Below are 57,671 nucleotides of genomic sequence, written 5' to 3'. Positions count from 1 at the left end.
AGTAATTGATTAAGAAGCTGTCACTAATGTGACAGCTTCTTTTTATGTCTATTTAACCAATTAAAATTTGATTTTCCTGCCAAAGGTTAGTCAAGTTCGTATCAGCGAGCCGCTGATGCGTCTCTTTTACGCTAAGCCAGCGATGCTTGTTGAAAACAAAGCGAGTTTCGGGAAGTTCAGTCCATATTTCCTGTACAGACTGCACATTTAATAGAACAAAGTTTGCTTCGTTTCCTTCTTCCACTCCATACTTTTCTTTTCCAATCAGCCGGGCTGGTATACTTGTAATCATTCGGAGCAACTGCCGCTGATCATCCGGACTTCCCATATGTGCAGCATAGGCAGTTAGTAACCCTACTTGCAGCAAGTCTGCTTTTCCAAACGGATGAAAGGGGTCGTTCACGTTATCAGATGCAGTAGCAATTGGAATCGCTGCTTTTTGTATGTCGCGAATACGCGTTACGCCTCGTCTTACAATTCCTTTATCTTCTCTTCCCTGTAAATATAAATTAGAAGCAGGTAATGTGACAACTCCAATTTTCGCCTGTTTTAAAAGGTTTAAGATTTCTTTCACTTTTGCATCAGTCATTCCTGCAAGCGAGCAAAGATGCCCCACTACCACTTTTCCTTCCATATTTAGTTCAATTGTTCTATGAGCAATATTAATTATTGTATCAACAGACGGATCATCGCTTTCATCCACATGTAAGTCAAGAGGTTTATTATAGGCTTGAGCCAGCGAAAATAGAGCATCAATCTCTTTTTCTGGGTTTCTAGCTAAATGAGGGCAGCCTCCAATCGCATCAATTTCAAGGTCGAATGCTCGTTCAATTTTATTCATCTTATGCATATCATCAATGTCTAGGTTAGAGAATAGCGGAACAACCTGCACGTCCATATACGGGCTTAATTCATCTCTCACTTCGACAGCCGCTTGTAAACTTCGAAATAAACTATCTTCTTCCATGCTGCAGTCAAAATCAATATGCGTTCGAATCGTAGTCGTACCGTTAGCCAATGCCTGCAATGCAGTTTTTAACATCCGCTGCTTAATTTCTTCTTCTGGAAATGCCGGCAGGCTGCTGCTGTAATTTTTAATGGCTTCTTGAAGAGTTCCAGATATATTGGGCACTTGAGGAAGCGAATGAGCTTTGTCTAAATGCATATGCATATCTACAAATCCTGGTAATAGCACACGCCCCTGTGCATCAAGTGACGTTTCTTTTCCTAACACGGCCGCGTGCAGCGGAAAAAACTCGTCACCTTCAAGATAACCGTTTTGTAAAACGATAGAAGTATACATTCCATTTGAAATTTTCACTTCAAAAAGAGCGTGGTCGTGCATAATTGGCAAACGAACATTAATTAAGTGAAGCAACATAATTCCCTCCTCAATTTTTCAACTTCTTCATTTTTCATAGACCGCTTTATCTTCTCTATCATTTATTGTTTAAAGCATTAATTCGCCAAATTTCGCAAATCACCTTCTCTTTAAAGACCTTTATTTACAGAGAAAAAAGCAAGAACAAAAAAAGGAGCAGCGTCCCCACGCTGCTCATCAAAGAAAAAATGCTAGAAAATAGATAGAATGTACTTCCCATGGTTAAATGAGGGCTTACAGATAAAGCTTCAGTGAGTGATTTCATGCTTTGCATCGCTATTCTCCCCAGAAAGCAATGCAGATACAAACAAGAAACTTCCATCACTCGCTCATACTGTAAATAGACACATAAGAAAAAGCCCAAACAAAGGCAGGTCTCTCAAATACAATGAGCAAAAACCTACCCGCCTGGGCTTTTATCCCTTCGGTGTCATATCCACTTCTTTTCAAAAATGAATATGTGAATCGCTTGGACCAAACTTTCTACTAACGTAAAAATGGGAACCTAGATTCACTTTTTACTCATAGTCCTATCATTTACGGTGATAAGGTAGAAACGTCTGAGCCATATTCTCAAACATATATGAGTGAACCGTATTTAGCTTTTTCTTGTCTACAAATATACTATAGGTCTTTCTGTAAGTCAACTATAAACGAATAATCTTTTTAATAAAATTATATATAGTTCGCCTTTTACAAAAGTTTACTTTTTTAAAAAGTTTGTTAAACTATCTAACACAGTAGTTGCATCTTCCTACAATCCTGCTTATACTTCGAACTACTTACATTACCTATAAAAGTCTTCACTCTGTTGAAGACAAAAAAGCGATCTAGGGTTCCGTTTAACACATGTTAAAGGCTGGTCCGAGAGAGAGCGTACGGAATGGTTCCGTATACACGGAGGGATAAAAGCCTGGGAGAATGACATCATTCTCCCAGGCTTTTCTTTTTTACTACTATAAAATAGAGGAAAGAAGGGATTTATATGAACAACCAACCAGCGTTAAGTAAATCGCTAAAGGTGTATCAAATTGTGTTTTTGGGTCTTGCCTGGATGACTCCGATGATTTTCTTTACAGTTTATGGAGTAGCCTACGATGCGGCTGGAGGGCAAATGGTCCTTGCTTATTTAATCGCTTTTTTAGCTATCTTTTTTACCGCATATAGCTACAGCCGAATGGTAAAAGCATATCCGATAGCAGGATCTGCTTATACGTATACGAAAAAAGCTATACATCCTCGCCTTGGCTTTTTAGTAGGCTGGGCACTTCTTTTAGACTATATTTTCTCCCCTATTATCGCTATTTTAACATTTGGTATTTTTATGCATACGGAATTCCCTTCTATTCCTGTATACGTATGGGTCATCGTCATGAACATTATCTTAGCTTTAGTCAATATTGTTGGTATTAAATCTGTAGCTCGTATAAGTGGCATCTCTGTTGTAGTTCAGATTCTCTTTATAAGTTTGTTTTGTTTATTTATCATCAAAAATATTGCAACAGGTCAAGCTAGTTCTTCTACTCTTTTTTCACTTCATCCTTTTTTGGCTTCAGATGTACCGTTTACGACTATTTTTTCTGGAGCTGCGCTCATTTGCTTTTGCTTTTTAGGATTTGATGCAGTTACAACAATGGCGGAAGAAACGATTCAACCGAAAAAGACAATTCCAAAAGCCATTTTTCTTATTGTTTGCATCGCAGCTGTTATGTACATCGCTATCTCGTATTTTACACAGATTGCCTATCCGGGATTCACGTTTACTAACCCTGATAATGCAGCCTACACCCTTGTAAAATTAGTGGGTGGAAATCTTTTAAGCAGTCTATTTATTACGGTATTAATTATTGCAACCTTTACTCAAGGAGTTTCTTCAGTCACAAGCGTTACTCGCTTTTTATATGCTTTAGGCCGTGAATCCGTACTGCCTCAAAAGGTATTTTCATATATTCATCCAACGTTTAAAACGCCCGTGGTGAATATCTTGCTTGTTACCGCTTTTTCGTTTTTGGGAATGTTCATTGATTTAAACACAGCGGTCACTTTTGTCAGTTTCGGTGCCTTAACCGCTTTTACATTTGTGAATGTATCAGTCATTGCCCATTTTTATATTAAGTTAAAGAAACGGTCGTTTACTGAAACAATACTCTATTTAATCTTCCCTTTGATCGGAGCGGCATTTATCGGATGGCTGCTCACACTGTTAAACAAAGATACTCTTTTGATTGGTGTCGCCTGGCTTACTGTTGGATTTCTCTATTTATTTGTAAAATCTCGACTGTCGGCTCCTTTTGTAAAGAGAGATCATTCAAAAGTGACGGTCCCTGAAAAATAAACTGAAAAATCAGTTTTTATGTCAGGTATTCTAACAAACTGCTTGTCAACTCATTTTCACTCATACTATACTACGATTAATCGAAAGCCACAAATGGATAAAGGTTCTTACAGCCGTTAAGAACAAAAAAGCTGTCTAGGGTTCCGTTTAACACCGTTTAACATATGTTAAAGACTGGTCCGAGAGAGAGCGATATAGCGCTACGCTGTATAACACGGAAGGATAAAAGCCTGGGAGACTACTCTCCCAGGCTTTTATCCTTTTTTTATTCTAAGGAGGTTATTTTATGAGTTCTATCTGGAAGCAAACAATCCCGGCTGGTGGAAAATGGTCAGGCCGAATTGGAAGAGGAAAATCAGTGACGTTTACTGCACAAGAATCCGGTGCAAATGTATCCCTACTATTATACAACGCTTATGATTTAGCAGAACGATACAACATGCCCGATACCTTAAAAGCTCAGCACACTGCTCACTTAACAAAAGGACATGTTCTGATGAGTGACAACGGCAGAGCATTTGCAAGCATCACTGCTGATACCACCGGCTGGCATGATACCATTTCAGGCTACACTACGCGCAGCTTAACTCATCAAAAATACGGTGTATCTACTTATCAAGGATCCCGAAATGAATGGAGAAGGAATGGCGAAGAAAACTTCTCAATGGAGCTTTTGCGTAACGGTTTAACACCACGGGATTTAGTCCCTAATCTTAACTTATTTTCAAAAGTATACTGCGACGAAGAAGGCAATATGAATTTTGTTTCTTCTCATTGTAAAAAAGGAGATTTTATTACGCTTAGAACAGAAATGAATTTGCTCTTTCTACTGTCTAATACACCTAACCCTTTAGACCCGAGCGGAACGTATCCTTCTGTTCCAATTGAAATAACCGTAGATGAAGCGGCTCCTGTAAGCTCAGATGACTACTGTTTAAATTTTAGACCTGAAAATAAACGAGCGTTTGAAAACACATGGTCTTATGACCTATTGCTTGGAAATAAAACATTATCAAGGATTTAAAAATGAAGGAGGCTTCTATAATGGCTGTATTTAATCGAGTGGAAAGCAACAGAAAAATAGAGAACGCAATTTATGATGAAACGGTACTGGCTGGGGACGGCTGGATGCACGAACTTAAACCAGACCAAACTCTTAGAATAATAGATGTAGAAGGCAATCAAGCAGCGGATACTTTATTCTTTGATGCTGAAAACCTAGAAGATCATTACAGTGCAGTATCTACGATTGCTAATCAAGGAAATATTTATTTATCCACTGGCACAGTGCTGCTTTCTCAATCTGGCAAAGAACTAGTCAAAATTGTTGCTGACACGTGCGGACGCCACGACACCTTAGGCGGAGCTTGTTCGGCACAAAGCAACACCGTACGTTATGCACATGACACGCTTCCGATGCATAACTGCCGAGATACATTTATGCTTCAGCTATCAAAATATGATAGCCGCTACACCAAAAGAGATTTAGCACCAAACGTAAACTTTTTTATGAATGTCCCTGTGACCCCAAGCGGCGGATTAACGTTTAACGACGGGGTATCTGCCCCTGGATACTATGTAGAAATGGAAGCTATCAATCCTACACTTGTATTGATCAGCAACTGCCCTCAGCTTAACAACCCGTGCAACGATTATAACCCTACCCCTATTCGCTTAGTTATTTGGGATTCATTATAAAAAGGAGTGTTCATCTATGTTTACAAAAGTATTAATTGCGAACCGAGGAGCAATTGCCGTTAGAATTGAGCGAACATTACGACATTTAGGAGTGAAATCTGTAGCTGTTTATACAGAAGCTGATCAAGACAGCCTGCACGTTGATGAAACAGATGAAGCCATTTTAATTGGCAGCGGCCCGGTCAAAGAAAGTTATTTGAACGAAGACCTTATTCTAGATATTGCAAAGAAAACAGGCGCGGAAGCTATTCATCCAGGCTACGGTTTTTTAAGCGAAAACGCGGAATTTGCTCGTCGCTGTCAGGCTGAAGGAATTGTATTTATTGGTCCTACACCTCAGCAAATGGAAATATTCGGATTAAAACATTCAGCTAGGGAAATTGCACAAAAAGCCGATGTGCCTTTGCTGCCCGGTACACCTCTTATTACAGATGTATCAGAGGCTGTATGTGCTGCTGAAGAGATTGGCTATCCCGTTATGTTAAAAAGTACGGCTGGCGGCGGCGGAATTGGAATGCGTGTTTGCCAAGATGAAAAAGCGCTTCAAGCAGCTTTTGACTCAGTTTGCCATTTAGCACAAACAAACTTTAAAAACAGCGGTGTTTTTTTAGAGAAATACATTCAAAAAGCTCGCCATGTAGAAGTTCAAATCTTCGGGAATTCTTTTGGAGAAGTAGTGGCTTTAGGAGAACGCGACTGCTCTATTCAGCGAAGAAATCAAAAAGTAATTGAAGAAAGTCCAGCTCCAAACTTCCCTTCATATATACGGAAAAATATGCTGCAAGCAGCTACGCGACTAGCTAAAGAAGTCGGATATCGAAGCGCAGGAACGGTAGAGTTTCTTTATGACGCCGAAGCGGAGAAATTTTATTTTTTAGAAGTAAATACTCGCCTTCAAGTAGAGCACGGCGTTACAGAAGAAGTGTTAAACGTTGATTTAGTAGAATGGATGCTTAAAGAAGCATGCGATGAGCTAGTAAACCTTCCTTCTTTGCTTCCTGTGCCTTCAGGTCACAGTATCCAAGCTCGTATTTATGCAGAAGATTGCTTAAATGATTTTCGTCCCAGCGGCGGGCAAATCGACCAAGCAATGTTCTCTAAAAGTGCTCGAGTTGAAACGTGGATACGAGACGGGATTACTGTAACATCACTTTATGATCCTATGCTGGCTAAAATTATCGTTCATGGAAAAACACGAGAAGAAGCCCTTCTAAAATTGAGCGCTGCTTTAAAAGAAACAAGATTATACGGCGTTACTACTAATCTTCAATACTTGCAGGGACTGCTAGAAGAAAAAGCGTGCAAAACAGGCGACGTGTATACTCAAATGCTTAACTCATATAATCCGAGCGAACAAGCACTCGAAGTCTTAGACGGAGGCGTTCAGTCCACTGTTCAAGATTATCCGGGACGCACCGGGCACTGGAACGTAGGGGTTCCTCCGTGCGGTCCAATGGATCCTTTTGCTTTTCGCATAGGAAATAAACTTCTCGGAAACTCCCCGGATGCACCAGGGATTGAAATGACTCTCCGAGGCGGCTCTTATAAATTTAGAGACAATCTATCTTTTTGCATTACGGGTGCTAATATGCATGCTACATTAGACGAAGCTGAAATCCCTATGTATAAGACCATTAGAGCAAAGCCGGGACAAATTCTTTCATTTAGTGAAGCAACCGAAGGAATGCGTACGTATTTACTGATTGGCGGCGGACTTGATATGCCTAAAATATTAGGCAGCTCTTCTACTTTTACACTAGGAAGCTTCGGAGGGCACGGCGGTAGAGCACTTCGTACGGGAGATGTACTGCGTGTCTCTGACTACTCACACGTTGAAAATGAACTTGCCCTTCCCTATCAGCCAGCCATGTCTAAAGAATGGTCAATCGGGGTAATTCCCGGCCCTCATTGTACAGAAGAGTTTTTACAGCCAGAATATTTACAGCAGCTAACAGATACAAAGTGGGAAGTTCATTTTAACAGTTCTAGAACAGGCGTGAGGTTAATAGGCCCCGCTCCTTTTTGGACCCGTGAAGATGGAGGAGAAGCCGGTTTGCATCCATCAAATATTCATGATAACGCATATGCCATCGGCACCTTAGACTTAACGGGAGATATGCCTATTTTACTTGGCCCAGACGGTCCGAGCCTTGGCGGCTTTGTTTGCCCTGTTACCACCGCTTCAGCAGAGTTTTGGAAAATAGGACAACTTCATCCCGGAGATAAAATTTCGTTTAAATTAATTGACCTTGAACAAGCTGAAAAACTCAAATGTACTCAGGAAGACTTTTTGCAGCATATCGGAACATCTGCATCACTTCCTGTACTTACAAATCCAGTAGCACAGCCGCTCAAAAGCGATTATCCGTTGCTGATTAACGAAACGGAAAATAGACGCTTTCCATTTTCCGTCCGCTGCTCAGGCGATGCGAATATACTTGTGGAATACGGAGAAATGGAGCTTGATCTGCTGCTTCGCTTCCAAGTACATGCTTTAATGGATGCTATCCAAAAGCGTGAGGATTTACCGGTTCTAGATTTAACGCCTGGTATCCGTTCTCTTCAAATTCATATTGATGCAACAAAGATATCTATTCTTGAACTTTGTCAGCACATTTCAGCTATTGATCGTGCGCTTCCTCCTCTTGAAGAAATGGAAGTTCCGTCTCGTATTGTAAAACTTCCACTTTCATGGGATGATCCTGCAACTCAATTAGCTATTGAACGCTATCAGCAAAACGTTCGTCCAGATGCACCCTGGTGTCCAAGCAATCTAGAGTTTATTCGCCGAGTAAACGGGCTGGACCACCTTGAAGATGTTAAACGAATTGTATTTGACGCTAATTATCTTGTAATGGGGCTTGGAGATGTATATTTAGGCGCACCTGTTGCTACACCTCTAGACCCTCGTCACCGTTTAGTTACAACGAAATATAATCCTGCCCGTACATGGACGCCTGAAAATGCAGTTGGTATTGGCGGTGCGTATATGTGCGTATACGGAATGGAAGGTCCTGGCGGCTATCAATTTGTGGGACGCACGATTCAAATGTGGAACCGACTTCGTCAAACGGAAAGTTTTGAAGCAGGAAAACCGTGGCTTCTTCGTTTCTTTGATCAAATTCAATTTTACCCAGTAGAAGCAGACGAGCTTTTAAAACTGCGCGAAGATTTCCTTCGTGGGAGATTTGAAGCAGATATTACGGAGACAACGTTTAAACTTGGAGAATATTTAGATTTTCTTTCATCCATTGAAGAAAGCACAGCTGCTTTTCGTCATACCCAGCAGGGTGCTTTTCAAACAGAACGAGAAAATTGGAAAGCACTTGGTTTAGCTGAGTACGTCTCTGAACATGAAACAGCTGAAATTATGGAACAAGAACTGCCCGAAGGTACGGAAGCCGCGCGCTGTACAATGCCGGGAAGCGTATGGAAAGTTCTTGTAGAAGAAGGACAAAAAGTTGAAAAAGGCGATACGTTAATTATCGAAGAAAGCATGAAAATGGAGTTTCCGCAGCTAGCACCTATGGATGGATATATCAGTTCGATTCATGTAAAACCCGGCGATGAAGTACAAGCTGGACAGCTGATTGCCGGTATAAAAGCCTTTGCTCCAATTACTCATTAAGGACGGTGGATACAATGAAAACAGTGAGCTTGCCTAAAACATTTTCGGTTCAATGGTTACGTAATATGTATATCAAAAAAGAATTAACTCCGGAAGATGTAGTACATCAAATTTTCACGCGTGTAGAAGCTGACAAAGACATGAATATTTGGATTACCCCTCCTACACTCGATGAGTTAAAACCTTATCTGGATCGCTTAGCTACGCTAAGCCCTGAAGCGTTGCCTTTGTGGGGAATTCCATTCGCCATTAAAGATAATATCGATGTAGCACATGTACCGACGACAGCCGGATGTAAAGAATATACGTATATCCCTTCTGAACATGCTACGGTTGTTCAACACCTTATCGATGCAGGTGCTATTCCTCTTGGAAAGACCAACTTGGACCAATTTGCTACAGGACTGGTCGGTACACGGAGCCCATATGGCGAAACGCACAATGCGTTAAAGCCAGAGCTCATTAGCGGCGGATCGAGCTCAGGATCAGCTGTATCCGTAGCTCGGGGGCATGCTGCTTTTTCTTTAGGCACCGATACAGCAGGTTCAGGGCGGGTTCCAGCTGGTTTAAACCGTCTAATCGGCTATAAACCTTCCCTCGGAGCTTGGTCATCTGCAGGTGTAGTTCCGGCATGTAAAAGCTTAGACTGCGTCACTGCTTTTGCTCATGAATGGAGTGACGTACTGCTTGTAGATTCCATTATTAGAGGAGTAGACGATCGAGACCCATGGTCACGCTCTGTTGTTCGGGCTTCTTCGGCGCTTCCTGAAAAAATTTATATGGTAAAAGAACCGCTTTCGTTTTACGGGCCGTTTGCTGAGCAGTACGAAAAAGCGTGGAAACAAGCTGTGAAAAAGATTGAAGATTTATCTATTCCCATCGAATACATTGACGGCTCGTATTTGAGTAAAGCAGCTGCTTTATTATATGAGGGCCCTTACGTAGCAGAGCGCTGGGCTGACTTAGGAGAATTTATCACTTCTCATGAAGAAACAGCCTTTCCTGTAACCGAGCAAGTGCTTCGTTCAGGAGCTAAATCAGAATATGATGCTGCTGCTTTATTTCAAGCTTCACATAAGCTTCAATCCTTTAAACATAAAGCATATCATCAACTTAAAAATGCTGTTCTTGTTATGCCGACAGCAGGCGGAACGTGGACGCGGGAACAAGTAAGAGAAAATCCAATTGAAACAAACAGTGACATGGGGCGTTTTACAAATCATTGTAACTTACTCGACTTGTGTGCTGTCTCTCTTCCATCTCAAGATGCGGATCTTGATTTACCGTTTGGCATTTCATTTTTCTCTACATTTGACGGCGAACAATTCATTTGCGGACTCAGCGAATTGTTTTTAAATGGGGAACGAACGGCTGATTCAAAAAAAGATACAACATTAGTAGCTGTTTGCGGTTTGCATATGCGCGGGTTTCCACTTGAATCTCAAATGCGTGAACACGGAGCTTCGTTCGTACGAAAAGACCAAACCGCTCCTTATTACCAGCTTTTTAAACTGCCTACTTCTCCAGCAAAACCGGGGCTGTTGCGAACACATCAACAAGGAGAAAAAATTGAGGTTGAACTTTGGGAAATGCCTTTATCACTACTCGGCTCTTTTGCCGATTCTATCCCTTCTCCTCTCGGACTAGGCAAAATCACTCTTGAAGACGGCAGTGAAGTAGCGGGTTTTCTTTGTGAAGCTCATGCGACAGAAGATGCGGAGGATATTACGTCTTATAGAAGCTGGCGGGCTCTCTCAACTTACTAATAAATCGATTATTTACTAAGCTGTTGAGTACATTCTCAGCAGCTCTTTTTCATCAAACCTTCACTGTATATAAAAATAAGAACTTAGCATTAATTATGACAAAGTGAATGTATGATGTCACACTTTTATATTTATTCTTGATTCTTACGTTTACCGTTTTAACAGAGAATACCCCCACTTTAAGCTTGCTAAGTAGGGGTACTTCAATTAAATAAACCTAAAAGGTAAGCTGCACAATGCTCTCCAGAATACCTATCGTGTAGAATGGAAACGCAGCTGATCTTGATGAGAAACATACTTCTTGCGCGGATGCTTATCTAAGTATTGTTTAGCAGTTTGTAAACATTGGCGCGCAAACTCTTCATATCCTAGTTCGTTGGCACGTTTTACATTTGGCAACTCTATGGAATAAGGAACCTGCGGGATACGATTAATAATACTTGCAACATCAATACCTTCTTCATTTAAATACAATCGTTCTTCTCTAAGAACTCGAGTCATTTCCTCCTTTGAACTCGGAATTTCCGCAGAAGCATTGCAAAGATGAAGATAGCGAAACCACTCACGAGGCACGTCGTCCAAATCTTCCACCTTATCTCCTGATCGATGAAAATGGTGGATGTCAATCATAAGACCTGCATTTTCACGATTAGCCGTATGAAGAACATCCATTGCGCCTTTAAGGTTATATACGCTCCCAATAGGAACAAATTCTAATTCAATGGTTAACCCAAAAGGCTTAGCTAGATCACAGAGTTCAGCAAAGCATTCAATACCAAAATTGCGATCGTCCGTCCAAATGCTGCTAAGAACGTGACGTCCTCCAAGTTCAGCAGCTGCTTCCATTGCAGGTAAGTAACGTTTTGGATCAACTCCCTCATAGATACGTGCTAACTCTATATCAAGAAGCTTCACTCCTGTTTCTGACATAGCAGATTTTGTTTCTCGCATCAGCTGCTTATTTTCAGCTAACGCATAGTTAGGCTCTCCAGGCAACCCCATGTAAATAGGCCTTAAACTAACAAAATCATATCCTGCCTTCGCAGCCATATACGTCATTTCAGGCGGGGAACATCCAAGAACAGTAAGATACGCAAGGGAAAATTGATTAGGCATTTTATAACTTCCTCCTTTATTCAAACGAATTAGATCGATCTAATCAAAATGACGATATATGCTTATAAACGTCCTACATATTGATTTGATTTTAATTCTCTGTAGGCAGTCTTAATACAATCATCTTCGTTTCAGTCATTTCTTCAATGGCGTAACGTGGACCTTCTCTGCCAATACCGCTGTTTTTCACTCCGCCATATGGCCAATGATCTAATCTAAAGTTAGATGTTCCATTAATAACTACACCGCCCATTTCAAGAGAATGAGCTACTTTATAAGCCAAATCCATTTTGTTCGTAAAAATCCCTGCTTGAAGACCAAAAGCAGAATCATTTGTCTCTTCAATAGCTTCTTCAATCGTATCGTACGGCACAATACTAATAATAGGGCCAAATACTTCTTCACAAATAACTTTACTTTCTTTAGAAGGGTTTAGTAGAACGGTAGGTTCCACCGTAGCTCCGCGGCGCTTTCCTCCGCATATCACTTGTGCCCCCGACTGTACGGCCTCGCCAATCCAGCTCGTCACTCGCTCAGCTGCATGGACATCTACTACACACCCTACATCCGTATCAGGCAATAAGGGATCTCCGATTTTAAGTTTCAGCACCTCTTCTTTTAAAAGATTGGTAAACTCAGAGACCACAGATTGATGTACATAAATTCTCTGAACAGAGATACAGCTCTGACCGGAATTGCTAAATCCGGTTTTAGCACACATAGCCGCAGCACGGTTTAAATCTGCGTCGTTATGGACGATCGTTGCAGCATTTCCTCCTAGCTCTAGCAATACTTTTTTCATTCCAGCTAGCTCACAAATATTTTTACTAGCTACCGTTCCACCTGTAAATGAAATAATGTTCACGCGATCATCTTTTACAATTTGCTGTGCAACCTGTCTTCGACCAAGCACCATATTTACAGCATCCTTAGGAAATCCTGCCCGCAGCAGCAGCTTTAAGAGCTCTGTTGCAATTAAAGTTGTTTGCGAAGAAGGCTTTAAAATCACGCTATTCCCAGCAGCAAAAGCCGGCCCAATTTTATGGCATACAAGATTTAAAGGAGCGTTAAACGGTGTGATAGCCGCTACAACACCAACGGGCACTCGAAAAGTAGATGCAATAGCTTGTGCACCACGTTCTGAAACATCGCCAGGCAATGTTTCACCAATCAATCTTTTTGCTTCTTCCCCTGACAGTTCCAATGTTTCGATTGAACGGGCCACTTCGTCCAGCGTATTTTTCAAAGGCTTTCCTAGTTCTAAAGAAATAAGTCGAGCAAATCTTTCTTTCTCTTGTTCTAGTAATAGAGCCGCTTTCTTTAAAATTTTAGAACGCTGGTAAGAAGAAAGGGCGGCGACATGTTTTTTTGCTTCATAGGCTGATGCTAATGCTTTTTCAACATCTTCTTCATTCGCTAATAGCTGCTCACCTATGACTTCTCCAGAATAGGGGTTTTTTATTAAAGCAACTTCTCGATCTTCAATAATCCATCCACCGTTAATATAAGGCTGTGATTTCTTTTGAATAGTTTCTATCATGTTTAGCACCAACTTTTCATTTTTATTAAACAAACTTTTATATAAAACAAGGCCTGAACGTTTTTACATGAGAGGAAAATAGATCGATCTAATTTATTTTAATTTAAACGCTCCCATCACCTCCTAAAAGGTTATCATGTTCACGGCTTAGTTATACTAATTTCTCTTGAACCTTTGGCTTGGCATGAAGTTCTGAACAAGGACCTGCTTGCAGCATATAGCTTCCACCGTCATGACCAATTACTTGCTTCACCTCTTTTGCTGCTTCAATAAGCTTGTTAAGATCAATGCCCGTATGAATTCCCATTTCACTTAATCCATGAACCAGATCTTCTGTAGCTATATTTCCAGTAGCACCTGGAGCGTAAGGACACCCTCCTAACCCGATAATAGAACTATCAAAATGAATAACACCCTGCTGCAAAGCAGCCACTACATTAGAAAATGCCATTCCTCTCGTATTGTGCAAATGCATGGAGAAAATAATGCCGGGATAATTTTGTTTAAGAAACCCTAGCATACGATACACTTGCTGAGGATTTGCCATCCCTGTTGTATCTGCTAAAGAAATTTCTTCGACACCCATCATTCTGTATCGTTCTACAATAGAAGAAATGCGTTCTATAGCAACTTTTCCTTCATAAGGACATCCAAACGCTACCGAAATTGAACCTCCCACTTTAACGTTATGCTTTTCCGCTAATTCGATAATAGGATAAAAACCTTTTTGGGCTTCTTCTACAGAACAATTTGCGTTAGACAAGCTGTGAGAATCTGTAGCTGAAAGCATAAGCTTTAACTTTTTCACTCCGGCGTCAATGGCTCTCTGTGCACCTTTTACATTCGGCACTAACGCGCGAAATTTGATATTTGTTAAATCTTGAACACTTTCTACGACCTGCTCGGCATCCTTTAACTGAGGAATCGCTCTCGGATGTACAAAAGATGTAATTTCCATTGATTGAATGCCTGTCTTGGCTAGCTGACGAATAATAGATATTTTTTCTTTTGTAGGAATCCACTCATGTTCAGCTTGAAACCCATCCCTTGGGGCTACTTCACAGATTATGACTTTTTCCGGTAATTCTATTTTTTGAATAGTATTCATTAAATAACCCCCTTTTCTTTTAACACCGCTAAGTCTTCACTTGATAACCCCAGTTTTCCACCTAGAATTTCTTCATTATGTTCTCCCAATTCAGGGGCACGATGACGAATTGCTCCCGGTGTATGTGAAAACTTTGGCACTACTCCCGGAACCTTAATTTTCCCTAGGCGGGGGTGCTCTACTTCTACAATGTTTTCTCGTTCTCTATACTGGGGATCATTAAATATATCTTCAATGCTGTAGATAGGGCTAACTGGCACGCCAAATGAATCTAACTTTACCTGCAGCTCGTCTTGAGTGAAGGACTTAATCCAATTTGATACAATTTCCTGAACTTCATGATCATGCTTTAGACGCTCTACGTTTGTATAGTATCGCGGATCCTTTAACATATCTTTTCTTTCCATTGCCTCTGCAAGACGATCAAAGGTAGAGTCTGTACTGCATACTAATACAACAAACTTTCCGTCTTTTGTTTCATATGTGCCTGCTGGGCTTGAGTGACCTGCAAGTCCAGGGCTTCTCTCTCTTACTTTTCCGTTTTGATCATATTCAGCGATTAAAAACTCCATCATTCGAAAAATAGATTCATATAATCCCATTTCTACTACTTGACCTTCCGGCTGTTCGTGCACATCTCTATGATAGATAGCGCTTACACAAGCGAACGCGGTATATATGCCCGTTACATAATCTAGTAAAGAGTAAGAAGGACTGACGGGCGGACGATCTGAATATCCTTGTAAATAGGTATGTCCGCTAAATGCTGTCCCCGGTGTGCCGAATCCAGCTTTCTCTCGATAAGGACCTGTTTGTCCATAACCTGATACGCGCACCATTACTAGCTTAGGGTTAACTTTTTTAAGCTCTTCATATCCTAAGTTCCATTTTTCCAGTGTACCCGGGCGAAAATTTTCAATTAAAATGTCTACGCCACTAATTAGCTTTTTGAAAATTTCTGCTCCTTCTTCTGATCGAATGTCCAGCGTAACAGACTTTTTATTGCGAGCAAGTCCGGGCCATCTTAAAGGTTCAGTCCCTTTCCAAGGCCCTACAGTCCGAAGCGTATCTCCTTTTCCCGGAAGCTCAATTTTGGTTACTTCCGCCCCCAAGTCCGCTAGTAAAGTAGCTCCAAAGGGAGCAGCAATCATAGTAGAAATATCTATTATTTGAACTCCTGTTAAAGGTCCATAATTTTTGGTTAACACGTTGAATCCCCTCCGGTAATAACTGTTTGTATGCTTAATTAAGATAATTAATTAGTAGATTTCCTTTGATATGTTAAAAATGAATATCATTAGTCGAAATATTAAGATGATTTATTTTTCTAAAGTTAACTCTTTTTCTTCTAATAGAATAGACTCTTTGCTTTCAATCGGGTCTAAATCTGTTAATAGGAACGTATAGCTTAAAATTCCAATCACTAAAAAAGCAGCTGCTAAAAGGAAAGCATACATAAATGAACCCGTGGCTTGAACAATAAACCCAGTCGTAATAGGTGCAACAATAGCCATCGAGTTATTCCCAAATGTTAAAAGTCCCGTTAATGTTCCTACCGTTCCTTTTGGTGCAATAAATGTAGGAATGCTGTAGGCAACAGCAGATGTGACAACAAGACCTCCAAGTGCTGTTGAAATCCAAAATACAGCTACGTTCGCACTGTGAGTAAACGCTGCCCCAATAATTGACAAACCAAATACCATACCTATTACTAGAAAAAACTTGCTGACACGCGTCCGGTTATACCCTTTGTTAATAAGACGATCAACAAGCCAACCCCCGATTACTATTTCAGTAATGGTACCTACAATCCACGGTATGGCCGAGTACCAGCCTGATTTTAAAATAGACATGTTCATTTCTGTTGCTAAATATCCAGGAAGCCAAGTCAAGAACAAAAACCATGAATAGCCGTATGCCGCAAATCCAATGAATACTGCCCAGACTTTTCTTTTAGTTAGCAAATATCGAATGTTCTCCATTGCACTGCCTTTAACTTCTTCTGAACTTTGAGAACCGCCTTGAACAATGTAGTCATATTCTTCTTTCGTCAAACGCTCATCTTCATGAGGTTCACGATACCAGATCCAATAAACAATAGCATATATGAAACTAAGAATAGCAGTTGCTAAGAAACCGCCTCGCCAGCCCCACTCTGTTACAATTAGTGCTAATATAGGCGCTCCGATGGCGTTGGAAAGTTTGGATTGAGAATCATAAGCTGCGATAGCTTTTCCGCGTTCCTGACGCGGAACCCAATGGCTAACTGCTTTAGCAGCAGATGGAAAGAACGGTGCTTCTCCAACTCCTAACAGCACTCGAGATAAAATAATTAACCCCCATCCATTTGCTACTGCAGTTAAAAGACAAGCTACTGTCCATATCACGGTCGCTACACGCGTTACCCATTTTACGCCTATTTTATCTAGCAAAGGCCCTATAGGAAGTTGAAGTAAAGCGTAAGACCATGCAAATGCTGATAGGAAAATCCCCATCTGACCTGCTGTCAAGTTAAATTCTTTTTGTAACAATGGCATAGCAATGGACATATTAATTCGATCAAAATAGTTTACAACTACACCAACCGCAATCAAGAATACAATCGACCAACGATGTTTTTTCATTCTTTTCCCTCACTCATAAGATTTTAAGTATGCGCTTTCATTTTTGTAAAATATCTCTTTGCTCAGATCCCATTTATAATTACTTGCTTACATAAAGTCTGTCTGAACTCAATTTGAAAGATGGCAATGCTGAAAACCTAATCCTCTAGCTATTTACTTATTCTTTTATCCTTTCGTAAAAACATTTTATTAGTGAAACTAAAAAGATTAATAGAAAGTTCTAATTAGAACGATCTAATAAATTTTTATTAGATCGTTCTAATTCCAGCGGAAATCTCTTCACATATTGCGGAACGGTGCTTATATTTTATGATCTACTCAAATATCCGAACATGATGATCAACGTCTGCTTTTTTAATTTCTCATTGTAACACCTGCCTTTTTTCGCGAAGCGTCGTATTTTGACACAGCCTAATATAAAATCAATTCAAACTTGAGCTTTAGTATACTGAATTACATTTGCCTGCGCAATATATATTTTTAATTTTTAGAAAATTAAAATAAACACTTTTTAATATAATAAATCCAAAAATAACTGTATTAATTTTACAAATATTTCTCTTATCGCGTTAAAAAAACAGAAAATACAGACACTTCATTCGTACAATTCTAGTAAGATTTGAAGATACGCGTTTTTAATACTGTAAGCTTGGTTCAAACATTTGTTCCTTAATATACTCCACAGGCATCTCTTTTCCTGTCCACAATTCAAACGCCATGGCCCCTTGCCAGATCATCATTCCTATTCCATTAATGGTGTGACATCCAATTGATTCAGCTTGTTCTAACAGTTTTGATCTCATAGGCATATACACGACATCGGTTACAATTAAATCCGGACGCAGCATTGATATATCTTCAATAATGCTGAATTCTTCTAACGGTTTCATTCCCACTCCTGTTCCATTTGTCAAAATATCGCTCGTTTTAATTTCTTCTCTTAACCTGTCTGTATCTTCAAGAGAATACAGCTTCGCTTTACATGAAACATGTTTCATCTCTTCATTAATAATTTTTACGTTTTCTACAGCTTTTGAATAAAATTCATCATGACGAGCAAAAATTGTTAATTCTTCAAGCCCTTCTAAAGCTGCTTGAATAGCAATAGGCGTCGCTGCTCCACCCGAACCGATCAACGTCATTTTTTTTCCTGTGATATCCACGCCGTGCTCTTTTAAATTTCGAATGTAACCCATGCCGTCTGTGCTATGCCCAACTAGTACGCCATTATCATTTACGACGGTATTGACAGCTCCTGAAAATTTGGCGCTGTCTGCTAATTCATCAAGAAACGGGAGAATTTTTGTCTTATTGGGCATGGATACATTAAAACCTTTAACATTTAACGCTCTCAGCCCTTTAATTGCCTCTTCTAACGAGTCATTTCCTACCTCAAAAGCTAAATAAGCATAATTTAATCCCAGTTTTTTAAAGGCCATATTATGCATAGATGGTGACAATGAATGTCCAATTGGAGTTGCTAAAAGGCCGATGAGCTGAGTTTTACCATTAATACGCCCTACGCTTTTCATGATTTTACCTCCTGTTTTATTAAAATTCAGAAATATTTGTGGTACCTAACCTGTACTTTTTCAGCTTATCTTCATTTACAATCAAACACATTTCGAATTCATATAATACAGGTAATTAGATCGATCTAATTTTAAGATATACTGACTATTCAACAAATCCGTAACAAGCTGCATTCAAAACCAAAGCTGCTCTACTCACATGTAAAAATAAAGAAACCGCTTACAAATTTACGACTTTAATAACATAAGTTTGACACGTACTGTACGTTTTACCTCCCTTCCCAAGGCAGCATTTCTCAACATTACTAGAAACAAAGCTTTCACCTATACCTGGCTTCTTTTATTAAATGAATGCAGTAAACACCCGGTGAACCAAGACAACTCTTAGCGACCTTATGTATCATAGTATCACATTTTTTTAAAAGGAAAAATGTTTTTTTGTTACTTTTCAGAAAAATCTTTTTATTTAAAGAATTTCTTTATATTAAAATAAAGCTATAACCATAATTATAGCTTTATTCTTGAGCGTGGCTTTCTCTTCTCTTTTTCATCCACCAGCCTGCACCAACTATCACTCCGATTATAAGAATAACAAATATTAAACGATCAACATCATGCAAATATTTTTGGATTTTTTCAATATCTCCAAGTCCTCCTACATAGAGCAAAAAAACAAACCACGGAAAAATGCCTAAGGTGCTGTATAAAACAAAGTCCCTAGATTTGATTTTACTAAGACCTGCCAAATAGGTTATATAGTTTGCGATACTGATGGGACGAGAAATCGTAATACTCCATTTTCCATATTTATGAAACCATTTTTGGGCACGCTTTATATTTTTTTCACCAAACCAGCGCTTGGTAATAGATTCAAACCTGTATCCCATAACGAACGGAATATAGTTGAATGCGATATAAATAACGGTATTGACAGCTGAAACAATAAGGATTTTCCATATTGAGAGCTGCAGCACCGAGCCAATAAGCAAAATCGATAACGTACACGGAAAAGGAATTGCCGCAGCTTCGATTGCTGTAGCAATAAAGATGCCCACTATGCCTAAATTTTGTACAAAATCAATAAACCCTTGCACCTTTTTTCTCCTTTCAATCATACAAATTTCACGTTCTTTCATCATAACTCAAACTATTCAAAATTTCACGATTTCAAAGCAATTTTACTAGTAAAAAAAGCTCATACGCACCCGTTTGCTATATTTGATTATCTTCTATCATATGCAGTTTATAAGTGAAGTAACGCAAAAAAAGAAAATAGCAGAAAAAAGACTCTTTTATTAGTTGTAATAAAAGAGTCTTTTCTGTCCTACTATTATTTAACTTTAGCAATAATTTTCCCTTTCACATGGCGGTTTGATAGCTCTTCTAATGCACTTGGCACTTCTTTTAACGAGATGATGCGCTCAATCATCGGAGCTACTTTCTTCTCTGCTACTAATGCTAAAAGCTCATCACCCATTTTTGCTAAATCCGCTTGCGCAATCATGTCATCAATGTGATGTGCAGCATTTAAAGCTACTTCATGATAAGAAATCACCTTTGTAAAAGGCTTTACTTTTGTATAATCAGGTGCACCAGCAATATGTGCTAAATGTCCTCTATAGGCAATCATATCTAAAGAATCCGTTGCGTTCTTTGCGCTCACCGTATCAAGCACAGCATCTAAGCCGCGGCCATTTGTCAGCTCCAATACTTTTTCCACGACGTTTTCCTCGCGATAATCAATTACATAATCAGCTCCTAACGACTTCACATACTCATGATTATGTAATGAAGCTGTTGAGAAAACGGTTTTTCCAGCGTTTTTAGCAAGCTGTACGCCAAAGCCTCCTACGCCTCCAGCTCCTCCATGAATTAAGATGGTTTGAATATGGTTCATTGGAAGTTTACGAAATAGTGCTTCATAAGCTGTGTAACCTGCAGTAGGCAAAGCAGCAGCTTCTTCAAATGTAACAGCATCAGGAATGCGCGAAATTGAATGAGCAGTCGTAACCGCATATTCAGCATATCCGCCTTTTTTCATAAAGTCCCCGTGATAGACAACGTGGTCTCCTTTTTTCCAGTCAACTACTCCTTCTCCAACTTCATCAATTGTCCCAGCTACATCTAAACCTAGAATGTGAGGATATGTCCAATGAGGGTTTCCGTTAGTAGCCGTTTTATAATCTACGGGATTAAGTCCCACTGCGTGAACTTCAACTACTACTTCCCCTTTATTTGGAAGAGGTTTTTCTATTTCTTCTACTTTCATTTCTGTCCATTTATTTTTATCTTGCAATAATAATGCTTTCACAGTCTAACTCTCCTTTTTAAATCATTTGCCTAGCGTTGCTTTAATTATTCTATCTAAAAATGATTTGCTTACTATTTTTATTTTAAAGAGAGCTTGTCTATAATACAAATTAGAAAATAAATAGATATCCATAAATAAATTTATAAGAAAGGATGACATAAATGATTGATTTTGAATGGTATCGCAGCTTTATTAGCATTTACAAATATCGATCTGTTTCTGAAGCAGCCAGAGCGAGGATCTTAACGCAGCCGGCCATGAGTCAGCACTTAGCTGCTTTAGAAGCTGAAATAGGCGAAGGTTTATTTATCCGTGCACCGAGAAAGATGATTCCAACAGAAAAAGGTAAAGAACTGTACACGCGTATTGTCCCGTTAATTGAAAGCCTAGAAGCTGCTTCAATTGAACTAAAAATGACCGCTTCATCTCCCGACGCGCTGCCGGTCGTAAAAATTGGTTCTCCCGTAGAGTATTTTACCGAACAAGCTTTAGAAAGAATAAAAGATGCAGGTATCCGCTGCTACAGCCAGTTTGGTATTGCTTCTGTTTTGCTTGAAAAGATACAAAGCGACGAAATTGATATTGCGATTACAACCCAAAGATTGCAAATACCTGGAATTGAATATACGGTCATTGAAGAAGAAGAGTTTGTCTTAACCGTCCCTCCTTCTTTTGAAATGACAGCTAGTAAAGACGTAGAAGATTTTTTATATAATCAGCGGTGGATTAGCTATGGTCTTGAACTTCCTATTATCAGGAGATTTTGGCGGCAGCATTTTAAAAAACGACCTGAAATTCAGCCTCATCATGTAATTCCAAATCTTCAAACGGTGTTAAAAGCCATTCAGCACCACATGGGAATCAGCCTGCTTCCCCGCTATTTGATTCAAGAAGCGCTCCGAGAAAAAAAGGTGAAAATTGAACTTGAACATTTAGCGGTAAAAAATCAGATCTTTCTTGCTTATAAACTTAAGCATCGAGATCATCCAGTCATTCAAAAAACGATACGCTCGTTAAAAAAAGAAGAGGTTGAGAAATAATGACATGAATCCATTCTAAAGACGAACAAACAGGATACATGAGCTGAACCGCTTGTGACACCGCAGTTGATTTCCATGCAAGGCTTCGCTTTCCGCGTGCGGCCGCTTACGCTCCTGCGGGGTCTCACCTGTTCCGCTTTTCCCGTAGGAGTCTTCACCTTGCCCTCCAATCAACTGCTAGAAGAAACGAAAACAGATGAAACCTACATTCACTATAACAAAAAAAAACGAACCACTAGTCAAACATGTTGATTAATGGCTCGTTTTTCACCTCGTCTAAAATCATTTTGTCCCAGCCTCTTCTTTTTTTGACAGTTGCTGTGCTGAATCTACTCCTACTAAATCTAAAAAGAAAATAAAAATAGGAATACCAAGAATCAGCCCCCATACGCCTAAGAAGTGTTCACCAAACACTAAAATGATAAACGTAATGAACGTTGGCAAGTTTGTTTTAGATGACATGAGCTTTGGATTTAATACATAGCTTTCAAGTGCGTGAAGTACTACCACCATAATTAACACAGATAGTACTTTTACACCGCCTCCTAAACTGTAAGCGATTGTACAAAGTGGAATGAGTGAAACAAATACCCCAAGAACCGGCACTAGCCCTAGTAGAAAGACCATAACGCCAAGTGCAAGCAAATTAGGAAACCCTAACACCCACAGCGCAATAACGGATAAAATGCTGTTCACAAAAGCGATAATAAACTGAACTTCTATTACCTTGCCGAAGGAATTAACAAATTTTCTCCCCAAATAGCCCGCTTCTTTGAAAAACCAGCCCAGCCTAGATTGTTCCAATTGGACAAATAATCGGTGAATCCGCGACTTTTCAAGTAAAAAGAATAGGCTTAACAAGAGTGCTAAGAAAACTTGTGCACTTACTTTTCCAATATTAGATAAATAGCTGTATACTAAATCAATATTCTGCTGAATATTCTCCGGTGATTTGAATCTCTTTAGATTATCGATAATATAGGTGACGAATGTATTATCAGGGGGGTGCTTGTAAAAATACATCAGCTTCTGTACAAGCTCGGTAACTTGCGTCATAATAACCGGGATGTATACATATCCTACAATACCGAGGGCCCCAATCAGTGCGATATAGATGACGATGAGTATAAGCGTTGAATTAAGCGGAAGCTTTCTTCTTAACGTTTGTTGAAAACGACCAATTAAAAAGGTAAAAATAAACGTAAATAACAGCAGCTGAAGCATACTTCTAATGCTGACAAGTAAAACTGTAATGATAATAAGCGTAATGATGCGAATAGTAAGTTTGTTGTGAAGCCAACTTCTTGCAATATTCATGAAACCTTCAATTCTCCTATCTCTCTTTTTCCCAAGTCATTTGTATACATATAAATAAAACGGATACGCTAGACGCTCATATCCGCTTTCGCTATATATAGTGTATCATTTAATATTCAAATTTTACTATATTTCGGCGCTTTTTATTATGTCTTTATTTTCTCTCCGCTATTCTTTTTCATTTTCCCATACATTATGATAAATTAGCTTGTCTAAATCCCTTCTTTTTTCCCAGTTAGCTTGTTCTAAGATTGGTTTCTCAGGGTATTTATCTGTATAGCCAATTGACATGAGCGCTACAGGATCAATATGAGGAGGAATATGTAAAATGTCACGTACATCATTTTTCTTATAAAAACTTACCCAACCCATTGCCAGTCCTTCTGCATATGAAGCAAGCCACATATTTTGAATCGCACACGCAGTTGACATCATATCGGTTTCTGGAATTGAGTTTCTTCCGAGAACATGAGAGCCCCCTCTTGTTGGATCACACGTTACGCAAATAGTTAATGGCGCCTCTTTTAATCCTTGAATCTTGAGCTCTAAAAAATCTTCTTTCTTTTCACCTTCATAATGAATAGCCAGTGCCCTTCTCTCTTTATCTGCTGCCCAGGCAAGTTTATTTTTCACTTCTGTATCAGATACTAATATAAAATTCCAAGGCTGCATAAACCCGACGGAAGGTCCGCTGTGAGCAGCCTGTAGAATGTTATAGACCGTTTCATTCGGAATCTCATCAGACAAAAATGTTCGTACATCTCTTCTTCCATAAATCGCTTTGTATACCGCTTGCTTTTCGTCGTTTGTAAACGAATTCATCTTCTTTAACCTCCATTAAATTCTCTTTTTAACTATTTTTCTAAAAAAACATTTAAAAAATGTGATCCAAACTTTATGTTTTCTCGTATTACTATATGAATCTATCATAAAGGAGGTTGCAAACATGTTCAACGACGTTTTAATGAACTTATTTAACGCGGTAAGCAGCATCATTAACACAATTGGATAATTTGATTGTACATATTTAGTAAGAGAGGAGGCATATTACATGCTAAACGAGGTACTTATGAACTTTTTTAACGCAGTAAGCAGTATCATCAACACAATCGGATAAAAAAAGCACAAAGAAAAGGGTAACTGCCATTACCACCGTCTTTATGCTTTACTAGTTCAAAATCATATATTTCATAATAAAAAGAACTCTTTGATTAGGAGTTCTTTTTATTTATCCTAACATGTTCCCTTTTATTTGTATATATGCCATGCCATTTCAACAGATTCACTTATATGTTGCAAGCATACACATAGGTCTGCAGCTCGTAGTGCAGTTCTTTTAAGTCTTCAGCTGCTTGAGTCAATAACTTCTTTCGCTGAGCTGTATACACATCTAGAATAGCTCTTTCTACTTTTACCTTTTCTTCATATAAAATATCTAACTTATCTTCATTTCCTTCAAGGGAAATAGGCTTTAACATAGCAAATTGATAAATGGGTTGTCCATAATCCAATTTTGTTAAAATAGAACCTACTAATACATCCTGCGAGCATTCATATACGAAGTTTAACAGCGTACTTAGTTCTTCAAGACGAGAAATATCCAGCTCTGCATTTTCGTTGATCACAGTCCCTATATATTGAAAGCACTCTTCTTCTAACTCATTATAAATAGTTGTGATGCGGTGCAATACTTCATTTAACTTCATAAAGTTCCCCCTTCACACACGCTTCTTGATACAACCATATGACAAAACTTGGTGTTTTATACTAACGAAAAAGCGAGGAATATAAACCTCGCTTCTTCTTTTTACCGATACATACTGGCAATATCTTCAATAAACATAAGCGGTTCTTCTTCTGTTAGTTGTTTAATTGGCGAATAATCCTCTCCACCAAAACTTTGATCTATGTCTTCAATAAACGAAGAAACTTCTTCCGACTCTTCACGATTAGCCGGCATTTCGTATTTTTGTAATTCTGTACGATGCACGACGGATAAAATATGGCGAGGAAATTGCTGCTTCGTTTTTCCAAAACAGTATACCGGCTTGTGTTTCAAAAAGCGTTCTACTTCCTCTTGCCGGTTATAAATGCTTCCATGATCACCCCAAGCTACCACAACCAGTTCAGCATCCTCCACTGCTTTTTGAATATATTCACCTGTTCTTGTTCCAACAGCTTCTTCTTTTGAAAGCATGCGTAAAAACGAAACATGGTCGGTTTGATAGCTGAATAAATAAACGATTTCTAAGACTCCAAATCCCCACTTTTGCGCCAGTTCTATGCATTTGGATACAGCTGTATCGTCGCTGTATTCATACGTATTTTCTGGAAATGACAAGATAAACGTAAGTTTACGTTCGTTTACTTCACTCCATTTGCATAATAGAGAGTATTTGTATGTGCCAGTTTCATCAAAAATAACTTCTTTTTTCACTGCTTCCATCCCCCTGCCTTCTTACAATCTTGTTACTTATCTATTGCAAATGAGCTAAGCAGTAATCGTAACCTTGACTGTTAAAAGTTTTATTTTATATGTATTTCAAAATCATGCCTTCATGACAACTTTTCTTCCATTTTTTTAAAAAGCAATTTTTTCTTCTATACATGCTTTTTACAGCTAGTGAACATTCACATATACATCTTTCCTCTTTTCGGACCTCCAGTCAAAATAGATAAAATCAAAAGAATGGTCTATAATAAAGAAATAACCAATGACCTTTTCACTCATGTTTTTGACAGTTACGGATTTTTTCTCAGCAGGTACGTTCAAAACTGATCCTCTGAGAAAATAGAAGATAATTTTGTGTAAAGAAAGGATTTTGTAAATGGCTACTACACACACATTTACAAGAGGAGAAGAAATTGCAAATGCGATTACACACGGCGTTGGAGCCGTACTCAGCATTGTCGGATTAACGCTTTTAATCGTACTTTCTTCGTTAGAAGGAACGCCTTGGCATGTTATCAGTTTTACTATTTACGGAGTAACCATGCTGCTTCTCTATGTCTCCTCTACGCTTGTCCATAGCTTTCCGGAAGGTAAGGTAAAAGATCTTTTTGAGATATTTGACCACTCTTCTATTTATTTGTTTATTGCCGGTACGTACACTCCATTTTTATTTATCGCAGTAAAAGGAACCACCGGCTGGACACTTTTTGGAATTGTATGGGGCATCGCTCTTGCAGGAATTGTATTCAAAGCTTTTTTTGTAAAGAAATTCCTTTTTATTTCCACCATTCTTTACGTATTTATGGGATGGATGATTGTGTTTGCTTGGGATTCGTTAACTCAAAACATTGCCCATCAAGGAATTGTCCTTCTCGTAGTTGGAGGCGTGTTGTATACAATCGGGGCTGTTTTTTACGTATGGCGAGGATTTCGTTTTCATCATATGATTTGGCATATGTTTGTTCTTGGCGGAACCGTACTCCACTTTTTAGCAATCATTTTATATGTATTGCCTATAACCAATTAAAAAAGGGCCTTCTGGCCCTTTTTTAATTGGTTATAGAATTCCTTACCACAGTTTTGCCATTTGAGTCACAAGCGTATAGACTCCTAGCACAGCCATAATAACGACCACAAAACCGCCAAAAACGGCAAGCCAAGTTGGATGCTTGTAATCGCCTACTATCTTCTTTTTATACGCCGCTATAAGCATCGTTCCAAGTGTAATAGGTAAGATTAGCCCATTTAATGCTCCAGCTAAAATAAGCAGCGTGACCGGCTGGCCAATCGTTAAGAAAACCAGGGTTGAAATCGTAATAAATGCAATGATAATCCAGTTTTCATATTTCTCAATCCTTTTACTGAAGGATTTAATAAAGGAAACCGATGTATATGCCGAACCAATAACTGAAGTGATAGCCGCCGCTGCCATGACAACACCGAATAATTTATAGCCAATATCCCCTGCGGCTAACTGAAAAACAGAGGCAGGTGGATTATCAGGATTCAGCTTTAGTCCTTGACTCAACACACCTAGTGTGGCTAAAAATAGAAAAATTCGAATGATCGAAGCAATCGTAATACCGGATACTGCTCCTCTTGTTACTTCAGGAATCGCGGCTTTTCCTTTGATTCCTGCATCTAATAAACGGTGACCTCCTGCAAATGTAATATATCCTCCTACCGTTCCTCCTACAAGAGTAACAATCGCCATTACGTCAATGTGATCCGGCCAAAATGTTTTAGATACTGCTTCTCCTAATGGCGGAGCGGAAGAAACTGCAACATACACCATTAAAACAATTAATATTCCACCCATTAATTGAGCAAATCGATCCATTAATTTTCCGGCTTCTTTGACTAAAAAAATTGCGATAGAAATGATGGCTGTAATGACTGCACCCGCTTTAGGAGAAATGCCAAATAGTGCATTGAAGCCAAGACCCGCTCCTCCTACATTTCCAATATTAAATGCTAAGCCCCCGATTACAATTAAAATAGCAATAAATAAGCCGAGGCCTGGCAAAACATTGTTAGCGATATCCTGTGCTCTTTTTTCTGAAACGGCAATAATACGCCATACGTTTAGCTGAACGCCAATGTCTAATAAAATCGACAGTAAAATGACAAAACCAAAACTTGCGGCGAGAGCTTGTGTAAAGACCGTTGTTTGAGTTAAAAAACCTGGCCCCACTGCTGAAGTAGCCATTAAAAATGCTGCTCCGAGCAGCACGCTCCAGTTGCGTTCTTTTTTCATGATGTCACCTCATTGTGGTTGAATAATAATTTGTTCTTCTTTTAGCTTGTCACAAATAGCTTTGGCAAATTCAACAGCATGTGCACCGTCTCCATGAATACAAACGGTATCTGCTTGAATGGGAATCTCTTCATTTTGCACAGTAAACACTTTCTTTTCTTTGACCATTTTAATTACTTGAGAAATAGCCGCTTCTTCATCTTGAATCACGGCGTTTTCAACGTTTCTCGGCGTCAGCATACCGTTCTGTTGATAGGTTCGATCTGCAAATACTTCCTGAGACATACGCAAGCCTATTTCGTTTCCGGCTTTAATCAATTCACTTCCAGCCAAACCATATAAAATAGCTTCCTCACTAACATTATAAACGGCTTCAGCAATAGCTTTAGCTATGTCTCGATCTCCTGCAGCCATATTATATAAAGCGCCATGAGGTTTCACATGATGAAGGGCCCCTCCTTCTGCACGTATAAAAGCTGAAAGAGCCCCCATTTGATATACCATCAAATCATAAGCTTCTCGAGGCGTAATTTTCATATATCTACGTCCAAATCCAGCTAAATCTTGCAATCCGGGGTGCGCGCCAATCGCCACATTTTCACTCAAAGCCAGCTTTACTGTTTCTCTCATAACCGAAGGATCTCCGGCATGAAAACCACAAGCAATGTTTGCAGACGTTACATAGCGTAAAATTTCTTTATCATTTCCTAATCTATAGTTCCCAAAGCTCTCCCCTAAGTCACAGTTCAAATCAACGGTAGCCATCTTCTTCCTCCTTATATTTTCATTCGAAGTGCTCTTTTAATATGATTTATTTTCTTTTCCTGCTCCATGTATAAATACTGCGCTTCATCCAGTGAAATTGCTTGAAAAGAAACCTTTTTCCCTGGAGAAATTTGCGCCAGCGCTGAAAAATCTGCAGTTGCTACCTGTCCGATTCTAGGGTATCCTCCTGTGGTTTGATGATCTGCTAATAAAACAATGGGCTGCCCTTCTTTTGGTACTTGAATCGTACCGAACGTCACAGCGCTAGAGAGCAGCTCTTTTTCTTGACCAAGAACTAATTTCTTCCCTTTTAGCCTATAGCCCATACGGTCAGATTGAGGGGTAACGTCAAATTCTTGATTAAAGAAATGTTGTTGACTTTCTTTTGTAAACCAATCAAATTCTGCACCTTTCATCGTGCGGATAATAGGCGTCTCGTATGAAGGAAGAAGTTTAGGATGAATCGTCCAAAAAGCCTGCTGAAAAGAGCGGTCCGTTTGCTTTTTCACCAGTTTCTTTATAATTGCTTCCCCTGTTTCTGTAGGAGGGTGGCTTAATACTTCGTCCCCTGACTGTAATGCTTTACCATGCAGCCCGCCTATCCGAGCGCGGAGTGAAGTAGATGTACTTCCCATAACTGCAGGAACATTAAAAGCACCGGAAACCGATAAATAAGAACGGCATCCTAAAATCGGAACACCAAACTGCAGCACGCTCCCTTTTTTGACATATAAAGGTCGCCACATCTTTACGGCTTCATCATTAACAGTTGGCGATAAATCCCCTCCCGTCAGGGCAATCAAAGCATCTTGCTGAAATTCAATTTTTGGTCCCATTAACGTAATTTCAATAACCGGCTGATTTTCTTGATTTCCTACTAATAAGTTGGCAATCCTTAAAGCAACTTTATCCATTGCCCCGCTGACAATCATGCCGTCCTTTTGATATCCATGTCTGCCGATATCTTGAATCGTTGTTAATAAACCGGGACGTATCACTTTAATACTCATCTTCATCCACCTCCTTTTGGGCTTCATATTCCGTTTCAGAAATGGAAACAAATCGGATACGATCACCTGCTTGAAGCAAGCTTGGCGAATCATTTTTTGGGTTAAATAGTGTAAGAGGAGTACGCCCGATTAACTGCCATCCTCCAGGTGTCTCGATTGGGTACACGCCGGTTTGCATTCCTGCGATGCCAACTGACCCTTTTGGGATGCTGTTTCTCGGTGATTCTTTTCTTGGAGTCGCAATTTCTTCGCTCATCCCTCCCAAGTAAGGAAAACCAGGAGCAAAGCCTAGCATATACACCAAATATTCTCCATTTGTATGAATGGAGATAACTTCATCAGGCGTTAATGAATGAAAAGCAGCTACTCTCTCTAAGTCCGGTCCGTACTTTCCTCCGTAACACACCGGAATTTCAATTTGTCTAGCGACTGCTTCAGATTTTTCTTCCTGGCGGAAAAGCAGTTCTTCAATATATATAGATATTGCTGTGTAAGGATTTCTTCTTCCTTTTTCACTCATTATCCAAGGATCATAATAGATTGTAACTGTTGTAAAAGCCGGCACATATTCAATCATTCCCTTACATAATGATTGCTCTAGCACCTCAGTAAATTGCTGAATACGTTTATGTATGCCGAAATTAATTTCGTCTCCAAATGAAACGACAATGCCGCTGTCACCAAGAGGATAAAGTCGATAATCGTGACTCATTCCGTCTCCTCCTTTTTACTTAGTATTGTTTGAGCAGCTCCCTTTAATGCTGTAGTTAGATACATTCATTAGAATTACTAATGTAATTGTTGTTTTTAAATAACATTTTCTTATATATCTAATAAAAAAAAGAACAATAAATCTCTATCTTGTATGGATAACATTATACAAATATAAAATAATCTTATGTTCTACTAAAACAAACTCCAAAGAAAAATTCAACCTTTTTAAAGTTTTATCGTCAAAAGGATCACGTTTTTTCAATTTTCTCCATAAAAAAACTGCTTTGTTTTTTATACCAAAGCAGTTTTTTGTAAACATATACAAAAAGGAAAAACTCATGGGCAGTAAAACATTATATACCCCTGCGAGCAAAATCTACAAAACGAAACTTATCAAGACGATGACGTGATTCCGTATATTGAAAAAGGCTTGCATCTTCTAAATACACATAGTTTCTTACTACCACAATATGTTCATAGTCTTTTAAATCTAAGTAACACTTATCTTCGTCCGTCAGCTCGTCAACGGAAATTTCTTTTTTGGCAAAGCTTATTTTTAGCCCAAGATCTTTTTCTAAGTATTCATAAATAGAGCCTTTACATATGTCTTTTGTGAGGTGAGGAACATACTTTTTATGAAAAAAATCTTTATCTAAAATAATTTTCTCCCCATCGATTTCCCGCGCTCGAACCACTTTCCATATAAGATCTTTTTTCGTCGCCCCAAGCTGTGTGCACAAATCTTGATCGGCCTTAACTAATTCAAATTCTTTTACAATAGTAATCGATGTATGTCCTAGCTTTTCCGCCATTTCCTTGAAGCTAACAAGTCCTGATACTGGAAAATCAAAGCGTGATACGTCCAATACAAATGAGCCTTTTCCTTTCATTTTTTGAATGTACCCATTTTGTGAAAGTAAATTTAACGCTTTCCGTATCGTTTCACGAGACGTTTGATACTGTTCAACAAGCTCATTTTCAGAAGGAAGTTTCATATTAGGACGCCAGTCACCACGTTTAATTTTATCGACTAACTGTTCGTAAATACTGATAAATTTATTTTCTTTCAATTGCCATCACCTATTTTACTTTCTATATATACCCAATTGTATAAAAAGAACGATAGATTGTCACCCATCGTTCTTTTTACTTTTTTCTCTATTTTTTTAAATGATACACGATTGATTCATACGGCCGAAGTAAGACTTGCTTGAATTCCTTTGATGAATCTTTGTAGTTAGACAGCAATATTTCACTATGATATCCTTCAAAAGTTATATCTTCTGGCAGTTCAAAGGCTGTTTCGCTGCCGTAGAAATTATTTATCACCAACAGCTTTTCACCTGCTCCATTTCGGATATAAGCAAAAATCTGCTCGTCTTCTCCAAGAATCAATTCATAGTTTCCATAGGTAATAATCTCATACTGCTTGCGCAGTGCAATAAGCTTTTGATAAAAATAAAAAATTGAATCTTCATCATCTAACGCTTTTTCCACATTAATTTCACGGTAGTTATCGGCCGGATTAATCCATGGCTTTCCTTTTGTAAAACCTGCATTTGGCTCATCGCTCCATTGTACCGGTGTACGGGAATTATCTCTTGATTTATGTTTTAAAATCTCCAAAATTTCATTTTCGTTCATTCCTTGTGCACGTTTTATCTCATACACATTTAATGACTCCACATCTCTATATTCATCAATAGAGGAAAACTTCGGGTTTGTCATACCGATTTCTTCCCCTTGATAAATATAAGGTGTTCCCTGCATCAGATGAATGGCTGCAGCGAGCATTTTGGCAGATTTATTATGATAGAGTTCATCGTTTCCATAGCGGGAAACAACGCGAGGCTGATCATGGTTGCACCAAAATAGTGCATTCCATCCCCCTCCTTTATTCATCTCCCTTTGCCAAGTTGATAGAATCTCTTTTAATTTAATAAAATCAAAATCTGCTAGCGCCCACTTTTCTCCGTTTGGGTAATCGACTTTCAAATGATGAAAATTAAACGTCATGCTAAGCTCGCCCCGGTCCGGATGAGAATATTGAATACAGTGGTCAACAGTTGTCGACGACATTTCCCCAACGGTCATGCTATCGTATTTTGAAAAAACTTCTTGATTCATTTCTCGCATATATTCGTGAACGCGAGGACCGTCGGTATAAAATTTCCGTCCATCTCCTGGGGCGATAGAACCATCATCATCTAAAAAGCGCTGATCTTTTGAAATTAAGTTAATAACGTCGAGACGGAATCCATCTACTCCTTTTTCAAACCAAAACGTCATCATATCGTACACGCTGCGGCGCACACGCTCATTTTCCCAGTTCAAATCCGCTTGCGTGACATCAAACAAATGCAGATAGGATTGTTCTGTCAGCTTATCATGCTCCCACGCCGAACCTCCAAATTTTGAAACCCAATTCGTCGGAGCACTTCCATCTTCTTTTTGATCTTTCCAAATATAAAAATCTCTGTACGGGTTATCTTTCGATTTTTTAGCTTCTTGAAACCATTCATGTTCAGTTGACGTATGATTAACGACAATATCCATGATGATTTTAAGATCCCGCTTATGCGCTTCTGTTATTAAACGATCGAAGTCCTCCATTGTTCCGTATTCTTCTTGAATAACAAAATAATCACTTATATCATATCCATTGTCCCGCTGCGGCGATTTATAAATTGGCGTTAGCCACACAACGTCTACGCCAAGCTTTTTCAAATAATCTAGCTTTTCAATAATTCCAGCTATATCACCCACGCCGTTGCCAGTCGTATCATAAAAGCTTTTAGGGTAAATTTGATAGACAACCGATTTTTTCCACCAAGGTTCTTGCATTTTTAACACCACCATTTAATTCTTTGGATTATGTTGAAACGATTCTGTAGCCGCGACAGTTGATGTAACGGTTGATTTTTTCTGAAGCTTTCCAAGCGTTAACGTTAAAAGAAACGGCACCACAATTACGATTATCATTCCAATAATAAAAGCTGGCCAGCTCTGCGGAACAATTGATAACGGAGCAGGGATACCACCAATTCCCACCGATGCTGCTTTCACTCCCGCCACGGATATGACGACACCTGCAATAGCTGAACCAATCACTGCAGAAATAAAAGCAAATCTAAAGCGTAAATTCACACCAAACATTGCAGGCTCCGTAATGCCAAGCCACGCTGAAATTCCTGACGTTAAAGACAGTCCTTTTAATTTCTCATCATTTTTTGAAAGAATCATTATCGCAAAAGCCGCAGAGCCTTGTGCAATATTAGATAACGCTACCATTGGCCATAAGAACGTACTTCCTACGCTTCCAATCAGCTGTAAATCTACCGCTAAAAATGTATGGTGCATGCCCGTAATAACAAGGGGAGCATATAAGCCTCCGTATACAAGCCCTCCAATAAATGGAGCCGTTTTAAACAGCCATACAACTGCACCTGTAATAACATTTCCTATTGCAAATGTAATCGGACCAATCACAATAAAAGCGAGAAACCCTGTTACTAAAAGAGCTACAGGCGCTACAATTAAAAGCTGAAAACCATCCGGTATTCGTTTTCGTAAAAACAATTCGATTTTTGCTAACACAAACGAAGCAGCTAACACAGGTAAAACCTGCCCTTGATAGCCAACTTTCTCAACGTGCAGACCAAATAAATTCCACGTATCGATACTTCCTTTTTTTAATGCTTCTCCATAAGACCAGGCATTTAGCAAATCAGGGTGTACAAGCATGAGCCCAAGGACAATTCCAAATAAAGGGCTTCCTCCAAAACGCGTAACAGCTGACCACCCAATAAGAGCTGGCAAAAAGGCAAATGCCGTATTGGCAATTAAATTAATCATGCTCGCGAAGTCTTTCCACTGTGTATGAACATCTACGATTGATTTATCATCGTAAAAAATTCCGGCTCCTGTTAGTACATTATTGATTCCCATCAATAAACCCGCGGTTACGATGGCCGGTAAAATGGGAATAAAGATGTCAGCTAATGTTTTTATTGCGCGCTGCAGCGGATTTAAGTTTTTAGCCGCTTCGTTTTTCACTTCTTCTTTAGATAGTTCACCTATACCTGTAAGCGTCACCATTTCTTTATATACTTTATCAACCGTGCCTTGACCAATAACAACTTGAAACTGGCCGTTTGTAGAAAAAGATCCTTTTACTAATTCGTGCTCATCTAGCATACGTTGATTGACTTTATCTTCATCTTTTAAAACAAGTCGAAGACGCGTTACACAATGCGTTGCAGCAGAGATATTTTCTTTTCCGCCAACGGCTTCTACAATGCGTTCAACAGATTCTCGATTCATGTCTTTTCCCCCTTGTTTCCGTTTTCATTTTACTCCTGTATTTCCTATCCCCTATATAAATCTCAGCACAAACCTGTATATACAAGTTTTATGTTTTTATTCTAACCTGTATATACAAGTTCGTCAACAAAAAATAAAATTACTTCTTTTTCATTTCATGATATAGTCAAAAAGCAAAGTATATGGAAGGAGACGTTGCAATGCTGCAAGTAAGATTAATGGGAAAACAAGAAGAAATTAATGAAGCGATCAAACAGTTTGAACAGAACTACCATATAGAACATCAGTCAAAAGAATATACGCGAAGCGCTAATCCAAAGTACGAGCACAAAAAAGATACTCGGGTGTATCTTTCCATGCATTTAAAGGATAAATAAAAAGCACAAGAGCATGCTATGCTCTTGTGCTTTTTATTTTATATCGAAACAATTTGATGAGAATAATGGCTCTCAGGACCCGTAACTTTTTTTGTTAACTGAATTATTTTTCGTAATTCATCAATTGGAACTTGCCCAGGAGCTGAGCTGCTTTTCCCTACAGCGAAAGTAACAGAAGATCCGTACATCCACCCGACGATCCGGCTAATAGCTCCTAACCCTCCCATCGACATGGTAATGAGAGGAATGGTGAGCTCTTTTTCAGCCTCTCTTGTAGCTTCCAATAAAGTTAAAACATCTTGATTGTTCTGAGGCATGACAGCCGCTTTCGCTGCATCTGCTCCGTAAAATTCAGCTAGAAATAAGCTTTTAAAAATTTCCGCTTTAGGAGGCGTAAAAGAAAAATTATGATAAGAAAGCACAAGTTTCTTATTATTTTCCTTGGAAACTTCACGTAAATAGCGGATATGCTCTGGCTGATTTGATACTTCAAAATCAATAATTGCTACATATGGATGCTTACATACCTCTGCAAGTATGGCTACTACTTCCTTTTCTGATAAGGAAATAGGCTGCCCCCCTTCTTTTTGAGAACGTACAGTAAGCAAAATAGGTGTGCGCTCACTATTTTCATATATATCCTTAGCTGCAGAAAGGACGCTGTTTATATCTTGAATTTCTTCGTAAAAATCTAAGCGCCATTCAATTATATCCGGTTTTTTTAATAGAATTTCCGCTAGCTCTGTTAAAAGCTCTTTGCGATCTTTGCCCACTAAAGGCGTACAAATAGCGGGAGAATGAGCTCCTTCTCCTCGTTCTAGCATAGGAACAGCTCCTTTTTATCAAAGTTAAATGTTTCCGTTTTCATTTCAGCATTTGTTCCATACTTGTTAAACAGATACATGGTGTACTTTCTTATCCGGTGAGTAAATATCCATGATGTTCCAATGTCCTGACGTTGGTACAGGATTGTTTAACATTGCCACATCAATTACAACTGGTCTATTAGAAGCAACAGCTCTTTGAAGTGCCGGTTTAAACTCTTCGGCTGACTGAATTTTTATACCTTCTACTCCATAAGCTTTAGCGATACTTGCAAAGTCAGGAGAATATACCTCTCCATCTTTTTCAAATACCGTGCCTAGAGTAGTTCCAAAATGTGCTTTTTGCAGTCCCGCGATCGTACCAAACGCAAAGTTGTTCATAATGATCCACACCACAGGGATATTCTCTTCGGCTGCCGTAGCAAGCACAGCTGGATTTTGGCCGAATCCCCCGTCTCCTACTAGAGAAACAACTACTTTATCAGGCTGAGCTACCTTTGCTCCTAAAGCTGCCGGCGCTCCAAATCCCATTGTGGCAAAACCTCCTGGAGTTAATATACTTCCAGCTTCATAGATTGGAAACTGCTGTCCTACCCCATTCTTATTCCAGCCTACATCAGTAGTAATATAGGCATCTTTCGGCAGAACTTCGCGGACTTCATTTAAAATTCGCTGCGGCTGCATTGGGAATGAATTGTCGTGAATATATTCTTCATTGCTAGCTTTAAACTCTTCACGATAAGAAGCAATCTCTTTGATTAATGCTTCATTTTTTACTCCTTCCGGAATAAGCTGTTTAGCTACGCGATTTAAGACTTTAAGGGCTTGTTTTAAATCAGCCACTGCACCGATTTCGGCAGGGTAATTACGCCCTATCTCGCTAGGATCAATATCAATATGAAGCAATTTTGTTTTTGAAAAATCAAACGTATATTCCGGCTCCCAGGAGCTAGAATCTGCTTCTGCAAATCGTGTTCCTAATGCTAAAATATAATCAGCAGTCCGACACTTTTCATTGATAAACTTCGTGCCCCAAAAACCAGTCATCCCTAGAGTCAAGTCATGATCATCTGGAAGTGCTCCTTTGCCCATTAAGGAGTGGGCTACCGGAATGTTCAAGTGGTCCACAAGCTCTTTTAATTCATTTGCTGCATCTGCTAATAGGATGCCTCCGCCTACATATAACACTGGATTTTTAGCATTAATTAATTTTTGTACAATACTCTTTGCCGTTTCATCATCAATAGAAGGTTTTTGCAAAGATTTCGTTTGGCGATGCAATCGATCAAATAAAGCAACATCGATCTTTTTTGAAAAGATATCCATAGGTACAGATACTAATACAGGGCCAGGATTTCCACTTTCCGCTAGTAAAAATGCTTTCTCTAATATTTCTGGAAATAAATCTGGCCGGTCAACTCTCCATGCACGCTTAACGAATGGACGATAAATTTCATATTGGGAAGCATCAGCATGTAAATTTACCTCTTGATGCGGATGCTTTCCATAATAATGAGTAGGAACATCACCAGCGATGACCACCATTGGAATTGAGTCTAACGCTGCATTGGCTACACCTGTAGCAGCATTTGTTAAGCCAGGACCTAAGTGACTTAATACTACTGCTGCTTTTTTCGTCACACGTGCATAGCCATCAGCTGCATGCGCTGCAATTTGTTCGTGTCGAACGTTGATAAATTTAATTTTGCTTTCTTCTAAGGCTGTTAGTACCGCTATGTTTGTATGACCACACAAACCAAAAATATGCTCAATGCCTCGTTCCTCAAGATAATTTACTAATTGATGTGATATTAATTTTTCCATTCTATATCCCCCTTTAAATTCACTATTTATTTTTTTAGGTAATAAACTCAGCTACGATAGCTGCAGGACAATCATTTTTGTTTCTGTCATATCTTCAATCGCAAATCGAGGTCCTTCTCTACCAACGCCGCTGTCTTTTATCCCGCCGTACGGCCAATGGTCGAGCCGAAAATTAGAGGTCCCATTAATCACAACTCCTCCTACTTCTAAAGATTCAGCAACACGGTAAGCTAAATCCATTTGATTTGTAAACAGCCCTGCTTGCAAACCGAATGATGAATCATTTGTTTCCCGAATAGCTTCTTCAATATCTTGATAAGGAATGATGCTCACCACAGGCCCAAACACTTCTTGACACACCACTTTGCTTTGTTTAGGAGGATTTAATAGAACAGTAGGTTCTATAGAAGCCCCTGTCTTTTTACCACCGCATATCAGCTTTGCACCTAGAGCGACTGCTTCTTCAATCCAAGCCAAAACTCGGTTTGCTGCTTTTTCATCTACTAAACATCCAACATCCGTCTGCGGCAGCAGAGGATCACCAACTTTTAAAGACGTTACCTCATTGTTCAGAAGCTCTGTAAATTCAGAAACAACTGAGTCATGTACATAAATACGCTGAACTGAAATACAGCTTTGACCGGAGTTGCTAAACCCTGTTCTCCCACACATTTCAGCAGCTTTCTTAATGTCGGCATCTTCATGAACAATCGTTGAAGCATTTCCTCCTAATTCTAGAAGCACTTTTTTCATTCCAGCCAGTTCACATATATTTCTGCTTGCCACTGTTCCACCGGTAAAAGAAATTATATTTACACGGTCATCTTTTACGATTTGCTGTCCTGTTTCTACTCCCCCTAAAACCATATTAATAGCGCATTCAGGCATTCCAGCTTCTAATAATAGAGCTATAAATTCTGAAGCAACTAGGGCTGTTTGCGGAGCTGGTTTTAAAATAACACTGTTGCCAGCAGCAAAAGCTGGTCCAATTTTGTGGCATACTAAATTCAAAGGTGCATTAAAAGGAGTAATAGCAGCAACAACCCCGACAGGCACACGGAATGTGGAAGCTATCGCTTTTCCCCCTCGTTCGGAAGCATCTCCTGGTATCGTTTCACCGATAAGCCTTTTTGCTTCTTCCGCAGATTGCTCTAATGTTTCTACAGATCGAGATACTTCATCCAACGTATTCTTCAGGGGTTTTCCTAACTCATTTGAGATGAGAGAAGCAAACTTTTCTTTTTGCTTTTCCAAAAGCCGTGCTGCTTCTTTTAAAATTTTGGCCCTTTCATATGAAGACAGACTCGCAATTGTTTTTTTAGCTTCATAGGCAGCTGATAGCGCTCGTTCAACATCTTCTGGCGTTGCTATAATTTGCTCACCAATTACTTTCTGCGAATACGGACTTTTAATACTTACTGCTGATCGATTACCTTCAAGCCATTCTTTATTTACATAAGGTCTTGCTCGTCTAAAGCTCATTGTGATCTCTCCTTTTAACAATTGACCTGACCCTTTTTAGATCGATCTAATTTTATGTTAGATCGATCTAAATTTTGATGCAGTTTTCTATAAATCCTATTGATTTAAAGTAATAACTCAATTTGTAAACGTTATCATAATCCTACAACAGAAATTTTAATCTAGCAATAGGAAATTAAAGAATTTTCTAAAAATATTTATTGATCCTGAGTCCAGTTTGCTTATACTCGTTTACGTAGTTTCACATTCACTTCCTTTTTTTTCTTACATACACTGTAGGAGCATGTAAGATAGCAGCACTGTCAATATGACAAAGATTTATGACTATGCTCGAGCTTAACTATTACTTATTTGTTTTGGTTACAGCGTATCACCATCTGTTGACTAACAAGAATTTTATAAACGTGAGCTGATACTTGCTTCTTAGGACATAATATACCTTTCACTGTTTTTACAAACAGTAAAATTTGTATTATAATTCTAATAACTAAAATACAAAATAATAAGTTTTTTATTGTTAAAAACAGAAAGAGGCTTTGAAAAATGACTTACAGCGAGATGTCTCTTAGAGAAAAAAGCATTGTATTTATTGGCTTTATGGGCGTAGGTAAAACAACAATCGGCGAACTAGTCGCTAAGAAATTATACAGAGATTTTGTCGATATAGACCAAGAAATCGAAAAAATGTTTCAAATGCCTACATCACAAATCTTTAAAGAGTTTGGTGAAGAGTTTTTCCGAAATAAAGAAAAAGAAGTAATTAGCCAGTTATCTCAGCAGCGTTTAAAAATTATATCCGTTGGCGGAGGCGCATTTCTTCAAGAAGAAATTCAAAAAATATGCTTATCAAATTGTATTGTATTCTTTTTAGACCTTTCATGGGATTCATGGAAAGAGCGCATCAGTCTCATTATTGACAGTCGCCCTGTTTTACAAGGAAGAAGTCTAGAGGATATTGAAGAATTATTTTATACACGACAAGCAATTTATTCCAACCACCACTCCAAAGTAGAAACTGACAATTTGGATATTGAAGAAGTAGCAAATTATATTGTTGATTCCTTGAAAATGGCTTGGGATATTTATGAACCGTCTAAATAATTCACAAAAAAAGAAGCAGTTCATTAACTGCTTCTTTTTTTTGATGAGGATTCTCGAACAACTAACTGAGGCGTTAAAATAATGCGATGATGATGTTCTTTTTTATCAACAATTTGGTTATGAAGACACCGTGCAGCATCTTTTCCTATTTGTCTTGCAAAAGAAGAGACGGTTGTTAGAGTAGGGTGACATACGGATGATTCCATGACATTATCAAATCCCACTACCGCTATATCTTCTCCCGGAACAATCCCTTTCTCTTTTAAACCTTGCATAACACCAAATGCAACTAAGTCGCTAAAACAAAAAACTGCTGTTGGAGGCTCAGAAATGTCCAGCACTTGACGTGCAGCTTCTACACCGCCGCTTCTTGTCGGACCGCTCGGAATAACAAGCTCTTCATCAATAGAAATTCCTGCGTTCTTTAAAGCCAAGCGGTAACCTTCCATTCTTTCTTTCCACGTTGTAGAACCGGTTGTTCCTCCTAAAAATGCGATTCTTTTGTGTCCCTGTTCAAGTAAGTGTTGAACCGCTTTTTGAACGCCTAAGCTATAATCTACCCCTACATAATCTGACTCCACCTCAGGCAATTCTCTTACTGCTAGTACTGAAGGAACATCTAAATGCTGAATTTTTCTTATCGTATCTTCCGATGTACCCGCAACAGGACATAAAATAATGCCTCCTACCCGATGCTCTAGCATCGTAGAAAGCAGCTGATCCTGTCGATTATCCGAATCAAACGTTGTACCTAAAAACACCGTATATCCGTCTTTCTCGAGCTCCTCGTGTACTCCAATTAACAATTCTGTAAAAAACGTATTAGATATATCCGTAATAATAACTCCGATTGTTGATGAAGTTTGAGATCTTAAATTTGCTGCAATACGGTCATATACATATCCTAACTCTTTCATCGAAGCTAGAACTTTTTTCCTTGTTTTTTCAGAAACACTTGGACTATTTCGCACAATAAGCGAAGCGGTAGCTCGAGATACTCCCGCGTGTTCTGCCACTTGTTGTAAGGTTACACGTTTGCGTTTACTTTGTTTCAATTTATTCCACCAACCCTTTATAACGCACCTTTTATAATTATTTTACAATTATCTAAAATAAAAGAAAAGCTTCATCCTTTCACGATGTTCTCTGACAAGGAATCAGTAACAAAAAAAGACGCAGCGTGGGGCTACGTCTTTTCTTCCTAATGCGAACTCATATAAAAATTGATAAAAAAGGCAATCGTGATCACATACATCATCCAATGAATTTCGCGATGACGTCCTGTAAACAGTTTAATCGCTGTGTATGAAATGAAGCCGAACGCTAAACCTTCTGCAATGCTGTAGGTTAACGGCATCATGACAATTGTTAAGAAAGCGGGAACAACTTCAGTAAAGTCGTCGAAGTTAACGTTTCGAATGTCACTTAGCATAAGCGAACCAATAATAATGAGTGCTGGAGCAGTAGCAACGCTCGGGATAAATTGAATAAGCGGTGCAAAAAACAAAGTAAATATAAATAAGATGGCAACCGTTAATGCCTTTAAGCCGGTACGCCCTCCTTCTGCAATACCTGTTGCATTTTCAATATACGTATTTAACGCAGTGCTTCCAAAAATAGCACTCGCCATTGTACCGATTGAATCTGCTGCAAGCGCGCGATTTAAACCTGGAATTTTACCGTTTTTATCTACTAAGTTTGCTTTTTTAGATAGTCCAATCAATGTCGCTAGTGTATCAAATAATTCTACGATGGTGAAAGAAAATACAACTGAAAAAATGCCGTAGGCAACTGCACCCTTTAAATCCATTTGAAAAAATGTTTCTCCAACGCTCGGCGGCGTAGCTGAAAAGACGTCTTTCAAGGAATGAGGAACTGCTTGTACTCCTACAATCATCGCTAATATTGTCGTAGCAAAAATACTTATAATGAGAGCGCCTTTTACATTTTTAGCCATCAGTACAGCTGCTAATATCAGCCCAAAAATAGCCAGTAAGGGACCCTTATCCATGACATTTCCAAGCCCTACAAAAGTAGACTCGTTTGCCACAACTAATCCAGCGTTTTTCAAACCGATAAACGCAACAAAAAGACCAATTCCAACTGCTATGGAAGACTTTAATACGTTCGGAATGGCATCAATAATCTTTCCGCGTATTCCTGTTACCGTTAAAACAAAAAATAAGACCCCGGATATAAAAACTGCTCCAAGTGCCGTTTGCCATGACAATCCTTGTCCTAATACTACTGAATACGTAAAAAACGCATTTAAACCCATCCCTGGACCGGTTACAATCGGGAAATTTGCCCACAGAGCCATCAGTAACGTACTAAATACAATGGCGTAAATGGTAGCTGCAAGAGCCGCTTCTCGGGGGATACCAGCGTCAGACATGATAATGGGGTTGACAATTACCATATAACTGACCGTCATAAAAGTTGTAAGTCCTGCTAGTATTTCTTGTTTTGGTGTTGTGTTGCGCTCTGATAGTTTAAACAAGCGCTCTAATATTCCGTTACGCTCCAACACGCGCGCCTCCCTACTTCTAAAAAAAATAAAAAATCCTACCTATTCAAATGTCCTAAAAAAGACACGATTTAGGAGGATTTTACGTTGCAAAGTAAAATCTTTTGTCCTATTATAGTCTTAATTTGTAGATATGCAAAGGTAGAAAACGCTATCATTATAAAAATTTTTATCTTCCGTTAGTTTGGAATTTTGAAAATTTATTTCTCTTATCTTTTTAGTCTGTTGCAAGAGTACTCTTTTTACTCATATATACAAAAAAGAGATTAAGACATCACTAAATAAATCCCATTTAAAGACGAACAAATTGGATAAATGATCTGGACTGCTTGTGACACCGCTGTTGATCTTCGTGCAAGGCTTCGCTTTCCGAGGGCGGGGGGATGAGCCTCCTTGTCGCCTATGCTCCTGCCGGGGTCTCATTCCTTCCGCTTTTCCCTCAGGAGTCTACGCCTTGTCCGCCAATCAACAGCTAGAAGCAACTAAACAGATGAAACCTACGTTCACCTTGACAACAAAAAATCGAATTATTAATCAATAACTCCGATTAATAATTCGATTTTTACTTTTGTTAAAATACTTTTATTCCAGCCTCTTCTTTGTTTTACATCTTATGAAATCAAAAGCGAGATTCTTTTTAAAAGACGATCAATCGAATGATTTGCTTCTTTCAGCACAATTCCTTGGTCAATGGTTTTTAACACGCGGTTTTCCATCACAATTTCTCCATCAACCATCGTTAATTCTACATCTCCTCGCGTTGCTGAATACACAACTCTGGAAATAGGGTCTACGCCGTAAGATGGAAAAGTATGAAGCTGATTTAAATTTAAAATAGCAAGATCCGCTTTTTTCCCAACCTCTAAACTTCCAATTTCTTTTTCAAGCCCGACTGCTTTCGCTCCGCCGATTGTAGCCATTTCTAGCACGTGCTTTGCATTCATGGCCGTTGGTCCGTGCGAGGGTTTATGAATCGTAGCGGCCAGCCTCATTTCGTTGAACATATCCAAATTATTATTACAAGGAGCACCGTCAGCGCCAAGACTTAAAAATACACCTTGCTCTAATAAACCGGGCACATCTGCGATTCCCGATGCAAGTTTTAAGTTTGAGCCTGGGCAATGACTAACTTTTACTCCTTGATTCTTAATAATTTGCTTTTCTTGATCATTTAGCCACACACAGTGCGCTAAAATAAGGCGTTCATTGGCTAATCCTAAATGATCTAAGTACATGATATTTCTCATACCCGTTTCAGCTTCTACGATGCGAATTTCTTCTTGATTCTCAGAAGCATGAGTATGTACATGGACATTATATCCAGCTGATAAATGGCTCACTTCACGCAGCAAATCTTCCGTACACGACAGCACAAATCTTGGGGAGAATGCGTATCGAATACGACCGTTATTTGAATTATGCCATTTTTCAAGCAGCTCTACACTTTCTTTGATCGAGTCAGCCGTTGTCTCCTGCAGAGCTTTTGGCAGATCATCGCCTTTTTTATCCATCATTACTTTTCCTGCAAGAGCTCGGATTCCACTTTGAGATATAGCTTGAAAAGCAGAGTCCGTATGATGAACAGTTTCCATATCTACAATTGTTGTAGTTCCGCTTTGAATGAGTTCGCCGATCCCTAACAGTGCTGAATAATAGATAGATTCTTCATCATGTGAAGCTTCAAGCGGCCATATTTTCTTCTTTAACCAGTCTAGCAGCTCTAAATCATCTGCTTGCCCTCTAAAAAGCGTTTGGCATAAATGAATATGAGTATGTATAAAGCCCGGCACAATCGTTTTATTTGCTGCGTCAATGACTTTATCTACCTTTTCCGGATGCAGGTTTTTCCCGATGGCTGCAATACGATTTCCAACAATATAAAGGTCACCGTAAATAATATCATTCTTCTCATTCATCGTAATAATCTCTGCATTTTTAATTAATGTGTGCGTCATACCTTCTTTCCCCTCTTTCGTAACATCTATCTATTTCTAGCTCAAGCCGAACACTAACATCTTCAAGCAATCTTTCTTACACTGGTCTTATATATATGGTGTATGCTCTGAGTTGAATAAGTGTAGGTAACCTCATGGGCGATAGAGAGTTTGGGTAAAAAAAATTCCTAGCTGATTATACAGCTAGGAGGTTGGATTTATGATAAAATCCCAAGTCCCTTTTTCAAGAGGTTATACGAAATCGCAGGAGAATAATGTGATCTTGTATTTATAATATGGTGTTTTCAGTCTATATACCAGCTTTTTGTCAGAAGTTCTAACATTGTTTTTTTATTCTTTTTTATTATGTGACTTTTCTTAACACCCTTATTTTTCATGTTATGCAATTTATTTTCGTTTCTTCTATGTAATATTTCCTAAAAATAAAGAATCTATCTTCTGTTTCTATACAAAACAGAAAAGTTATTTTATGATTTGTATGATTAAAAAACTACAAATCTATATTTTAGAGGTGATTAACTTGGAAAAAATAAATGTTGGCTGCCGTTTTACGCTTTCCGTTATGAGTGATAACTTTATCGATATTATTTTAGGCGCATTAAACGAAGTGGATATGTCTAAAGTTCAGCGAAAAACGGACCGTGTTAGTACGTTTATTGAAGGAACTGCCAAAGACGTATTTGAAGTTGTGCAAGCCGTTTATAAAAGTGCTGGAAAATCAGGAAAGCATATTGTGCTGAATGCCACGTTTTCAACAGGGCAGCACGAAGAATATTTCGAAGAAACAAAAATAAAACCAAAAGAAAACACGTCTTCAAACCAACAGCTTTGTGCTTCGTTCCCTGTATCCACTCAATTTTCTTTGTATCCATTAGATACGCCGCATTATGTAGACATCATCAAAAGCGGAATTGGCGCAGTTAAACAACAGGGAGTATTTGCCGAAACCGTGCCTTTTGCAACAGCTTTAGAAGGAGATGTGGACAAAGTATTCGCTTCTCTATACGAATGTTTTATGAAATCTGTACAGCAAGCTCGTGTCGTGATGACAGTTAATATGTCAGCACACAGTCCTTCTTCAAAACGATAAATTACTTCGTATCTATTTATAAAGATAGAATACTAGAAAGGATTTATATAAATATGGCTACAAACAGAACGTTTTTTTCTTTTTTCCTGATAAGTGCGTTATTATGTCTATTAGTCGTGCCAAACTCTGTTATGGCTAGTGAAAAACCTGCACATTTAACGGTTGCTTCTTACACGCAGTTCTTGAAAGCGCAAAGTGATAAAAGTTCACTGTATGAATTTTCAAAACTGTCGCGTCAGCAAAAACAAAAAGTTGTACAATCACTAAAGGATCCATCTCTGTTAAAAATGGATATTGAAGAGACTAGCGGCACGGTCGAAGCTGCAAGTACAGCAGCATACGGAGCAAGAACGGCTTCACCTTTATTCAAAACAGCAGCTTATACGGCTTCTTATAAAGCGGCTGGATTTACAACAACAAAACTAACGGTGTATGTAGACTATTACACGAAAAACTCATCGGTGACTTCAGTCAAAAGTGTACGAGGCGTCGTCACGAAAAATGTAAACCCCCTTGTGTCTATTTCAAAAAAGAGTTCAAAATCTTGGGTGCAAAATAATCGAGCCTACGGGCAAATTGACTGGCAGTGGAAAATTGCAGCTAAAAATGCCGGAATTAAAAGACAAACTGCTTACGGTACAGCTTCCGGCGCTTCAGGCGGATCAACAGCTATAGTTAATTGATAAAGAGGAATAAATAATGAAAAAAATGATGTGGTGGATTGTTGGTATTACAATTGGAGTACTTTCACTAGGAATTCTGGTAGGTTATTTATCATTTTACAGCATATAAAAACAGCAGGTAATTTCACCTGCTGTTTTTTATCTAAATGTCATCTTCTTGTCATAAAATTAAAACCTCCACTTACAGTGTCTAAGTGCCTGTAAGAAGAGGTTGGGATCACAATTGTTAGTAAGCCTGGTCTCTTCTTATCTTTCAAGCACTGCTTGTGGGAGTTAGCACGGTTCTATAAAGTCCGTTGCCGAGGTTTCAAAGGGCCTATCCCTCCACCTCTCTTGATAAGAAGTTTGTCGAATTTTGTTGATAATTGTTGATAAGATAAATATTATGTTACATGCTGCACAAACAGATGTCAACTACTTTTCAGAAAATTGTTTTCCCTCTAAAACTATGATATCGCTGCCATTACTATGACAACTAGGTTACAAATATATAAATTTTTTATATTTTTTTATCACGCTTTTACAGCTGACTTTTTCTCAAAAGAAGTAATAGCCTCATCTAGCATACGAATGCCGGCATCTATCTGTTCTTTTGTTACAGTAAGCGGAGGTACCATACGAATAACTTCACTTGCATTTCCGCAAAAATAAAATAACACGCCTTTTTCTAAAGCTAAGTCCAGAATCTCAAATAAGGCGTCTCCATCTCCTTCTCCCGTATCCGGATTAACAATTTCAATTCCAATCATAAGCCCTAAACCACGGATATCCCCAATAACTGAATGTTTGTCCTTTAAAAGATGCAGCTTTTCTAACGCATAAGCGCCCATTTTTCTTGTGTTATCAAGCAGTTGTTCTTCTTTCATCACTTCAAGAGTTGCAAGGGCTGCTGAACATCCAATAGGATTTCCTCCAAATGTTGTACTATGTGTGCCAAGGGGCCACTGCTTCATTAATTCTTGAGAAGCTACCGTTGCACTAAGCGGAATTCCAGAAGCAATTCCTTTTGCTATAGCCATAATATCTGGCACGACATCAAACGTTTGTCCAGCAAACCATTCGCCGGTACGGCCAAACCCTGTTTGGACTTCATCGAAAATAAGTAATATTCCATGACGATCACAAATCTCTCTTAATTTCTTCATCCAACTTTTCGGAGGAATAATATAGCCGCCTTCTCCTAATACTGGTTCCAAAATAACGGCCGCCACTTCTTCAGGCGTGACTTGGTGCTTAAAGAGTATTTCAAAATCTTTTTCAAGCTTTTCAGGAAAGTACACATCGCTGTCTAGCTCCGCAGGGCACTCTTTTGGATTGGCATATGGAATTTGATACGTCAGTCCCGAAGGCTGCTGAAATTGTCTATATTTGCTTTTCGAGGTTGTAACACTTAAAGCTCCCATCGAGCGGCCATGAAAACATCCTAAAAAAGAAATAACATACGGACGCTTTGTGACATGTCTCGCTAATTTCAAGGCTCCTTCAATTGCTTCGGTGCCACTATTTCCAAAGAAAAAGCAGTCTAAATTGCCCGGCGTTACTTTTCCTAACTCATCCGCTAACTTTAATATCGATTCGTACATAATAACACCTGAAGGACCGTGCAATAATTGATCTGCTCCGTCTTTGATTGCTTTTACTACTTTCGGATGTCTGTGTCCTACATTTGTCGTAGCGATTCCAGAAGTAAAATCGAGATATTCTTTACCATCCAATCCATAATAATAGCATCCTTCTTCTTTCACAACGGGCAAATTCGGATGGTCTTTAGCCATCGTCGGTGCTAGCAATTCAGGCATTCTTTCAAATAAGTGACTCCAATCTTTTGACATACTACATCCTCCTTGAAATTATACAAATCAATTAAACTTATTCCGAAATATAGTTACTTATTAAACAATATTAGGAAATTCAGTTATACTAAACGCTTTAATAGAATAGTAATAAAACTTATTTTACTATGCATTTTTATTAAAATCAATTGTATAAATATTTATATATAAAATTAATATGCGGGGTCTCATTCCTTCCGCTTTTCCCGCAGGAGCCTTCGCCTTCCCCTCCAATCAACAGCTATAAGTACTTACATATAGGAAAGCTACGTTCACCATCACCATAAAAAAATCCGAACGATTAATCGTTCGGATTTTCCCTCAACTAAAATACTACTGCCACAGCCTCTTTAAGTATATTTATTCAAGATGTTTGGCATCATTGATCGTTTCAAGACGCCATTTCCCACTTTCATAAGTAAAAGTTGTAATCGATGTATTTTGTAAAATAGTAGTCCCCGTTCCTTGTTCTCCGCTTGTTACATGATGAATGAATGTATTAATTGCCGCCCCGTGACTAACAACTGCTACTTTCTTTCCGATAGACTTCTTCATAATTTCCGTTAACCGCCGAACCATCCGTTCTTGAGCGGCTTCGAGTGTTTCGATATTATATAAAGGTTCTTCTCCCCAATTTGTTACATAGTTTGGCACAAGCTCATGCAAAACTTCTACGTTCTTTGATTCTAGTTCTCCAAAAGAGCGCTCACGCAGCTGCTCACAAACTTCAATTTTTTCTACTTTAGCAGCTGCTGCAATTTCCCTAGCCGTCTCCTGCGCACGAAGCAAATCGCTTGTATAGATTACATCAATATGGATATCTCGAAAACGTTCCGCTACGCGTTTAGCTTGTTGCTTTCCCGCTTCGTTGAGCGGAATATCAGCATGCCCTTGAATAAGTTTGTTTTTATTCCAATCTGTTTGGCCGTGTCTAATTAAGTAAAGCATCGTAATCCCCCTTTAATCCCGTTTTAAAAATTGATAGACAGCTTTATCAACCTCTGAGCTTTCATGTAAATCTGAATGTGCTTCATGAAACGTTTGGAGATGAATGTGTTCGGTGAACTCTTGCAGTCCGTACGCACTTTCTACTGTTACCACTCCATCTGTCTTATCTCCCACATCTCCTGCTCCTGAAAAAACGTCGATTTCTTTTGAGAAATCTTGACGACTTTCATAAAGCTTGTTTAACGCTATAGAGTGAAAAGCTAAATCACGAGCACCCATAGATTCAATATGATTGCGTGCATGAGGATACATCTCCATTAATTCCTGATAATCTAATCCTTGAATTGGCGATCCTAACGTAACTAACTTTTGAATATGCTGAGGGTTAGACAAACTAACAGCTGCTGCTGTTACTCCTCCCATACTATGTCCAACTAAATCAACAGAAGATGCTTTATATGTATCACGTACATCTTGCATAATAGCTTCAATCCATTTTTGCTGCTGTGCAATACTGGCATCTGGCTTTTTAAAGACGATATGAATAAGCGGAAGTTTTCCCTCTTTTGCTTTCATAATATGCTTCCACTGAATAGCTCCATCTTTTTGAACAACGCAGTAACCTACTTTAGTTCCCCATCCGTTTTGTTCAAATCGTTTAATCATTTTCCCTAAGCTTTTTTGACTGCCTAAATAGCCATGAATAAATAAAACCGGCACATTTTTCGATTGGGCACCTCGTTTTATTTGTGGAGCAAAAATATAAAAACAAAGCGAAATAAATAGTATGATACTGATCAATAAAATTAACAGCCGCAAGTTCTCACCCTCCGATCGTCTGGTCCATTACACTCATTAATAAAAAAATTTGGAGTAAATTTTATTCTGATACGTCCTGTAAGCTGCAGAACTTGTCATCTTTTTCTTGCCAACGAGCTGCTCAAAGCGCAAACGCTTTTCCGTAAGCATCTCTGTTAGCCTTTGTTCTTCATTAGCATCCGTGCATATAGAAATCAATTCTTCTATTGTAGCTATATCTCGTTTCAGCTCTTGTTCATCCGTTATCATGTTTGCATTTTTTAATATCCTATACGCTTGGCGCAGTTCTTCAGGTATGTGTGACAAATCTTCTAACTTTAATGGTTTTCCTTCCCCAGGCAGCTTATCAAAGTCACCGTCTTTTATTGCTTGTCTAATTCTTTCTTCAGCAATTATATACGCAATATCCAAGGAAAGACCTCCTTTAAGAAAATATAAAATTCAACCTTACCTTCTATATAAAAGATGTATAATAAACACAGCTTTTATAACCGTATTTTTTATTATACTATGATTATAAAAATTGAACTACCTTCACTTCTGGGATAGACTATCCTCCCTTGGTAAAATGATTTCCAGAGCTTCACTCCTTTCACTATCAAACTTTCTTGAGCAGTTTCTTAACTAGCTGAAATTCAATAAACGATTCTGCATCAGGTTTTGTTATCTTATCTTACTATATTTATACAAAAAAGCCTCCTTACGCATGTAAGGAGGTGAAAAAAGGTAATTCTAAGGTCATCATGTTATGCCTACTTACTATAAAACCACAAATTGATAGCGTTTTCAACGTTTTTTTATTACTTTACTAATTTTCTTTTCGTTTAATGAGACTCCGTAAATATAACGAAGCCTCACCAAATTTCTACTCTTCTTTATCTGATGGAATCATAATTTCTCCTTCGTGCTCTTGTTTTTTCAAAAGCAGCTGGAGAATCGTTTTGGATAATTTACTAGGCTGATAAGGTTTAATCAGAAACTCACACACTCCAAGCTCTAACCCTTTGCTTCTTTCGTCTAAAGCAGATGAGATTAAGATAGGAATTTTTTCTGTCTCTATATTTTCTTTGAGGTGTCTTAAAACATCCCACCCGTCTAACTTATTTTCTCCTAACATAATATCTAGAACAACCACTTCAGGCTTTTGCTGATGAATAGAGTTTAATGCGTCTTCTCCGTTGTTAAAATACCGAACATGAAAACCGCTTTCTTTTAATTCTACCTGTAAAAGCGTCGCTAAACTTTTATCATCTTCTACAATCACTACGCTTTTACGGTTATCATTCGCACTTATCATCTCTTCGTCGTACTGAACTTCATATAGAAGAGGCAGAACAACCGTGAATGTTGTTCCTTTTTTCCATTCCGATTGTACAGTAATGTCTCCGCCATGAGCTTTTACAATTTCTTTTACAATTGCTAATCCTAGACCCGTTCCGCCAATTTTGCGCATATCGGAGTTATCTACTCTGTAGAACTTGGTAAACAATTGACCTAGCGCTTTATTTGGTATACCAATTCCTTCATCTTGAATATCAATATAAACAGCGTGTTCCTTTTGATACACTTTAACTGTAACGTTCCCTCCATCGGGCGAATATTTCACTGCATTGCTAATTACATTATTAAACAATTGCAGCAGCTTATCTTTATCTCCCATTACTGTAAAATGCTCTTGATCGGAAATCATATCAAATTCATGCTTACTTGTTTGTATTTTCTGGACTTCAATCACCTGCTTAATAAGCGGAAGAATGTCTTGATACTTTTTATCGTAGGTTTGTTTCCCCGCTTCCATTCTTTGGACGTCCAGAAAATCGTTGATTAAAGAAGTTAACCGCTGTGCTTCCTGATAAATAGTAGTTAAATACTTCTTTTGTCTTTCTTCTTTTAATGTTTTGTTTAGCATAAGCTCAGTGAACCCTAATACACTTGCTAAAGGTGTGCGCAGCTCGTGACTCACAGTGCTTACAAATTCCGACTTCATCTGATCAACTTCAAATTCTTTCGTAATATCACGATGAACGAACAATACGCCAAACATCTGACGGTTTCGATACACGTATTCGCTATAAACTTTTATAACTTTTCGCTTACCTTCCGTGTGCAGGTAATAAATAAAAGACTTTTCTACTTGCTCTCCCTTACAAATAGCTTCAACGTATTGTCTTAGCTGCCCTATATTTTCGACTTTTTGAGAGAGAGCATCTAGCCATTGATCGAGAGAGAGCTGAAGAAGCCCGCTTTGATGCTCATATTGAAACAATTCGCTAATCTTCGTATTCACTTGTAGAATCGTACCGCTTGTATCTACAAGCTGCATTCCTTCTTGAATCGAATTTAAAATATCTTGAGATAGCAGTCGGTCGTGCTCAGACTCTTCGTAAATATAAATTTTTTCAAGAGCAATTGTGATTTGTTTGGCCAGTATTTCAAATGTCTGTAGTTCATGCTCTGTGTACCCATCCGCATAGCGACTGTAAAACATATAGGCTAGCATATCTCCCTGTGAAGACAGCACCGGTACGATAACATCATACAAATAAAACGTTTGCTGATGATATAGGCGCTCATGTTCTATACACTCTCTTTTTATTACCATACATTTTTTTGTCTTTTGCACATGATCAACGTAATTATTATGAGGATTTGCCACCATCTGTTGAACACTTGATGAAGATAGACCAAATGAAGCATGTGTCTTTTCATCGGCTAGCATAATAAACCCGTGATCAGCTTTCATCACCCGGCTCATGTTTGTGACAGCACTCTTGAGAACCTCTTGCTTGTGAAGAGAATTTGTTAGTCCATGCACAAATAAATTGCGCAATTCCAACTCTCCTTCTCGTTCCTTGGTCAATTCTAATGCGTGCTGAAGTTCATCTTGCTGACTGTGCAATTCATCTTGCTGTGCAATCAGCTCCTCATTTTGAGCCGTTAACTCCTGTTCATTATTTTGCAAAGTCGATACCATTTTGTAAAAGGCTTGAGATAGCATACCAATTTCATCTCTTCTATGTTCATCAAATATCATAGGCATTTCTTTTCCGGCAGCAATTTCGCTTGCCGTATATGCTAGCTGACTCAGTGGCTTTACAAACTTATTTAGCAGTATCCGTGTAAGCAATAATAAAATGACCACTGTAAACGCTAAAAATAAAATAAAGAGCGTTTGACTTTTCTGCATGTCACTCGACGTATCATCGTACTGTGTATTTAAGTCTTTAGTTAATTCATTTTGGTAGTCATCAAGTTCTTTTTGCATTTGTTCTATTGATTTAGAAGCAGCATTCCGCTCAGGACTAGAGCGGACTCCTTCAATACCTTTTTTGTCGTAAATATCTTTAAAATAAGGAAGCGTTTGATTAAAATACGTGTTTAGCATTACCGTCGCTTCATTTACAAACGTACGCTCACGTCTATCTGCGGCTAGACCTGAAAGTCGAGCAAAATTTTCTTCGATAATTTTTTGCTGACTTGCAGCCTCGTTATACATATCCTCTGAATCAAATGCAATAAACCCACGAGCCTGCAAAAAAGCCTTGTTCATTGATTTATCAATTGTAGATAGCAGCTGTGTCTTTTCCCGCACTTGTGCCCTGTACTGGGCATAATCAGCTGTAATTTCTTTTTGTCGTACGACAAGTACAGTTGAACCCGCCGCAAAAGCAAGTAAAAGGATACTTGCTAAGAGGATGAACTGGGTTGAAATACTTTTTCGTTTTAGTTTATTGTTCATCTAAAATTTCCTCGATACGTTCGGCTAGCAATAGGGGACTAAACGGTTTAGACATAAAATACGCAGCCCCTGCTTCTAACACCCGGCTTTGATCAGCAGCTTGATTCTTAGCTGAAAGCATCAATACTTTTGTATGGCGCTTATCTTTCATTTCTTTCAGCTGCTGAATGACTTCAAGCCCGGTGAACACGGGCATCATATAATCCAAAATAATTAAGTCAAAATCACGTTCTTTAATAAATTCCAAAGCTTCTTCGCCATTTGCTGCTTCCGTCACATCATGTCCTTCATCTTCAAGGGTATCTACCACTAACATACGAAGCACTTCTTCATCTTCCGCTAATAAAATTTTTGCCATTGTTATTCCTCCGCTTGTAGTCGTCCATACGTTTTTTGCAATATGAAGTAGGACGGCTTTATTCGTTCGTGAAAAGTTGGATACTCCCAATTTTTCCACTTGTATAAGTAAAAATCTTTTAATAAAAGTTCTCCTTTTTTCTGAGTCGGAAACGTATCTTCCACGTCATTGCTCTTCTTATTAATAGCTACGACTCCCACTTGAATTCCTTTTATTTTCTCGCTGGATTCTAATCCTTTTTTGGACCAAATATCTCCCATTATTTCTTTTTGACTCGGGTCTTTTACATTTAAAAGCGCCCAAGGAATGCGAAGTTCAGCAATTCCACTTGATTCATTCACTTTAAAATCTGCTAGCGAATCAAATGAAGAAGAATTAGGATCGCTGTTTCCTTCTTGGAGCTTACCAGTTTCATAGGCGTCAAAAGGAATGGTTCTCTTGTTTTTCCCCTCTCCAATCGCTAACTCTTTGTTAAGGGCGAGCCTGATTGGATTAACCATGCCGTTGTCTTTTGTATCGCTTCCTTTTACGGCCGGAATCATTTGAAGCTGATGAGCATATGAAAAATAATACGTATCGTAATAGCTGTCTATCCATAAATGACTGTCTTCTTTCCCGTTTAATTCTGCTACAAAATCAATTCCTTTTGTTTTTAAGGAAGGAATTTGAGGAATCTTTGACTGTCCCTGATTGTTAATCGTGTTAAACAAGAAATAAAGCTTTTGATTTTCCAGTTCTTTTGCACTCACGTGTAGGTATAAGTAACCTTCATCACTTGTAATGTTCAATGCTTTTAACTTCTTAGACGGCTTATATACCGACTTGCTGTTCAGCTTTTTCCAATCATCTGATTTACCGTCTACTTTGACTTTCAGCTTCGTTCCCGGATCAAAACTCAGCAGTCCAAAATGCTGCTCTCCCGTTTGCAAATTCGTCCAAAATGGCCTTCGGTTCGGATTGTCGTACTCCATCGTATTCCACGTTCGCTTAAACCATTCATCTTGCCATGTAAAGACCATACCGCCAGCCATTTTTTCTTCGACAATGTCTTCATATAAGCGTGACAGAATCTTTCCTTGTTCTTGTTCCGTGTGAAAGCCTTGATCCCACCCGTATACGTTTCTATGAGTGAGTCCTCGCGAAGCCGGAATGCCAAATTCAGCAACAAGAACGGGCATATGATGAACTTCTTTCATATTTTGCAAATAGCCTGCATAGTTATTTTTCTCTCCTCGATGATCTTGATAAGCGAGATAACGAGGTTCATAGTTTAAGAAATCAGGATAGTACGGATAAATATGATAAGAGGCAAATAATCCCGGCTCAAATTTTTTAGTTGTGTGAATTAAATTAGGATTAACAGACACTTTATCTTCGTCTTCAGAAGGCTCATATGGATGAGTCAGCAAATCCGTCGTCACCCAGTTTGTAAAGCTCATAGGCCGCTGCCAATCATATTTATCCTGCTCATAGGAAATTGTTTTTTCCATAAGCTGAGCAAGCCAAATTTCAAAGGGGTTGCCTTTTTCGGTATAGATATACTGCCCTTTAAAATCTTTCATTCCTTTATGTTTTTCATTTGTCGAAAGAGCTACCGTGGGATCCCATTCAACTCCTATAATCCAGCCCAAAACATAAGGAGAAACGTCTGCTGTATACGTTCCGCTAGCATGTCCCGTCCGTTTTGGCAGTGTTGCCTTTCCATGAATAACGTTTACAATCCTTTTCATTTCAGCTTCAAATTCTTTTGTATTTTCCTTTGCAAAAGCATCTTGTGAATCATAGAAAACTTCTTCATTCACCCATACTCCATGAAAAAGATAAATGGGTTCTTTGGCTTTTTGATTATACTCAGCAAGCGCTTCATAAAAGGCGGGAGGATGAATGGTGTATACGCGGATTGAGTTTGCATTCATCTTTCCGATTTCTTTAAACCAGCGCAAATATTCTTCTTTCGAAATAGCAGTCTCACCGGGGAAATGTCCTGGCTTACTAATGCCCATATTTACTCCTTTAATCAGCAAATCTTGCCACTTGCCATTTTGATAAACTTGCAAATAATCTTTTCCTACTTTCCCTGCTACTTTAAGGTCAGCATCTTCATAGATTTCCATATTTTTATTAAAAGTAACAGAAGCAGGCTGAGATTCATTTTGCTGGTGATCTATGATCTTATTCATAAGAGGCAGATAAACAGTCCAGTAAAAAGAAGACTCATCTTCTTTTCCGATTTTCTCTGTCCATTTCTTCCACACCGGGTAAAAAGAGGTTTGATAAATGGAAGGTACTTCTCCTTGATCTGCAAAATCTCCTGCAAAGTAATAAGTATCATATCGCTCTTTATTATGATGAACGACTGCTGGTATGGACAAAGGGATACCATTTTCCTTTAGCTTGTTTTTTCCTTCAGAATCCAAGTGAAAGACAAACTGAGCCTGCACATCACTTTTTTGCTGGGGTGTAATTACGTCAAACCAATATTGATAAGCAGATTCATCCTGTAAATTCAATGTTTTCTTTCCTTGTTTTGTATATTGAAACCATACTGGATTTTCTTTTAATTCTTTTTCCGTTATAATAACGAGCTTATTGGATTCATTAACGAATAATAAGCCTTTTCCTGTAAGGCTCCACTCTTTGTTGTACTGCTTTTTGTAACCACTTTTCACCCAAGCAGGAACTTCTTCACTGCCGAATTCCTCAAAGTAGCGACCAATCCAGCCGGACCACGTAACATTGTACAATTCATACAGTTCTTTGCGAACGTCTAAGGAAGTAGGACTTCCAAATGTATTAAACTCTCCAATCAGCGTTTTTGTACGTCCATTCAGCGCTTTCTTAACGTAGCTCACGTCTTCAGAAGTCATGCCGCCATACACCAATTGAGAGCGATCTCCTCTTTTAGCTTTTACGCCTAAATCTTCTTTGTATACACCATACGTGTCGGTGATATAAATCATATCTGCAGAGTTTGTTTTTGGCAGAGATTTAATGCTGTATGTTTTATCTCCTTTCGGGTAAAACCCTGCATAATCTTTTGAGATTTCATAAGGCTTCCCGTCTTTGCGTACTTTCGCTTGATTCAGCATCCACATTAAGCCTTGATGCTCTCGAAACGTTTGATCTGGCACTGTTTTATCAATGACAAGCATATTCAAATCAGCTGGTTTCTTTAGCTGCCAAATAAGAAATGGA

At 38.7% G+C, this 57,671-nt stretch carries 45 protein-coding genes, 1 pseudogene and 4 riboswitches (2 of these 50 cut by a window edge); of the genes and pseudogenes, 12 read left to right on the top strand and 34 right to left on the bottom strand.

Annotation, left to right across the window (positions count from 1 at the left end; all coding sequences use genetic code 11):
• Positions 1-5: the final stretch of a cold-shock protein gene (locus OK414_RS04840; RefSeq protein WP_013055689.1), read on the top strand. It extends 193 nt beyond the left edge of the window; the window shows 5 of its 198 coding nt (coding positions 194-198); the start codon falls outside the window, past its left edge; its stop codon occupies positions 3-5.
• Between the two features lie 47 nt (positions 6-52).
• Here OK414_RS04840 and OK414_RS04835 read toward each other — a convergent pair whose 3' ends face one another.
• The gene (locus OK414_RS04835) at positions 53-1,381 is read right to left on the bottom strand and encodes an amidohydrolase family protein (RefSeq protein ID WP_016763252.1); all 1,329 of its coding nucleotides are present in this window, start codon (positions 1,379-1,381) and stop codon (positions 53-55) included.
• Positions 1,382-1,886: 505 nt separating this feature from the next.
• A riboswitch (purine riboswitch) is annotated at positions 1,887-1,988 on the bottom strand.
• Positions 1,989-2,200: 212 nt separating this feature from the next.
• Positions 2,201-2,303: riboswitch (guanidine-I (ykkC/yxkD leader) on the top strand.
• Positions 2,304-2,366: 63 nt separating this feature from the next.
• Between OK414_RS04835 and OK414_RS04830 the strand changes: the two genes are divergently transcribed.
• From OK414_RS04830 to atzF, 5 genes are all read left to right on the top strand, one after another.
• Positions 2,367-3,716 (top strand): APC family permease, encoded by a 1,350-nt coding sequence (locus OK414_RS04830; protein WP_263045669.1) that lies wholly within the window; start codon positions 2,367-2,369, stop codon positions 3,714-3,716.
• 124 nt (positions 3,717-3,840) lie between these two features.
• Positions 3,841-3,955, top strand: a riboswitch (guanidine-I (ykkC/yxkD leader).
• A gap of 47 nt (positions 3,956-4,002) precedes the next feature.
• The gene (locus OK414_RS04825; protein ID WP_263045670.1) at positions 4,003-4,740 is read left to right on the top strand and encodes an urea amidolyase associated protein UAAP1; all 738 of its coding nucleotides are present in this window, start codon (positions 4,003-4,005) and stop codon (positions 4,738-4,740) included.
• Positions 4,741-4,760: 20 nt separating this feature from the next.
• Positions 4,761-5,414 (top strand): urea amidolyase associated protein UAAP2, encoded by a 654-nt coding sequence (locus OK414_RS04820; RefSeq protein WP_263045671.1) that lies wholly within the window; start codon positions 4,761-4,763, stop codon positions 5,412-5,414.
• 16 nt (positions 5,415-5,430) lie between these two features.
• A complete protein-coding gene (gene uca / locus OK414_RS04815; RefSeq protein ID WP_263045672.1) occupies positions 5,431-9,042 on the top strand; it encodes an urea carboxylase in 3,612 nt (1,203 codons plus the stop codon).
• A 14-nt stretch (positions 9,043-9,056) separates the two neighbouring features.
• Positions 9,057-10,808: an allophanate hydrolase gene (gene atzF / locus OK414_RS04810; protein ID WP_263045673.1), complete on the top strand. Its 1,752-nt coding sequence runs from the start codon at positions 9,057-9,059 to the stop codon at positions 10,806-10,808.
• Positions 10,809-11,060: 252 nt separating this feature from the next.
• Here atzF and OK414_RS04805 read toward each other — a convergent pair whose 3' ends face one another.
• From OK414_RS04805 to OK414_RS04770, 8 genes are all read right to left on the bottom strand, one after another.
• Positions 11,061-11,924, bottom strand: coding sequence for a sugar phosphate isomerase/epimerase family protein (locus OK414_RS04805; RefSeq protein WP_016763246.1), 864 nt, complete (start codon positions 11,922-11,924; stop codon positions 11,061-11,063).
• A gap of 91 nt (positions 11,925-12,015) precedes the next feature.
• On the bottom strand, positions 12,016-13,464 hold the full coding sequence (locus OK414_RS04800; protein ID WP_263045674.1) for an aldehyde dehydrogenase family protein: 1,449 nt from the start codon (positions 13,462-13,464) through the stop codon (positions 12,016-12,018).
• Between the two features lie 151 nt (positions 13,465-13,615).
• The gene (locus OK414_RS04795; RefSeq protein ID WP_034653992.1) at positions 13,616-14,572 is read right to left on the bottom strand and encodes a hydroxymethylglutaryl-CoA lyase; all 957 of its coding nucleotides are present in this window, start codon (positions 14,570-14,572) and stop codon (positions 13,616-13,618) included.
• On the bottom strand, positions 14,572-15,780 hold the full coding sequence (locus OK414_RS04790) for a CaiB/BaiF CoA transferase family protein (protein ID WP_034653994.1): 1,209 nt from the start codon (positions 15,778-15,780) through the stop codon (positions 14,572-14,574). The genes OK414_RS04795 and OK414_RS04790 overlap by 1 nt, the downstream gene beginning before the upstream one ends.
• A gap of 111 nt (positions 15,781-15,891) precedes the next feature.
• Entirely contained in the window at positions 15,892-17,196 is a 1,305-nt protein-coding gene (locus OK414_RS04785; protein WP_013081988.1) for an MFS transporter, read from the bottom strand.
• A gap of 635 nt (positions 17,197-17,831) precedes the next feature.
• Positions 17,832-18,728: a shikimate dehydrogenase gene (locus OK414_RS04780; protein WP_263045675.1), complete on the bottom strand. Its 897-nt coding sequence runs from the start codon at positions 18,726-18,728 to the stop codon at positions 17,832-17,834.
• A gap of 515 nt (positions 18,729-19,243) precedes the next feature.
• The gene (locus tag OK414_RS04775; protein ID WP_016763242.1) at positions 19,244-19,822 is read right to left on the bottom strand and encodes a DedA family protein; all 579 of its coding nucleotides are present in this window, start codon (positions 19,820-19,822) and stop codon (positions 19,244-19,246) included.
• Positions 19,823-20,058: 236 nt separating this feature from the next.
• The gene (locus OK414_RS04770; protein ID WP_263045676.1) at positions 20,059-21,039 is read right to left on the bottom strand and encodes a zinc-binding dehydrogenase; all 981 of its coding nucleotides are present in this window, start codon (positions 21,037-21,039) and stop codon (positions 20,059-20,061) included.
• Between the two features lie 161 nt (positions 21,040-21,200).
• Between OK414_RS04770 and OK414_RS04765 the strand changes: the two genes are divergently transcribed.
• Positions 21,201-22,079, top strand: a complete 879-nt coding sequence (locus tag OK414_RS04765) for a LysR family transcriptional regulator (protein WP_095380053.1) — start codon at positions 21,201-21,203, stop codon at positions 22,077-22,079.
• Here the strand turns inward: OK414_RS04765 and OK414_RS04760 are convergent.
• The 5 genes and pseudogenes from OK414_RS04760 to OK414_RS04740 form a co-directional block, all read right to left on the bottom strand.
• Positions 22,030-22,253 (bottom strand): annotated as a pseudogene (locus OK414_RS04760) (hypothetical protein). The gene OK414_RS04765 and the pseudogene OK414_RS04760 overlap by 50 nt on opposite strands.
• 108 nt (positions 22,254-22,361) lie before the next feature.
• Positions 22,362-23,396 carry an AI-2E family transporter gene (locus OK414_RS04755; RefSeq protein WP_016763239.1) on the bottom strand — a complete coding sequence of 345 codons (1,035 nt, stop codon included), beginning with the start codon at positions 23,394-23,396 and terminating at the stop codon, positions 22,362-22,364.
• A 168-nt stretch (positions 23,397-23,564) separates the two neighbouring features.
• Positions 23,565-24,218 (bottom strand): 5,6-dimethylbenzimidazole synthase, encoded by a 654-nt coding sequence (gene bluB / locus OK414_RS04750; protein WP_013055676.1) that lies wholly within the window; start codon positions 24,216-24,218, stop codon positions 23,565-23,567.
• 464 nt (positions 24,219-24,682) lie between these two features.
• Positions 24,683-25,102 carry a hypothetical protein gene (locus OK414_RS04745; protein ID WP_016763238.1) on the bottom strand — a complete coding sequence of 140 codons (420 nt, stop codon included), beginning with the start codon at positions 25,100-25,102 and terminating at the stop codon, positions 24,683-24,685.
• A 101-nt stretch (positions 25,103-25,203) separates the two neighbouring features.
• Positions 25,204-25,842 (bottom strand): DUF1643 domain-containing protein, encoded by a 639-nt coding sequence (locus OK414_RS04740; protein ID WP_016763237.1) that lies wholly within the window; start codon positions 25,840-25,842, stop codon positions 25,204-25,206.
• A 382-nt stretch (positions 25,843-26,224) separates the two neighbouring features.
• On the opposite strand from OK414_RS04740, the gene trhA reads away from it, so the two are divergent.
• Positions 26,225-26,875: a PAQR family membrane homeostasis protein TrhA gene (gene trhA / locus OK414_RS04735; protein ID WP_013055671.1), complete on the top strand. Its 651-nt coding sequence runs from the start codon at positions 26,225-26,227 to the stop codon at positions 26,873-26,875.
• A gap of 42 nt (positions 26,876-26,917) precedes the next feature.
• On the opposite strand, the gene OK414_RS04730 is transcribed toward trhA, so the two are convergent.
• The 7 genes from OK414_RS04730 to treP all read right to left on the bottom strand — a co-directional run bounded on the left by OK414_RS04730 (position 26,918) and on the right by treP (position 34,917).
• Positions 26,918-28,105: an NRAMP family divalent metal transporter gene (locus OK414_RS04730; protein ID WP_034653999.1), complete on the bottom strand. Its 1,188-nt coding sequence runs from the start codon at positions 28,103-28,105 to the stop codon at positions 26,918-26,920.
• Positions 28,106-28,114: 9 nt separating this feature from the next.
• Positions 28,115-28,870 (bottom strand): LamB/YcsF family protein, encoded by a 756-nt coding sequence (locus tag OK414_RS04725; RefSeq protein WP_034654001.1) that lies wholly within the window; start codon positions 28,868-28,870, stop codon positions 28,115-28,117.
• A gap of 11 nt (positions 28,871-28,881) precedes the next feature.
• On the bottom strand, positions 28,882-29,880 hold the full coding sequence (locus OK414_RS04720) for a biotin-dependent carboxyltransferase family protein (protein ID WP_034654002.1): 999 nt from the start codon (positions 29,878-29,880) through the stop codon (positions 28,882-28,884).
• Positions 29,870-30,592 (bottom strand): 5-oxoprolinase subunit PxpB, encoded by a 723-nt coding sequence (pxpB, locus tag OK414_RS04715; RefSeq protein ID WP_034654004.1) that lies wholly within the window; start codon positions 30,590-30,592, stop codon positions 29,870-29,872. Before pxpB ends, OK414_RS04720 begins: the two co-directional genes overlap by 11 nt.
• Positions 30,593-30,947: 355 nt before the next feature.
• Complete coding sequence (gene treR / locus OK414_RS04710; RefSeq protein ID WP_013081972.1) at positions 30,948-31,664, bottom strand: trehalose operon repressor; 717 nt, start codon at positions 31,662-31,664, stop codon at positions 30,948-30,950.
• 88 nt (positions 31,665-31,752) lie between these two features.
• Complete coding sequence (treC, locus tag OK414_RS04705) at positions 31,753-33,438, bottom strand: alpha,alpha-phosphotrehalase (protein WP_013081971.1); 1,686 nt, start codon at positions 33,436-33,438, stop codon at positions 31,753-31,755.
• A gap of 15 nt (positions 33,439-33,453) precedes the next feature.
• Complete coding sequence (treP, locus tag OK414_RS04700; protein ID WP_034654009.1) at positions 33,454-34,917, bottom strand: PTS system trehalose-specific EIIBC component; 1,464 nt, start codon at positions 34,915-34,917, stop codon at positions 33,454-33,456.
• A 200-nt stretch (positions 34,918-35,117) separates the two neighbouring features.
• On the opposite strand from treP, the gene OK414_RS04695 reads away from it, so the two are divergent.
• A complete protein-coding gene (locus OK414_RS04695; protein ID WP_080743191.1) occupies positions 35,118-35,294 on the top strand; it encodes a YvzF family protein in 177 nt (58 codons plus the stop codon).
• Between the two features lie 38 nt (positions 35,295-35,332).
• Here OK414_RS04695 and aroD read toward each other — a convergent pair whose 3' ends face one another.
• The 3 genes from aroD to OK414_RS04680 all read right to left on the bottom strand — a co-directional run bounded on the left by aroD (position 35,333) and on the right by OK414_RS04680 (position 39,424).
• On the bottom strand, positions 35,333-36,118 hold the full coding sequence (aroD, locus tag OK414_RS04690) for a type I 3-dehydroquinate dehydratase (RefSeq protein ID WP_016763227.1): 786 nt from the start codon (positions 36,116-36,118) through the stop codon (positions 35,333-35,335).
• 66 nt (positions 36,119-36,184) lie between these two features.
• On the bottom strand, positions 36,185-37,942 hold the full coding sequence (locus tag OK414_RS04685) for a thiamine pyrophosphate-binding protein (protein WP_034654011.1): 1,758 nt from the start codon (positions 37,940-37,942) through the stop codon (positions 36,185-36,187).
• A gap of 51 nt (positions 37,943-37,993) precedes the next feature.
• The gene (locus OK414_RS04680) at positions 37,994-39,424 is read right to left on the bottom strand and encodes an aldehyde dehydrogenase family protein (RefSeq protein ID WP_034654013.1); all 1,431 of its coding nucleotides are present in this window, start codon (positions 39,422-39,424) and stop codon (positions 37,994-37,996) included.
• 543 nt (positions 39,425-39,967) lie between these two features.
• Between OK414_RS04680 and OK414_RS04675 the strand changes: the two genes are divergently transcribed.
• A complete protein-coding gene (locus OK414_RS04675) occupies positions 39,968-40,525 on the top strand; it encodes a shikimate kinase (protein WP_013055659.1) in 558 nt (185 codons plus the stop codon).
• A 23-nt stretch (positions 40,526-40,548) separates the two neighbouring features.
• On the opposite strand, the gene OK414_RS04670 is transcribed toward OK414_RS04675, so the two are convergent.
• The 3 genes from OK414_RS04670 to OK414_RS04660 form a co-directional block, all read right to left on the bottom strand.
• Positions 40,549-41,580, bottom strand: a complete 1,032-nt coding sequence (locus OK414_RS04670) for a LacI family DNA-binding transcriptional regulator (protein WP_034654015.1) — start codon at positions 41,578-41,580, stop codon at positions 40,549-40,551.
• A gap of 146 nt (positions 41,581-41,726) precedes the next feature.
• Positions 41,727-43,052 (bottom strand): NCS2 family permease, encoded by a 1,326-nt coding sequence (locus OK414_RS04665; protein ID WP_016763224.1) that lies wholly within the window; start codon positions 43,050-43,052, stop codon positions 41,727-41,729.
• Positions 43,053-43,663: 611 nt separating this feature from the next.
• A complete protein-coding gene (locus tag OK414_RS04660; RefSeq protein WP_263045677.1) occupies positions 43,664-45,007 on the bottom strand; it encodes a 5'-deoxyadenosine deaminase in 1,344 nt (447 codons plus the stop codon).
• Between the two features lie 520 nt (positions 45,008-45,527).
• Here OK414_RS04660 and OK414_RS04655 point away from each other — a divergent pair.
• Together OK414_RS04655 and OK414_RS04650 are read left to right on the top strand one after the other, a co-directional pair.
• Positions 45,528-46,097 carry a YkoF family thiamine/hydroxymethylpyrimidine-binding protein gene (locus tag OK414_RS04655; protein ID WP_016763222.1) on the top strand — a complete coding sequence of 190 codons (570 nt, stop codon included), beginning with the start codon at positions 45,528-45,530 and terminating at the stop codon, positions 46,095-46,097.
• Between the two features lie 53 nt (positions 46,098-46,150).
• Positions 46,151-46,780 carry a hypothetical protein gene (locus tag OK414_RS04650; protein WP_034654018.1) on the top strand — a complete coding sequence of 210 codons (630 nt, stop codon included), beginning with the start codon at positions 46,151-46,153 and terminating at the stop codon, positions 46,778-46,780.
• A 243-nt stretch (positions 46,781-47,023) separates the two neighbouring features.
• Positions 47,024-47,123, bottom strand: a riboswitch (SAM riboswitch).
• 169 nt (positions 47,124-47,292) lie between these two features.
• On the opposite strand, the gene OK414_RS04645 is transcribed toward OK414_RS04650, so the two are convergent.
• The 7 genes from OK414_RS04645 to OK414_RS04615 all read right to left on the bottom strand — a co-directional run.
• The gene (locus OK414_RS04645; RefSeq protein ID WP_016763219.1) at positions 47,293-48,612 is read right to left on the bottom strand and encodes an aspartate aminotransferase family protein; all 1,320 of its coding nucleotides are present in this window, start codon (positions 48,610-48,612) and stop codon (positions 47,293-47,295) included.
• Between the two features lie 360 nt (positions 48,613-48,972).
• Positions 48,973-49,560, bottom strand: coding sequence for a histidine phosphatase family protein (locus OK414_RS04640; RefSeq protein ID WP_263045678.1), 588 nt, complete (start codon positions 49,558-49,560; stop codon positions 48,973-48,975).
• Positions 49,561-49,572: 12 nt separating this feature from the next.
• Positions 49,573-50,379, bottom strand: a complete 807-nt coding sequence (locus OK414_RS04635; RefSeq protein ID WP_016763218.1) for an alpha/beta fold hydrolase — start codon at positions 50,377-50,379, stop codon at positions 49,573-49,575.
• Between the two features lie 36 nt (positions 50,380-50,415).
• Complete coding sequence (locus OK414_RS04630; RefSeq protein WP_013081955.1) at positions 50,416-50,790, bottom strand: DUF1992 domain-containing protein; 375 nt, start codon at positions 50,788-50,790, stop codon at positions 50,416-50,418.
• Between the two features lie 454 nt (positions 50,791-51,244).
• Positions 51,245-54,118, bottom strand: coding sequence for an ATP-binding protein (locus OK414_RS04625; RefSeq protein ID WP_034654024.1), 2,874 nt, complete (start codon positions 54,116-54,118; stop codon positions 51,245-51,247).
• Positions 54,108-54,476, bottom strand: coding sequence for a response regulator transcription factor (locus tag OK414_RS04620; RefSeq protein WP_095380060.1), 369 nt, complete (start codon positions 54,474-54,476; stop codon positions 54,108-54,110). Before OK414_RS04620 ends, OK414_RS04625 begins: the two co-directional genes overlap by 11 nt.
• Positions 54,477-54,478: 2 nt before the next feature.
• Positions 54,479-57,671: the 3' portion of a hypothetical protein gene (locus tag OK414_RS04615; RefSeq protein ID WP_263045679.1), read on the bottom strand. The gene runs 56 nt beyond the window's last position; only the last 3,193 of its 3,249 coding nucleotides appear in the window; its start codon lies beyond the right edge, outside the window — the gene reads right to left on this strand; the stop codon is at positions 54,479-54,481.

The organism is Priestia sp. JV24 (assembly GCF_025910025.1).
Lineage (GTDB): Bacteria > Bacillota > Bacilli > Bacillales > Bacillaceae_H > Priestia > Priestia megaterium.
The sequence above is the reverse complement of the archived record's forward strand: the minus strand, read 5'-3'. Positions and strand labels throughout refer to the sequence as shown.

Bases quoted from the DNA above. Each gene is read 5' to 3' on its own strand.
- OK414_RS04835 (WP_016763252.1), bottom strand. From the start codon at position 1,381: ATGTTGCTTCACTTAATTAATGTTCGTTTGCCAATTATGCACGACCAC.
- OK414_RS04830 (WP_263045669.1), top strand. From the start codon at position 2,367: ATGAACAACCAACCAGCGTTAAGTAAATCGCTAAAGGTGTATCAAATT.
- OK414_RS04825 (WP_263045670.1), top strand. From the start codon at position 4,003: ATGAGTTCTATCTGGAAGCAAACAATCCCGGCTGGTGGAAAATGGTCA.
- OK414_RS04820 (WP_263045671.1), top strand. From the start codon at position 4,761: ATGGCTGTATTTAATCGAGTGGAAAGCAACAGAAAAATAGAGAACGCA.
- uca (WP_263045672.1), top strand. From the start codon at position 5,431: ATGTTTACAAAAGTATTAATTGCGAACCGAGGAGCAATTGCCGTTAGA.
- atzF (WP_263045673.1), top strand. From the start codon at position 9,057: ATGAAAACAGTGAGCTTGCCTAAAACATTTTCGGTTCAATGGTTACGT.
- OK414_RS04805 (WP_016763246.1), bottom strand. From the start codon at position 11,924: ATGCCTAATCAATTTTCCCTTGCGTATCTTACTGTTCTTGGATGTTCC.
- OK414_RS04800 (WP_263045674.1), bottom strand. From the start codon at position 13,464: ATGATAGAAACTATTCAAAAGAAATCACAGCCTTATATTAACGGTGGA.
- OK414_RS04795 (WP_034653992.1), bottom strand. From the start codon at position 14,572: ATGAATACTATTCAAAAAATAGAATTACCGGAAAAAGTCATAATCTGT.
- OK414_RS04785 (WP_013081988.1), bottom strand. From the start codon at position 17,196: ATGAAAAAACATCGTTGGTCGATTGTATTCTTGATTGCGGTTGGTGTA.
- OK414_RS04780 (WP_263045675.1), bottom strand. From the start codon at position 18,728: ATGAAAAGCGTAGGGCGTATTAATGGTAAAACTCAGCTCATCGGCCTT.
- OK414_RS04765 (WP_095380053.1), top strand. From the start codon at position 21,201: ATGATTGATTTTGAATGGTATCGCAGCTTTATTAGCATTTACAAATAT.
- OK414_RS04755 (WP_016763239.1), bottom strand. From the start codon at position 23,396: ATGAATATTGCAAGAAGTTGGCTTCACAACAAACTTACTATTCGCATC.
- bluB (WP_013055676.1), bottom strand. From the start codon at position 24,218: ATGAATTCGTTTACAAACGACGAAAAGCAAGCGGTATACAAAGCGATT.
- OK414_RS04745 (WP_016763238.1), bottom strand. From the start codon at position 25,102: ATGAAGTTAAATGAAGTATTGCACCGCATCACAACTATTTATAATGAG.
- OK414_RS04740 (WP_016763237.1), bottom strand. From the start codon at position 25,842: ATGGAAGCAGTGAAAAAAGAAGTTATTTTTGATGAAACTGGCACATAC.
- trhA (WP_013055671.1), top strand. From the start codon at position 26,225: ATGGCTACTACACACACATTTACAAGAGGAGAAGAAATTGCAAATGCG.
- OK414_RS04730 (WP_034653999.1), bottom strand. From the start codon at position 28,105: ATGAAAAAAGAACGCAACTGGAGCGTGCTGCTCGGAGCAGCATTTTTA.
- OK414_RS04725 (WP_034654001.1), bottom strand. From the start codon at position 28,870: ATGGCTACCGTTGATTTGAACTGTGACTTAGGGGAGAGCTTTGGGAAC.
- OK414_RS04720 (WP_034654002.1), bottom strand. From the start codon at position 29,880: ATGAGTATTAAAGTGATACGTCCCGGTTTATTAACAACGATTCAAGAT.
- pxpB (WP_034654004.1), bottom strand. From the start codon at position 30,592: ATGAGTCACGATTATCGACTTTATCCTCTTGGTGACAGCGGCATTGTC.
- treC (WP_013081971.1), bottom strand. From the start codon at position 33,438: ATGCAAGAACCTTGGTGGAAAAAATCGGTTGTCTATCAAATTTACCCT.
- treP (WP_034654009.1), bottom strand. From the start codon at position 34,917: ATGAATCGAGAATCTGTTGAACGCATTGTAGAAGCCGTTGGCGGAAAA.
- OK414_RS04695 (WP_080743191.1), top strand. From the start codon at position 35,118: ATGCTGCAAGTAAGATTAATGGGAAAACAAGAAGAAATTAATGAAGCG.
- aroD (WP_016763227.1), bottom strand. From the start codon at position 36,118: ATGCTAGAACGAGGAGAAGGAGCTCATTCTCCCGCTATTTGTACGCCT.
- OK414_RS04685 (WP_034654011.1), bottom strand. From the start codon at position 37,942: ATGGAAAAATTAATATCACATCAATTAGTAAATTATCTTGAGGAACGA.
- OK414_RS04680 (WP_034654013.1), bottom strand. From the start codon at position 39,424: ATGAGCTTTAGACGAGCAAGACCTTATGTAAATAAAGAATGGCTTGAA.
- OK414_RS04675 (WP_013055659.1), top strand. From the start codon at position 39,968: ATGACTTACAGCGAGATGTCTCTTAGAGAAAAAAGCATTGTATTTATT.
- OK414_RS04660 (WP_263045677.1), bottom strand. From the start codon at position 45,007: ATGACGCACACATTAATTAAAAATGCAGAGATTATTACGATGAATGAG.
- OK414_RS04650 (WP_034654018.1), top strand. From the start codon at position 46,151: ATGGCTACAAACAGAACGTTTTTTTCTTTTTTCCTGATAAGTGCGTTA.
- OK414_RS04645 (WP_016763219.1), bottom strand. From the start codon at position 48,612: ATGTCAAAAGATTGGAGTCACTTATTTGAAAGAATGCCTGAATTGCTA.
- OK414_RS04640 (WP_263045678.1), bottom strand. From the start codon at position 49,560: ATGCTTTACTTAATTAGACACGGCCAAACAGATTGGAATAAAAACAAA.
- OK414_RS04625 (WP_034654024.1), bottom strand. From the start codon at position 54,118: ATGAACAATAAACTAAAACGAAAAAGTATTTCAACCCAGTTCATCCTC.
- OK414_RS04620 (WP_095380060.1), bottom strand. From the start codon at position 54,476: ATGGCAAAAATTTTATTAGCGGAAGATGAAGAAGTGCTTCGTATGTTA.